Below are 57,045 nucleotides of genomic sequence, written 5' to 3'. Positions count from 1 at the left end.
TCAGCGTGGGGAGCATGCCCGTGGTGCCAAACCTGCGGTGCGCCTGCGCGATGGTGCGCAGGGCTTCAACGGTCGGTGCGTTGTTGAACAACACGCCACCGCCGCCATTCACCTGCGCGTCGATGAAACCCGGCAGCAAGTAAGCACCATCGAGATCATGGCGAGCGATATCGCCGGGCAGCTCGGTCTGCGGAACCAATGCCACAATGCGATCGCCTTCGATCAGCACGGCGCATCCGGGATCGAAACCATCGACGGTCAGTACTTGGCCGTTGATCAGCGCGATGCGGCTCATACGGTTTCGGTCACCTTGTTCAAATGCGGCGGCACGTCGGGATTGTGGCCACGGCGGAGCGCCAGCGCATTGATGGCGCGGTAAAAACTCTGCACGGTCAGCAGCGGCGCACACGCGGGGTGCGGCGCCGAAGCCAGTGGCAGATCGCCATGTTCGGACGAGACCCACACCTGCGCGCCGCGGCCGCGGAATTCACGCGCCAGCGCCAGCGTGCCGGCTTCGGTTTCGTCCGGCTGGGCGAAGCACAGCACAGGAAAACCAGGGCCCACCAGCGCCATCGGCCCGTGCTTCACTTCGGCCGAACTGTAGGCTTCCGCGTGCAGACCGCAGGTTTCCTTGAACTTCAGCGCCGCTTCCTGCGCGGCCGCAAGGCCCAGTCCGCGACCGAGCACAAACAGGTTGTGCGCATCGACCAGACCATCGGTCAGCGGCGACCAGTCGGCCTGCCAGGCGGCGCGCAAGCTGTCAGGCAGCTGCGGCAGCGCATCCAGCAGTGGTGCTTCGTTCTTCCAGTACGCCGCCAATTGCAGGATCGCGGCGAGTGAACCCAGATAGCTTTTGGTCGCGGCCACACTGCGTTCGGGACCGGCATGCAGCGGGATGACGGTATCGGCCAGTGCGGCCAGCGGCGAGTCTTCCGCGTTGACGATGGCGACCACGCGCGCACCGGCATCGGCGGCGGCCGACGCATTGCGCAGCAGGTCCGGACTTTTCCCCGACTGCGAGATCACCAGGTACAGCGCGCCACGCAGTTGCTGTTTGGCCTCGTAAACCGACCCGACCGAAGGCGAGGCGGAGGCAGTGACGATGCCTAGCTGCGTCTCGAACAGGTATTTGCCGTAAGTGGCGGCGTGATCGGAACTGCCGCGCGCGCAGGTAACCACGAACGGCGGAGGGTTGCTGCGTAGCTCCGCGGCTAGCGCCTGCACGGTCGTTTGGTTGCGGGCGTATTGCGTTGCGATGACGTCGGCGGTTTGCTGCGCCTCCTGGAACATCAGGGTATCGGTAGCGGCCGGAAGCGTGGCGAGATCGGTCATTAGGCGGGTTCGGTACGGTCGGAATGGTCGGTTCGATCGATACGGTCGTTGCGTTCGGAACGCGGCCGTACCGGTGCGGTGGACCCGCGTACGACCAACTGCGGCACGAAGCCCTGGTTGTGCACGGGGGACGGATTATCTTCGTAAGCGTCTTGCCGCAGGCCGGCGATCAACAAACGCGCGGCCTGCTTGGCGATGTCTTCGGTAGCCTGCTTGGCGGTGGTCAGTGGCGGCCACGATTGCCGGGAAAACGGGCTGTCCTCGAAACCGGCGATCGACAGATCGTAGGGCACGTTCATGCCACCCGACTTGGCGGCCGCCAGCACGCCGGCGGCGATTTCATCGTTGGAACCGAAGATCGCGGTGGGTGGTTCGCGCAGCGCCAGCAGCCGTCGCGCGCCGCGAAAGCCATCGTCGAAGGTGTAGTCGCCGGGCACGATCAAGTGCTTGTCGACGGTAATGCCGTAATCCTTCAATGCCTGCTCGTAGCCTGCGTAGCGCTCGGTACTGGAGCGATGCGCCAATCCGCCCCAAAGAAACCCGATCCGCTGATGGCCGAGCTGGATCAGGTGCTCGGTGATTTCGTAGGCCGCATCGCGATCGTCCACATAGACGCAAGCGTGACCATCCTGCGGGTCTTCCGTGGCGGCGATGATGCGCACCAGCTTCACGCCGCGCGCGGCCAGTGCATTCACCAGGTCCATGCGCTCGGACATCGGCGCGGTGAGCACCAAGCCCGCCAACCGCGAGCGCTGCACGAATTCCACCAGCTCCTCCGCCAACAATGGCGAGGTGGAATCGACGGGATGTATCTGCAGCCCGAAGCCGGTCTCGCGGCAGGCCGCCAGCACACCATTCTGCACGCCGATGATGTGGTACGGATTGGGATTGTCGTAGACCAGCCCGATCACGAACGGCGTACCGCTACGCAGATTGCGCGCGGACTGGTCGGGCTCGTAGTCCAGTTCGGCGATGGCGTGCAGCACGCGTGCACGCGTGCCCTGCATGACCGAAGGCTCGTTGTTGATGACCCGGGAAACGGTCTTCAACGAAACCTTCGCCCGTTCGGCGACATCCTTGATGGTGGGTCTGCGCATGCTGATTTCTACTGTTTGGCCGGTACGCGGTCATCATGCGTGAAAGCGGTCTTGTCTGCCGTGCCGACGCGGTGGCCGTACAACGCGTAGAACAGGATGTACAAATAACAGGGCACCGTCAGCGCGGCAAATACCCACTGGAAATCGTAATGCTGCTTCAACACGGCGAACAGCTGGGGAATGATGGCGCCGCCGGCGATACCCATGACCAACAACGCCGATCCGGTCTCGGTGAAACGGCCCAGGCCCTTGATTGTCAGCGGCCAGATCGCCGGCCACATCATGGCGTTGGCGAAGCCGAGCGCGGCGACAAAACCAACCGATACATAGCCTTGGGTCAGCAAGGCGCCGATAGCGAACAACAGCCCCAGCACCGCCGAGACGCTGAGGTAGCGTTCCTGCGAGATGAAGCGCGGAATGGCGATCAGACCCGCCACGTAGCCGCACAACATCGCCCCCAGGGTGAACGAAGTGAAGAACTTGGTTTCGTCCAACGGCAGGCCGAAGCCATTGCCGTAGGTGCCGATGGCATCACCCGCCAGCACTTCCACACCCACGTATACGAACAGGCACAACACGCCCAGCCACAGGTGCGGAAACTGAAAGACACTGCGCCGGCCAGCTGCGGCACCGCCCGCACTGCGCTCGGCGTTCACTTCGGAAGGCTTCAATTCCGGCAACGGGGAAAACAGGATCGCGATCGACAACACCACCAGCACACCGGCCATCACCAGGTAGGGCGTGTGGATCTTGGCGGCGAACTCATTCAACAGAGCCGCCTTGGTAGCCGGGTCGGCGGCGCCCACCTGGGTGGACAGGTCGCCGATGCCATGCAGCACCACCGCGCCGAGCACCAGCGGCGCCAGCATGCCGGCGACCTTGTTGCAGATACCCATCACCGCGATGCGCTGGGCCCCGCTTTCGATAGGACCCAGGATGCTGATGTAAGGATTCACAGCAGTCTGCAAGAGCGCCAGTCCGCCGCCAATGACGAACAGTCCTCCCAGCGCACCCGGATACCAGCGTTGAGTGGAGAACTCGCCGAACAACGCCGCACCGATCGCCATCACGAACAAACTAGCCGCCAGCCCTTTCTTCATGCCCGTGACTTTCAGCAACGCCGCCGCGGGTAACGCAAGAAAGAAGTACGACAGGTAGAACACCATCAACACCAGGAAGGCGTTCACTTCGTTGAGATCGAAGGCCAGCCTGACGAACGTGATCAGCGGGCCGTTGATCCAGGTAAAGAATCCAATGATGAAAAACAGCGCGCCGATGATGGCGATGGAACCGGTGTGGCGCGTGCCTTGGATGGCGGTCATGTCGAAAGGACTCCCCTACTGGTTTGGATCGGCTTGGCGCGAGAGGTGGCTGACGAATCGGCAGGCGCAACCTCAGCTGGGAATAACGTTGTCACAAATCTTTCCCGCAAACCACTTTTTCTGCCATTTTGGCGAAGAAATCGGGTGGTCCGGGACTCTCGTTGTTCTTGCGATGCAGCATAAAGTCCACAGCGACTGACCCATTTGCCCGTAAATATGAATGAAAACTTGTGTAAACACAGCCAATTCACCAGATAGCCGCCTCTTAGTGACAAATTTGTCAGCAAACCTCGCTGGCCCACACCTATTTCATGACAGAGTGTTGACAACGTTGTCAAATCGCTCCCACACTCCGGCCGCAATGGGGGAGCGGTAAGACGCTCCAAGTCAGCGGACAGGTGGGGAGACGTGTGGTCGCAATTGCCAAGTCAACACCGATGGATGCCATGAGCCACCAAGACGGCGCGTTTATCGCGGCCGACGTGGGCGGCACCCACGTGCGGATCGGTCTGGTCAGCGCCAGCATGGATCCGAATTACCGGGTAAAGGTGCTGGAGTACCGCAAGTACGTCTGCGCGCAATACGCTGGATTGACCGAAATCATCGAAGATTTCCTGGCCGGGCTGAGCGGCGCCAGAGTCGCGCACGGCGTCATCGCCAGCGCGGGTTATCCGCTGGAAGACGGCACCGTGATCACGGCCAACCTGCCCTGGCGGCTATCGCCGCAGGAGATCCGTAGGCGCCTGGGCTTCGACGATTTCAAGCTGGTCAACGACTTCGAGGCGGTAGCCCACGCGGCCGCTCAGGTCGACGCCAGCCAGGTGCTTCAACTCACCGGACCAACGACCGCGCCCGTGCGGGGACCCATCCTGATTCTTGGACCCGGCACCGGCTTGGGCGCCGCGGTATGGATTCCCACCAGCAAGCAAGCGGTGGTGTTGCCCACGGAAGCCGGCCATGCCGCGCTGACAGCCGGCAATGCGATCGAAATGGCCTTGCTGACGGAAATGCTGAAGCAGCGCACGCACGTGCCGACCGAGCACGCCTTGTCCGGTCCCGGCCTGATGAATCTGCATGCAGCGCTGTGCGCGGTGCGCGGTCGCGAATCCATCTACACCACACCCGGCGAAATCACCGCCGCCGCCACCTCGGGCAGCGACCCGCTGGCGCGCGAAAGCCTGGAAATTTTCTGCGGCCTGCTGGGCAGCGCGGTCGGCGACCTGGCGCTGCTGTACGGCGTGCAAGGCGGCGTGTACCTGGCCGGCGGCATCCTGCCGCAGATACGCGATTTTCTGTTGAACAGCCGCTTCGTCGAAAGGTTCCTCAACAAAGGACCGATGCGCGAGGCACTGGAGCGGATTCCCGTGAAATTGGTCGAGCACGGACAACTGGGCGTGATTGGCGCGGCCAGTTGGTATCTCGATCAACGCAACGGAGATTGAAGAAGGCGTCGGCACAGACGCAGGTATCGGCGGACGGCGCGGGTGCGGCAAAACGGCACCGTCCTTGGGAACAGGCATCAGGCACGGCCGCGGGCGATTGGGCCCGTAGTCGATTTCAATTCAATGAATGATGGGAGAGACATCATGAGTTACCGTAAATCCGTTCTATCCGCAGCCATCGTGACGTGCCTCGGCATGGCCTCGCACGTTCAAGCGCAGGAACAGGCGCCTGCGCAGCAGGAAGCCACCGATCTGGACAAGGTGGTCGTTGTCGGTATTCGCGGCAGCATGGAAAAGTCGCTGGATACCAAGCGCGAAGCCAACTCTCGCGTCGAAGTGGTCACCGCCGAAGACGTCGGCAAGTTGCCGGCCCACAACGTGGCCGACACCCTGCAGCGCCTGCCCGGCGTGAACATCAGCTCGTCCTCCGCCGACGAAGGCGGCTTCGACGAAGCCGACCGCGTCAGCTTGCGCGGCACCAGCCCCAGCCTGACCCAGACCCTGATCAACGGCCATACCGTCGGTTCAGCCGACTGGTTCGTGCTCAGCCAGGGCAACAACGTCGGCCGCAGCGTCAGCTACACCTTGCTGCCTTCCGAGCTGGTCAGCTCAGTGGAAGTGCACAAATCCTCGCAGGCCAAGCTACAGGACGGCGGCACCACCGGCAGCATCAACATCATTACCCGCAAGCCGCTGCAATTCGCCGACCAGATCACCGCCGAGGCGTCGATCGGCGTTGTCAACGCCGAGCAGGCCGACTCCACCGATCCGCAGCTGTCGGGGCTGTTCAACTACAAGAACGACGCCGGCACCTTCGGTGTGATGGTCCAGGCGTTTAGCCAGAAGCGCGAACTGCGCCGCGAAGCCCAAGAAGTCCCGGGCGGCTTCTTCCAGATCGCGGACACCGACCCGGTCGCCGCCACCAATCCTGATTTGGTCGGCGTATGGGTTCCGGGCTTGCTCGGCTCGACCCTGTTCGAACAGACCCGCGAGCGCAAGGGCGGCCTGATCGAAGTGCAGTTCAAGCCCAGCGATAACCTGACCCTGGGTCTGAGCGGCTTCCGCTCGGACATGGATGCCAACAACTACAACCGCAACTTCATGATGTGGGGCGGTTCGTTCGCCCGCGCCCAGGCACCGGACGCAGGCTATGTAGTGAAGGACGGCGTGCTGGCCCAGGCTACGTACACCGGCGAGCCCGGCCGCGACTACGCGGTCTACGACATGATCTATCGCGAGGCTTCTGCCAAGAGCGAATACGTCACCTTCGACGCCGACTGGCAGATCAACGACAACCTGAGTTCCAAATTCCAGGTCGGCACCACTAGTGGCGAAGGCTCGACTCCTCGCCAGTTCATCGCCGAGGTGACCTTGGCCAATGGCGGTGGCGCCAACTGGACCAGCCACGGTGCCGGTTCCCCGCTCGACTGGAATGTGGGTGGCGACATCAGCCCCGCCGGCGTCACCAGTTTCGGCACGTGGGGCAACCAGGAAGTAACCGCGAAGGACGACGAAGACTGGTTCACCGCGGACTTCACCCAGTACTTCAACAGTGGCGTGCTCTCGTCGATCGACTTCGGCGCGCGCTATGCCGACCACACGCGAGAAGCACAGTCGCCGGAAGGTGCGAGCCCAGGCGACATCTGGAGCGCACTGCAGAATGGCGCCACCGGCTCGTACCCGAGCGGCTTCGCCAGCAACGTCGGCGGCAGCTTCCCGCGCAACCTGTGGTACTTCACTCCGGGCGCGCTGAAGGACGCGATCATCAATAACTCGACTTGGCTGCACGACAACGATGGTCCAACCGGCCGCCACAACTACGGCGCCGAGTGGAAGGTGGAAGAGAAGAACTTCGCCGCGTACGTGCAGGCCAACTTCGTCGGCGACAACTGGAGCGGCAACGTCGGCTTGCGCTATGTCGACATCGACCAGGACATCAGCTCGTACCAGGCGGTCTCCGATCCGGCCAACGCCGATGTTTCCAGCTTGTTCGGCCAGTGGATCCGCAGGTTCACCAACAACAGCCACAGCCGCGTCCTGCCCAGCGCGAATATCAAGTTCGACCTGAGCGACGACTTGGTGTTCCGCTTCGCGGCCTCGCAGACGCAGACCCTGCCGGACTTCTCCGCGCTGGGTGCTTCGTCCTGGGGCTCGGATCTGAACAAGACCGGCGGCGGCGGCAATCCGAATCTCAACCCCGTCGTTTCTACCAACTTCGACGCCAACCTGGAGTGGTACTTCATGCCGCGCGGGCTGTTGTCCGTCGGTGCCTTCTCGATGAATCTGAAGGACTATGTCGCCTTCGGCACTGAGAGGCAGATGCTGTTCAGCGAATTGACCAATCAGCTCGAGGAATACCTGGTTTCGGTGCCGATCAACTCCAACGGCAAGGTTACCGGGTTCGAAGTAGCTTATGAGCAGCCGATCGGCGACTACTTCGGCGTCACCGCCAACTACACCTTCGCTGACGGCAGCACCTCGCACACTTGGGCGGACGGCAGCAACAACCTGCTCGGCACGTCGAAGAATACCTACAACGTGGGTGCCTACTTCGAGAACGACAGCTTCGGCGCGCGGGTCAGCTACACTCGCCGCTCGTCGTTCCTGATCGGTCTGTCCGGCGCCAATCCGTATTACCAGGATGACTTCGGCACGCTGTCGGCGGCACTGAGCTATAAGGTCAACGATCACCTGAGCTTCTCGCTGGATGCGCTGAACCTCAATGACCCGACCATCAAGTACTACCAGACCGCGGCCATCCCGACTTCGTTCTACAGCAACGGGCGCCAGTACTACTTCAACGTCCGCCTGAAGTTCTGATCACGGTAATGTAAAGGAATGCTCTCCCTCTGCGGGCCTGGACTTGTCCGGGCCCGCTTTTTTTTGGAATGCTGTCGCTATTGCCCGAAGAGTATCGAGATGAAGAGAACTACCGCTCCCCGCTTGCTGTCTTTCCTGGCGATTCCCGTACTTGCGCTGGCGTTGGCCGCTTGTCAGCGCGATGAGAAAAGTGCCGCGACCGCGGGTGCTCCGCCACCGGCCGATGTTTCCGCCGAAATGGCGTTGATCCCGTTGCCGGCGAAACTGGAGCCGAGGCAAGGGCAGTTCACCATCGACGCAAGCACACCGGTTCATGCAGAGGGCGAGGCGGCGCAGCGCGTGGCGAAGCGGTTTGTGAAGCTGGTTTCCACCACCGGCAAGATCGATTTGAAGCTCGCGGCGGACGGTGCTGCCGGCGGTATCCGGTTCGTGTTGGATCCGGCGTTCAAAAGCGCTTCGCCCGAGGCGTATGTTCTGGATACCGCAACGGACGGGATCACTGTTCGGGCCAGCGACGAACGCGGCCTGTTCTACGGCGCCGTCACGTTATGGCAGCTGGCTGCACCAGGCGGCGAGGCGGCGATCCGCGTGCCCGCGCTGCATATCGAAGATGCTCCGCGTTTTGGCTGGCGCGGTTTGATGTTGGATTCAGCTCGTCATTTCCAGTCGGTCGAGGAAATCAAACGACTACTGGATGCCATGGCGTTGCACAAGCTCAATACCTTTCACTGGCATCTGACCGACGACCAGGGTTGGCGCATCGAAATCAAGCGCTATCCCAAGCTCACCGAAGTCGGCGGTTGCCGGATTCCCGCGGGCGACGGCGGCAAGGATCCCGCGACAGAAAAGCCGAAACCATACTGCGGCTACTACACGCAGGACCAGATTCGCGACGTGGTGAAGTATGCCGCCGAGCGCCACATCACCATCGTTCCCGAGATCGATGTACCCGGCCACGCACAGGCAGCGATCGCCGCGTATCCGGAGCTTGGCGTGCTGGGTGACAAGCCGCCGGTGCTCAACGAATGGGGTGTCAACACCTATCTGTTCAATACCGAGGAAAGCACGTTCCAGTTTCTGGAAAATGTGTTCGCGGAAGTGATCGGGTTGTTCCCTGGGCCTTACGTTCACGTCGGCGGCGACGAGGCGGTGAAAGACCAGTGGAAAGCCTCCGCTCGCGTACAGGCACGCATGCGCGAATTGGGCATCAAGGATGAAATGGCAATGCAGAGCCATTTGATCCAGCGCCTGGAAAAATTCCTGGTCGCCCATGATCGCCGCCTGATCGGCTGGGACGAGATTCTGGAAGGCGGACTGCCGCCGGAAGCCACCGTGATGTCCTGGCGCGGCATCGAAGGCGGCATCGAGGCAGCCGAGCAAGGCCATGACGTCGTGATGTCGCCGTCGTCGGAACTGTATTTCGACTATCTGCAGACCCATTCGCCTAACGAGCCGCCCGGCCGTCCCGCCGCTATTCCGCTCAAGCAGGTCTACGCATTCGAGCCGGTACCGCAGCAGTTGGATGCCGCGCACCGCCAGCACATTCTCGGCTTGCAGGCCAATGTCTGGACCGAGCACATGCGCAGCTTCGCGCGCATGCAGCACGCCATCTTCCCGCGTATCGCGGCATTGGCGGAAACCGGTTGGTCACCACAGGCCCGCAAGGACTACGACGGCTTCCTGGCTCGCCTGCCTGCGCAGCTGCAGCGCTATCAGGCGCTGGGCATCAACTACGCAGCGACGCCATTTGAAGTTGCGTTCTCGGTGCAGGAGGACCGCCAGGCCGGCAAGGCGACCGTAACGCTGGACAATCCGACCGGTTACCAGGACATCCGGTACACCACCGACGGTAACGACCCCACCGCAGCATCACCGCGATACGAATCTCCGTTGGCATTGACGTTGCCGGCAGAGCTACGCGCGGCGGTGTTCGCCGATGGCAAGCCGCTCGCTGCCGCCGGCGTGCAGCACCTGACCGCCGCGTCGTTGCTCAGCCGCACCGATGAAGAACTGCAGATGTGCAGCAGCGGCCTGATGCTGCGCTTGGAAGACGATGGCCCTGCAGATGGCGAACGCGCCATCTTCAACGTCGATATCTTCAATCCTTGCTGGCTGTGGTCTGGAGCGGATCTGACTGACATCGCCTCCATCAAAGTACGCGCCGGCCGTATGCCGTACTACTTCCAACTGCACAAGGACGAGGCCAACCGCAAATTCCGGGCGCCCAAGTCGGCGCACGGCGAGCTGGAAATACATGCCGGCTGCGATGGCGAGCTGCTGGCGAGCGTGCCCTTGCCTGCGGAACCGGATAGCAGCGGTTTCGTCGATCTTAAAGCGGACTTGCCTGCTGATCTGACCGGACGCAGGGATTTGTGTATCACCTTCACCGGCGATACCCGGCCGACCATGTGGGTGCTGGACCGGGTCACCCTACAGCCAAGGTGATGGCGCTGCTGTAGGAGCGCCGTCCCGGCGTGAGCTCTTCACTTCAATCGCGACCTGATGGTAAGAGCTCGCGGCGGGACGCCGCTCCTACAGAAACACTTTGATAGCCATATCGAGCGTATTTTTTTGCGCCCGCAGCCGTTCATGGTTCTTTGGCTGTATTCGGCCGGACAGTTCGTTTGCGCACATATCACCTTGCTGACATGGCAAAGCTCTTGTAGGAGCGCCGTCCCCGGCGCGAGCTCTTCGCTTTAATCGCGATCTGATGGTAAGAGCTCGCGGCGGGACGCCGCTCCTACCGGCGAGACGCTGCTCCTACGGTTTCGCGATGATCTTATGGCTGAGCTGACCGCGGCAGCCGGCGCTCCACCCGCAACCAAGTGTCCCGCAGCGGTGTCAGCGCGGTCGCCAATCCGGCGATGGCGCCCAAGGTATTGGCCAACGCATCGAAGGGGTCCTGCATTCGCGTAGCGGTGTAGGCGCCCTGCGCGTACTCCAGGCCAACTCCCATCGCTATCAGACCAGCGCCCGCCAGCAACCAGCACGCGCGCGTTGCGAAGAGCTGCACCGCGCCCATGGCCAGCAGGCAGTACGCGAGGAAATGTTCGACCTTGTCGCCGCCCGAGGGCAGCTCGGGCAATGGCGCCGGTGGCATCAGCGACAATGCGACCACGGCCAGCACAGCCGCCAGCCATACACCCAGCCACAGTCGCGGGCGCCGGAACGGTTTCAGCCACGGCGCCGTCACAGGCGCCAACTCAGGTCATTCATCAGGAAGGCCGCGCCGAATTCCACATCGCGCGCGAAGCCCATCGCCTGGAACCGCTCACCCATCTCGCTGGGCAAGGTGAGTCGCTTGGCTTCGTTGCGAAAGCGCTGCTTGGCGGATTCCTCGGCGCGCGCCTCCACTTCTTCCAGACGCTGCTGCAATCCATTACCCAGCAAAAAGCTCGTCTGGCTGCAGTAGCCGGCCAAGTCGAAACCGGCGTTGGTGCCGGCTTCCGCCAGCGCCGTGAAGTCCACCGAAGCGGTGATGTCCTGCAAACCTGGCCACAGGAATGGATCGGCATGTACGCGGTGGCGATAGAACGCACGCAATGTTCCACTGTCGCGCTGCGGCAGGTAGTACTCGCGGCGCGGATAACCGTAGTCGACGAACAACATGGCGCCGGCATCGAGTCCACCCATCACCGCCTGAAGCCAGTAAGGCAGCTGCGGCAACAATTCCGAGCGATAGCCATCCGGAAACCGCTGCTCGTTGTAGCGCTCGACGTGGCGAACCGCGGCGGCCAGCAAAGCATCGGCCGGATGCTCGGTGCGGACGAAACCACCCGTCGCGCCTACCGCAACGCCTTCCTCGAAAACCTCGCCATCGCGCAGTGTGAAGCGCGGCGTGGGCAAGGCATCGATCACTTCGTTGGCGAACAGTACGCCGTTCCATTTCGTCGCCGGCGGGCCGTCCAACCATTCGATGATGTCGAACACCGGCGGAATGAGCTTCCGGCCCAGGCGTTCGCGCTGACGCTCGCGCAGGTCGGCGCTGGGTTCCAGAATGGCGTAGCGCGCCGGCAGCGCGTCCAGTTCCAGCAACCGCTTGAGCATCACTTCGGCAAAGGCGCCGCTGCCGCCGCCGATTTCCAGGAATTCCGCCTGCGGCCCTAGCTGTTGCAGCACCGGCGCGACCGCTTCGGCCACGCAACTGGCGAACAACGGACCCAGTTCCGGGGCGGTGACGAAATCGCCTGACTCGCCGAACTTGCTGCTGCCGGCGCTGTAGTACCCCAGACCGGGCGTATACAGGCAGCGCTCCATGAAACGTGAAAAAGGAATCGCGCCGCCCGCCGCCGCGATCTCGTCGCGGATCAGGGTCGCCAACCGGGCGCTATGCGCCAGAGCGACATCGTCAGGGAGGGGAAGCTCGGCCTGCATGGGGCGCACCAGAGTGGGGACTTGAGAGTGTGAACACAGGCGGCCATTGTACGTGCCCGGCGCGCGCGCATAGAATCGAGTGCACAGCAGCAGCGGATACGTCATGACCTATTGCGTCGGCATCGAAGTGGACCAAGGCCTGATCTTCGCCGCGGACACCCGCACCAGCGCATCGTTCGACGATGTACGCGTGTACCGCAAGATGCACTTCTTCGAGTATCCGGGCGAGCGGGTATTCGTGCTCATGTCGGCCGGCAACCTGGCCACCACCCAGCTGACGATTTCGCGCTTGCAGCGCGATGCCGACGATCCGGACGCCAAGCGCAGCCTGCACACGTTCTCCCATCTCTACGAAGTGGCCGAGTACGTCGGCGACACCTTGGTCGCCAGCCAGACCAAGGTCAGCGACGACGCGCAGCAGAGCGGCGTCAGTGTCCAGGCGACCTTTATTCTGGGCGGCCAGATCGCGGGCGAGCGGCCGGGCCTGTACATGGTCTATCCACTGGGCAACTGCATCGCCACCTCACCGGAAACGCCTTATCTGCAGATCGGCGAGTCCAAGTACGGCAAACCGATCCTGGACCGCATCCTGCGGCCGGAGACCACACTGGAAGATGCCGCGCGCTGCGCGCTGGTGTCGCTGGATTCGACCATCCGCTCCAATCTTTCCGTCGGCTTGCCCATCGACATGGCGCTGATCCGCGCTGGCGACCTGAAGATCACGCAGAAGATGCGGTTGGAAAGCGACACGCCGCTGTACTCGGAAATCCACGAGACCTGGTCGCGCAAATTGGAAGCCGCCGTGCGCAGTTTGCCGCGCTTTCCGTGGGAGCCTCCAATGGAGAAGGAAGAGGCTCCCTCCGCACTGCCTGCCATGCCGCCACGTCGGCAGCCGTCGCGGCAGGACCCTGGCGACGCGCAGGGACAACAGTAGAAGCGCACAGCGCGAAGCACCGTGTAGGAGCGCCGTCTCGGCGCGAGCTTTTCGCTTTTATCGGGACCTGACAGAAACAGCTCGCGGCGCGACGCCGCTCTGCGCCTCGATAGTTCCTCAGCGCACGTAAAAAAAGCGCGCCGCAGCGCGCCCATGTGGTGAATGGGCGGCTTTTAGCTTCTATCGTGATTTTCCAGAAAGAGCTCGCGGCGGGACGCCGCTCCTACAAAAACAAAAGCGATCATGGACGGACGTTAGCTCTCTGTAGGAGCGCCGTCTCGGCGCGAGCTTTTTGCTTCTATCGCGATCTCCCAGAAAGAGCTCGCGGCGGGACGCCGCTCCGCGCCCCGACCACCCCTCAATGCACACGATCAAGAACGCGCCGCAGCGCGCCCATATGGCGAACGAGCGGCTTTACTCTTTAGCTTCTGTAGCTTCTATCGCGGTCTGTTAGGAAGAGCTCGCGGCGGGACGCCGCTCCTACAACAGCGTAGAGATCAGCTGTAGAAGTAACCATCGGCGATAGCCGTGTGCAACGCACTGAGTTGTAGTTGGATCTCGTCCATGAAAACGGCGGGGTTGCGGGCGGCCAGCGATGCCGGGTCGGCGTTGCGGGTCATGCCGATCACGCGGTTGAGGTAGCGATCTATTCCAGGGCGATAAGGCATGGTGGGCAGCACGCTCTGCGCGCGTGACAGGCAGAACTGCACGCTACGCGGGAACTCGGCGTTCTGTAGCAGGAAACGCAGCGCCAGTTCCGCGGTCACGCGCTGGCGCACATGGCGCCGAAACATCTGATACGCGGCCAGCGCGCGTAGCACGCTCATCCACTGCATGTTCTGGAAAGTTTCGCGATCTTCCTCATGCCGCGGCGTGACCAATCCGGACGCACCCGCGTCGATGATGCGGGTGGTCATGTCCGCCTGCTCCAACGCCGTGCCCAAACGCAGGAACTGGTAGCCGATGTCGCGGCTGACGTTGGCGCTCAACAGGCCGGAGACCTTCAGGCAGCCGTCGATGATGCGGCCCAGGAAATCCATTCGGTAGCGGCGGCTGATGCTGCGTTCGCCGTATGCGCCGATGTACAGGTGCAAGTCGTTGATCGCTTCCCAGACTTCCTGCGGCAGGCTGTCGCGGATACTGCGCAGGATTTCGCGCGCCGATTCGATCGAGCTTCGCAACGAGGTGGTATTGCGTTCGTCCAGCAGCAGAAATCGCACCACTTCGACATCGCCGACGTCTTCGCCAGCGTCAGGGAAGTGTTCCGCGAACACTTCGTCCGCGCCCACCGTATCGATCAGCGGCCGCCAGGTGAATCGCACCGAGCGCGGCATGTCCAGTTGCAATTGGCTGCCAACGCCCACCAGCCGCGCGGTATTTTCCGCACGCCGCACATAACGGCTGAACCAGTACAGGTTGTCGGCTACGCGCGACAGCATCAGTCGGTCCCCTCGTCCGCGGCATCATCGGACATGTCCACCACCCAGGTGTCCTTGGCGCCGCCGCCTTGCGAGGAGTTGACCACCAGCGAGCCTTTTTCCATCGCCACCCGCGTCAAACCACCGGTAGTGACGTAGGTATCCTGGCGCGACAGCACGAATGGCCGCAGGTCCAGATGCCGCGGCGACGGCCCCTGCTTGGTCACGATGGGCGCGGTGGAAAGCGACAACGTCGGTTGCGCCATGTAGTTGCGCGGGTCGGCCTGGATCAGCTGCTTGAACTTGTCGCGCTGGCGCTTGGTGGAACGTGGCCCGATCAGCATGCCGTAGCCGCCGGATTCATTGGCCGGCTTGACGACCAACTTCTCGATGTTATCCAGCACGTACTTGCGCTCCTTGGCGTTGTGGCACAGGAAGCTGGGCACGTTGGGCAGGATGGGATCCTCGTCCAGGTAGTACTTGATCATCTTGGGCACGTAGGCAAAGACGACCTTGTCGTCGGCGACGCCGGCGCCGGGCGCATTGGCCAGCGCCACCTTGCCAGCGCGCCAGCTGCGGATCAGACCGGGAACACCTAACGTGGAATCCGGACGGAAGGCTTCCGGGTCGATAAAAAGATCATCCACGCGCCGGTAGATCACATCCACACGCTGCGGCCCGTAGATGGTGCGCATGTAGCAGCAATCATCATCGGCGACAAACAGATCGTTGCCTTCCACCAACTCGATACCCATTGCCTGGGCCAGATACGCATGTTCGAAGTACGCACTGTTGAACACGCCAGGCGTCAGCAGAGCAATGACGGGCGAGTCGCCGGGGCGCGGCGACAATGCGACCAACGTGTCATAGAGCTGCGACGGATAGTCATCCACCGGCAGAATGGAACTGGTTTCGAACAGTTCCGGGAACACCCGCTTGGCCACCATGCGGTTTTCCAGCATGTACGAGACACCGCTGGGAATGCGCAGATTGTCTTCCAACGCATACAGCGTGCCGTCGCCGTCGCGCACCAGGTCCGAACCACAGACATGTGCCCATACGCCCAGCGGCGGCTCCACACCAACGCACTGCGGGCGGAAGTTGACGGAGTCCTTCAGCAGCATCGCCGGGAATACCTTGTCCTTGACGATGCGTTGCTTGCCGTAGACATCGCCAATGAACAGGTTCAGCGCGCGCATGCGCTGCTTCAGACCGGCCTCGGTCCGCTTCCATTCGCGGCGGTCGATGATGCGGGGTATCAGATCGAAAGGCAGCGTGCGGTCGACGTTGCGCCCATCGGAATAGACGGTGAAGGTAATGCCCTGCACGCGGGCTACGACATCGGCCGCCAGCTGCCGCTCGGCGATTTCGCGTCCGGACAGGCCAGCCAGGTATTCGACCAGCCGGCGCGCCGCCGGATGCGGCTGACCATTGGCTTGGATCAGCTCATCGAACGTGGTCGTGCGGTATTTGGCCCAGTCCATCCGCCCCCTTCCGCTGCCGCCCGCCGGCCGGATGCCGACAAGGGTTGATGCAATGCAACATGCCTGCAAACCCGACGCGCCGTCAAGCGCTCGGCGATTTTCCTGCGTCGCCACATTCGGCAGCTCCGCGTGAAAGCAGCGACAATGCCGCGGTCTGAGTTCACCGGAGATGCTTCATGCCCGTGCCACGTCCTGTAGCGCTGATCACCGGCAGCGCCAAACGCGTGGGCGCGGCCATCGCCCGCCAGCTGCATGCCGATGGCTATGACCTGGCCTTGCATTACCGTAGCTCGGAAGAAGAGATGCAGGCGCTGGTAGCCGAACTCGAAGCGATCCGACCCGATAGCGTGCTGCCGCTGCGTGCGGACCTGAGCGACTTCGATCGATTGGCAGAGATCGTGGCGCAAACCATCAGCCGTTTCGGACGGCTGGATGCGCTGATCAACAACGCCTCCGCGTACTACGCCACGACCATCGGCAAAACCACGCCGCAGCAATGGGACGAACTATTCGCTTCCAACGCACGCGCGCCTTTTTTCCTGGCCCAAGCCGCGGCACCTCATCTGAAAGCATCGCATGGCGCCATCGTCAGCCTGGCCGATATCTATGCCGAGCGTCCGCTGCATGGCCACACGGTCTACTGCATGGCCAAGGCCGCGCTGGTCATGATGACCAAGTCGCTGGCGCGCGAGCTGGGACCGGAAGTACGCGTCAATGCCGTCGCGCCGGGCAACGTACTGTGGTCGGAGAATCCGGTGAAGGCGGAGACGTTGGAGGTGTTACGCGAACGCACCGCCCTGCAGCGGCAAGGTTCGCCGGAAGACATCGTATCGGCAGTGCGTTGGCTTTTAACCGGCAATCGTTACATCACCGGGCAGATCATCGCGATTGATGGCGGCCGGTCGGTGTTTATTTGACCTGGTTTCTCGTACTGGTTGCTTTTGCCGGTTGCTCCTGTAGGAGCGCCGTCTCGGCGCGAGCTCTTCCCCTCAGGTCGCGATAGCAGCGAAGAACAGTTGAAGCCTGCTGCCCATATGGGCGCGCTGCGGTGCGCTCTTGATCGCGCGCACTGAGGGGCCCAGAGGCGCGGAACGGTCTCTGGCCGCGAGCAACTTCTCTTCGGCAGATAAAAGCAAAAGCTCGCGCCGAGACGGCGCTCCTACATGATGTTTGCTTTTGTGGAAGGCAAAATCTGCGCGACCAAATCACGGAACAGCGCATGGGCCAGCTTGTCCGGGTTCTGCCAGACCACACGGTCCTGCGTATCGCATTCGGCTACCAGATCGATATCGATAAGGCAGTTGTCGCTATCGCGACGCCTGCCAAGATCTTCTTCCACTCGCTTCAAAAATGCAGACAGGTCATCCCGCGATTGCGCGGCCTCGATCAGCAACGCCTGGTTGATGTAGCGATGATGGTCGCCCGGCACCACGCTGGGACCATGCACCAGTTTGGACTCGCGCAACAACCTGCCGGATTCGACGAGCCGTATCCGCGCTTGTTGCAACGGCGTTTCGTCGGCGGCATCAGTGCCCAGCAACAGCAGATAACGGTGCGTATGCACTCAGGACGCCTGTGAAGCCGCGGCCAGGGCTGCCGGAGCCGCCATGGCCTGGCGCAGATCCGCGCCGCCGGGCTGCTGGAACACATGCAGGCCGAACTCGGGCAGGATCGCCAGCAGATGATCGAAGATGTCGGACTGAATGTTCTCGTATGCGCTCCAGTCCACGGTACTGGTGAAGCAGTAGATTTCCAGCGGCAAACCGGTTGGCGTCGGCTGCAACTGGCGCACCATCAGCGTCATGCCTTGATGGATGCCCGGATGTGCGCGCAGGTATTGTTCGACATATGCGCGGAACGTGCCCAGATTGGTGACGCGCCGGGTGTTGACGGGCTCCTTGCCGCGTTCGGCCAGCTGCGCGTTCCAGCGTGCCAGCTCTCCTTCCTTGCTGGCCAGGTAACCGTCGAGCAACGAGAAACGATGTACGCGCTTGCGCTCGTCCGGCTCCAAAAAACGCACACTGTTCTGATCCAGATACAGCGAGCGCTTGATCCGGCGCCCGCCGGATTCGCTCATGCCGCGCCAGTTCTTGAACGACTCGCTGATCAGCTTTTTAGTTGGGATGGTGCTGATGGTCTTGTCCCAGTTCTGCACCTTCACCGTGTGCAGGGCGATATCGATCACATCGCCATCGGCATTCTGGCCAGGCATCTCTATCCAGTCGCCGACCCTTACCATGTCATTGGAACTAATGGTCATGCTTGCCACCAGCGACAACAGGGTGTCCTGGAATACCAGGATCAGCACCGCCATCATCGCGCCCAAGCCCGACAGCAGGATCACCGGCGAACGGTCGATCAGCGCCGCTACTATCAGCACCGCGGCGATGACGAAGACCACGATCTTCAGCAGCTGCAGGTAGCCCTTGATCGGCTTGTTATGCGCATCGGGACGCCGCTGGTAGATCTCGTTGACCATGTCCAGTGTGGCGGAAATAGCCAGCGCGACCGTCAGGATGATGAAGGCGACGCAGACGTTGCGTACGACGGTGACCAACAGCGGCGGGAGGTCCGGCACCACCGCCACGCCGGCCGCCAGCACTATCGCCGGTACCACGTGCGCCAAGCGCGAAATCACCCTCGGTTGCACCTGGTTGCCCCCGGCACCCAGCGGCGATGCGTTAAGCGCTTTGCGCAACCCGCGCAACAGCACGCGTTTGGTCACCCAGTCGGCCAGCCATGCGGCAATCACCAGCGCCGTCGCGACGACCGCTGTATAGGCCCAGGGATACGGTTCCAGCGTCGCGCGCAACGCCTGCAGCCGTTCCATCATGCAGTGGGCTCCTGTGTTCGTTCGATCACCACACCCACTGCGCGCGCATTGCGCACCGCACCGGGCTTACTCAGTTTCAAGCGTAACCAGCTGACGTTGAACTCGGCCAGTACCAGCGCCGCACAACGCTCAGCCAGTGTTTCCACCAGACCGAATTCCGACGTCCGCACAAATGCGGTGATGCGCTGACTGATGGCGTCATAGTCCAGCGTATCGGCGACTTGGTCGGTCGCAGCCGGCACGCGGTTGTCGAAACCCATTTCGATATCGAAGCTGAGGGTCTGGCGGATGCGCCGTTCCCAATCGTGGATACCGATGACGGTGTCCGCCTCAAGACCTTCGATGAAAACTTTATCCATGTGCGAATGACCCAACCTGTAGTGAAGTGCTTTTTGTCTCCCCCTTTAAAAAAGGGGGATTAAGGGGGGTTTGCTCTTTGACTTGGCCGCGAAGAGCAAATCCCCCGCAGCCCCCTTTGATAAAGGGGGCAAAACACTGTGCTTTTTTAGCTGCTCGCGGTAATCACTTCCGGCAACGTCGCCATATCCCAGCGCGGGACGACTTTCACTTCCGCGCTTTCCTGTTGACCTGCTTCCAACCTCAACGCGCCGGCGAACGCGATCATGGCGCCGTTGTCGGTACACAGTGCCGGACGCGGAAAACAGACGCGCCCGCCGCGCTTCGCCGCCGTCGCTTGTAGCTTTGCACGCAGGCGCTTGTTGGCGCCCACGCCGCCAGCCACCACCAGCACTTCGCAACCGGCGGCATCCAGCGCGCGTTCGCACTTGATGGCCAACGTATCGACCACCGCGTCTTCAAAACCGCGGGCGATGTCGGCGCGCGTGGTGTCGCTCTGGTCGCTGTCGCGCCAGGCCAGCAGCACCTGCGTCTTGAGCCCGGAAAAGCTGAAGTCCAGCCCAGGCCGGTCGGTCATCGGCCGTGAGAACCTGAACGCGGCTGGCCGTCCCTGCTCCGCCAGGGCAGCCAATTGCGGTCCGCCCGGATAAGGCAGGCCCATCATCTTGGCGGTCTTGTCGAACGCCTCTCCGGCGGCATCGTCCAGGGTCTCGCCCAACAGGCGATAGCGGCCTATGGCGTCCACGGCTACCAGTTGGGTATGTCCGCCCGACACCAGCAGGGCCACAAACGGCGGTTCAGGAGGATCATCCTCCATCAGCGGCGCCAGCAAGTGGCCTTCCATGTGATGCACGCCCACGGCGGGTACATCCAGCCCCCAGGCCAGCGACCGGGCCACTCCGGCGCCCACCAGCAAGGCACCGACCAAACCCGGACCCGCCGTATAGGCCACACCGTCCAGGTCGTCGACGCCCAAGCCGGCCTCGGCCAGGGTCTGGCGAATCAACGGCAGCAGCTTGCGAACGTGGTCGCGGCTGGCGAGTTCCGGCACCACGCCGCCGTATTCGGCATGCAGGGCGATCTGGCTGTAGACCGCGTGGGCACGCAATCCGGCGGCGCCGGACAGGCCGGTGTCGTAGACGGCAACGCCGGTTTCGTCGCAACTGGTTTCAATGCCTAGGACACGCATAGGTAGGGCACGCATGAAAAGAAGATAAGGCCTTGCAGGGACAGGACAAGGACCGATGGGTTGCAGCGGCCCGATGAGTCGCTATAATACGCGGCTCGCCGGGCCATTCCCGGTCATCATGTGTACCGGAGATTCCATGCCCAGCGTCAAAGTCCGCGAAAACGAGCCTTTTGAGTTTGCTCTGCGTCGCTTCAAGCGTACCTGCGAAAAAGCCGGTGTTCTGGCCGAAACCCGCAAGCGCGAGTTCTATGAGAAGCCGACCCAGGAACGCAAGCGCAAGGCCGCCGCCGCGGTGAAGCGTCAGCTGCGTCGCAGCTCGCGCGACGTCACCAAGCGCCAGCGCCTGTACTGAGCGAAGGCGCGGGTTCTTCCGCAAGGCCTGCGCCACGGCGTGGGCTTTAGCTGGAAGTACCGCCAGAAGCCGGCACGCGTGAGCGTAGCCGGCTTTTTGTGTTTATGGTTCCACCCAATCTGGAGATGTCCATGTCCCTGAAACAACAGCTCACCGACGATATGAAGGCCGCCATGAAGTCCGGCGACAAGGACTCCCTGGGTGTGATCCGCTTGATCAATGCGGCCATCAAGCAGCGTGAAGTCGACGAGCGCATCGAACTGGATGATGCCGCCGTGTTGGCCGCGATGGAAAAGATGGTCAAGCAGCGCAAGGATTCGGTCAGCCAGTTCGAAGCCGCCTGCCGCGAGGACCTGGCCGCCATCGAGCGCGCGGAGATCGTGGTGATCGAGCGCTACCTGCCCGCCAAGCTGGGTGAAGCGGAGATCCTGGCCGCTATCGACGCTGCCATCGCCGAGACTGGCGCCACCGGTCCGGCCGACATGGGCAAGCTGATGGGCGTGCTGAAGCCTCGCCTGGCCGGACAGGCCGATATGGGCCAGGTCTCTGCGCTGGTGAAGAAGAAGTTCGCGGGCTGACGCTCTTCATCCTTTGGAAAAGGAGGCCAGGAGGCTTTTCCCTTCTCCCCTTGGGAGAAGGTGGCGCGAAGCGACGGATGAGGGAATGGCGCGTCCGCTTGTAGCAAAAGTTGATGGCAAGTCATCGCTCTTCCCTCATCCGCCCTCCGGGCACCTTCTCCCGGAGGGAGAAGGGAGCGAAGATCCGACGCTAATCAGGCTTAAGGACCGGGCTATGCTTGGCAACCTATGCCGAATACAGCGCCAATGCCCACCATCGCCCTACGCCCCGCCACCCGCACCGACGTGCCAGAGATCCTGGCTTTCGTCCGTGAACTGGCCGAATACGAAAAGCTGGCGCATGAAGCCGTCGCCACCGAGGCCGGCATGACTGAACAGCTGTTTGGCGAACGCCCTGCCGCCGAGGTGGTGATCGCGGAAGTGGACGGGCAGCCCGCCGGTTTCGCGCTGTTCTTCCACAATTTCTCAACCTTCCTGGGCCAGCGCGGCCTGTACCTGGAAGACCTGTTCGTGCGGCCGCAATACCGCGGGTTGGGGCTGGGCGAGAAGCTGATGGTCCATTTGGCCAAGCTGGCTGTCGAGCGCGGTTGCGGCCGTTTCGAATGGTCGGTGCTGGACTGGAATGAGCCTGCGATCCGTTTCTACCGGCGCCTGGGCGCCGTGGGTCTGGACGAGTGGACGGTGCAGCGGGTGAGTGGGCAGGCGCTGCGCGATCTGGCTTCGGGTGAGGTCGGCGGCGGTTTGCGGTAAGAGCTCGCGGCGGGACGCCGCTCCTACATTCAATGTTCCGACCGTGTAAGTCATACGCTGGACAGGGCTGCAATCACAGGCGCTCAACAGCGCTCTGGCATCCTGAAGGCTCGCCCATGCCGCGATGACCGGACGTCATGCAACGCCGCCTGCTCGAAAAGATCAAACGCTTCCAAGCGCGCTTGCAGAAGAGTCTTCCTGTCGCGCTGTCGCGCCGTTTTGTCGAGAACGACCTGATGACTCACGCTGCGGCGTTGGCGTTCTACGCGCTGCTTTCGCTAGCGCCATTACTGGTGTTGCTGCTGTGGCTGACGGCGTCGTTGTATCCGTCCGCTCAGGAAGCCCTTATCCGACAAGTGGGCGACCTGGCAGGCCATAGCGCGCAAACCGTCGCCGGCACCGTGATCGAAAATGCCGAGCGCTGGCCCAGCATCGGCTCACTGGCCGGCTGGTGGAGCACCTTGCTGCTGTTCGTCGGCGCCACGGCGGTGTTCGCTCGCCTGCAGAAGGCGCTGAACGCGATATTCCAGACCGACTCGCAGCAGCTGCCGGGCATCATGGCGTGGCTGCGCAAGCGCATCTTCTCGTTCGGTGTGGTGATGGCACTGGGCTTCCTGTTGCTGGTATCGATGACGCTCAACACGGCGCTGCAGATCATGTTCGCCCGTGTTCCTTCGTTGTTGCCGGCGTTGGGAAATGTCGTCTCGCTGGCGATCTACGTTCTGGCCTTCGCCCTGCTCTATCACTACCTGCCCGACCGGCGGGTGCATTGGCGGCAAGCGCTGTTGGGCGGCGCCATCACGGCGGCACTGTTCGTGGCCGGCCGCTACGCGATTGGCCTGTACATCGCCGAGGCCGCGCCCGGCAGCGCCTACGGGTCCATGGGCACCCTGGTTGTCCTGCTGGTGTGGGTGTACTACGCCACCTTGGTGTTCTTCACCGGTGCGTTGCTGACCGCGGTGATTGATGAACGAGCACAGGACGCCGCCGAAACAAAAAACGACGCAGATCGCACTACGTGAGCGCTTCGGTCATGAAATACTAGTTAGGTCATGGCCCGTATTCCCGACGCCTTTATCGATGAACTGCTCGCCCGGACGGATATCGTCGAGGTGGTCGGTACGCGCGTGCCGCTGAAGCGGCAGGGCAAGGAATATTCGGCCTGCTGTCCGTTCCATGACGAGCGCTCGCCCTCGTTCACGGTGTCGCCGACCAAACAGTTCTATCACTGCTTCGGTTGTGGCGCGCACGGCACCGCGCTGTCGTTCCTGATGAACTACGACCGGCTGGAATTCCTGGACGCGGTGGAGGAATTGGCCCGGCGCAACGGCATGGAAGTGCCGAAGGAAACCCAGCACCGTAACGTCAGCGATGACAGCCGCGAGCTGTATGCCGCGCTGGATTCGTCCGCACGCTTCTTCCAGCGACAGTTGGAAACCAGCGATAAAGCACGCGCCTATCTGGATGGACGTGGCGTGGACGCCGCCATCCGCACCCAATTCTCCATCGGTTATGCGCCGGATGGATTTTCCGTACTGAAAGAAGCGCTGGGCACCGACGAGCGCCGGGTCAAATTGCTGGACCGCGCCGGCATGTTGTCGAAGAACGACCGCGGACATGTGTACGACAAATTCCGCGATCGGGTGATGTTCCCGATCCACGACCGCCGTGGCCGCGTGATCGCCTTCGGCGGGCGCGTGCTGGACAAAGACGACGGCCCCAAATACCTGAACTCGCCGGAAACCGTGCTCTTCCACAAGGGCCGCGAACTGTACGGCCTGTGGCAAGTGCGCCAAGCCAACCAGAAGATCGCGCGGCTGATCGTGGTCGAGGGCTACATGGATGTGGTGTCGCTGTTTCAGTATGGCGTCACCCAGGCGGTCGCCACACTGGGCACGGCGACCACACCCGATCATGCGGAGCTGCTGTTCCGCAATGCACCCGATGTGTACTTCTGTTTCGACGGCGATGCCGCGGGTGAGCGCGCTGCCTGGCGCGCGCTGGAGTCGGTACTGCCGCGCATGAAGGACGGGCGGCAGGCGTTTTTCTTGTTCCTGCCGCAAGGCGAAGATCCGGACACCATTGTCCGCAAAGAAGGTGTTGCCGGTTTCGATGCGCGTCTGCATGACGCCACGCCGCTATCGCAATTTTTCTTCGACGAATTGAGCAAGGACATACGGTTGTCCACGCTCGACGGGAAAGCTCGCTTGGCCGAGCGCGCCAAACCGTTGCTGGCGCAGATTCCCGATGGCGCTTTCGGCGATCTGATGAAACAGCGGTTGACCGAAATCACGGGTGTGGGCGCGCAGCTGCCTCCACCTTCGCCCGCCACTACGACGCGCCGTCCGATCAACGCTGCCACCAAACCCAGCCTGGTCCGCAGCACTATCGTGCGGTTGCTGCATAAGCCGTCACTGGCGCTGGCTCTTGAGCCGCCCTATGGTTTCGCCGGTCTGCGGCAACCAGGCGTGGAGCTGCTGATCGAGCTGTTGGATATCGTGCGCACCCGCCCCGACATCACCACAGGCGCGCTGCTGGAGCATTTCTCCGAACGGGAAGAGCTGGCGGCGTTGCAGAAACTGGCGATGCAGGCCATTCCTGGCGATGAAGACAGCTGGCGCACCGAGCTGCTGGATGCCGTCGCGCAGTTGGAGCGACAATCCTTACAACAGAGGTTGGACGAACTTCAGGCAAAACAGCGCAATATGGGCTTGGACGAAGCTGATAAATACGAGCTTCGCGTGTTGCTGCTGGCTCGTGCCGGCCGCGTTCACACGATTGGGTAGCATTATGAATACATCGACATTGACTCGCTCCGCAGGTTTCGCGCTGGCTCTGCTCCTTTCGGTGTTTGCACCTACAGCGAGCGCCACCGAATTCACCGAACCCAAACCCGGCCTGCATACAGGCGCGCAGCCAACTCCAAATGATCTGGCGGCGCTCTCACGACAAGGCGTGCGTACCGTCATCGACCTGCGCACTGATGAAGAAGATCGTGGCTTCGATGAAGCAGCCGAAGTGGAACGTCAGGGTATGCACTATGTGCGGCTGCCCATCGGCGGCGCAGACGACCTGACCGCTGAGAACGCCACATTGCTGAAGCAGGCACTGGACCAGAGCGGCGATGGCGTGCTGCTGCATTGCGCCTCGGGCAACCGCGTGGGTGCCTTGCTTGCCATGATGGCGGCGCAGCACGAAGACGCCACACCAGCCGAGGCTCTTGAGTTGGGCAAACGCGCTGGTTTGAAGTCGCTTGAACCGACGGTCGTCGAGAAGCTGGGCGCAACGGATTCCCCGTAAGGCTTTACGTCGCCAGGAAAGGGGTCCGCAACGCTGCATGTAGGAGCGCCGTCCCGGCGCGAGCTTTTCGCTTCTACCGCAATCCGACGGGAAGAGCTCGCGACGGGACGCCGCTCCGCGCCCCGGTAGTTCCTCAGTGCGCGTAGTCAAGAGCGCGCCGCAGCGCGTCCAGGTGATGAAAGGGCGGCTTCATCGCGCAAGCGCTTCTATTGGATCTGTGAATATCGAGATCTGACGGGAAGAGCTCGCGGCGGGACGCCGCTCCTACAAAGGCGAACGTCCCACACAAGAACGAAATGGTCATGACCGTAGGAGCGCCGTCTCGGCGCGAGCTCTTGCTCTTGCTTCTGCTTTTACCCGAACCATCAACGAAGAGCTCGCGGCGGGACGCCGCTCCTACAGGAGCGCGCGCTCAGCCCTGCGGCAAAAATTCAACCAGCGGTACGGGTTGCAAGAACGGCAGCAACCAATGATCGATTAGCAAAAAAGCGAACAGTGCCATCAGGTAAACCACGGAGTAGTTGAATACGCGCATGGCGAAGAATTCGTCCGGCGGGTCCAGCAGTTTCCAGGCGTACCACAGGAATACCGCGCCCAACACCAGCGCGCCGCCCAGGTAGAACAGACCGCTCATGCCAACCGCCCACGGCAGCACCGTCGCCACGACCAGCAGCAGGGTATAGAGCAGGATCTGCCAGCGCGTGTAGCTAACGCCGTGGGTGACCGGCAGCATCGGCACCAGCGCGCGCGCATAGTCTTCGCGCCGGAATATCGCGAGCGCCCAGAAGTGCGGCGGCGTCCACACGAAAATGATCAGCACCAGCAACAGCGCGTGCGCCCAATCCCACTCGTTGTGCATGCCGGTCACCGCCGCCCAACCCAACAGCGGCGGCGCAGCGCCGGCGATGCCGCCGATGACGATGTTCTGCGGGGTGGCTCGCTTCAGATAACCGGTATAGATAATGGCGTAGCCGATCAGCGAAGCGAAGGTCAGCGCCGCCGTCAGCACATTCACCAGCACCACCAGGATGGCCATCGACACCACACCCAGGATGACGGCGAACGTCAGTACCTGGATGGGCCTTAGCGCGCCTGTTGCCAATGGCCGATGAGCCGTGCGCGCCATCACTTTGTCGATACGTTGATCAATCAGATGATTGATCGCGGCGGCTGACGCAGCCGCCAGCCAGATACCGAGCAGGCCGAATATCGCCTGACGCATCGGCGGCAGGCCAGGCACCGCCAGAAACATGCCCACCAGCGCGGTGAACACGATCAGCGCGACGACCCGCGGCTTGGTGAGTGCCCAGTATTGGTCGAGAGTGGCAGGCATTTAAAGGCGGGAACCGGGAACGGGGAACGGGGAATGATGGTTTGCTTCGGTGGTGGAAGCTCGCTGTTCCTGGTTGAAGCGGGAACGGGGAACGGGGAACAGGGAATGACGGTTTGCGTCAGTGGCAGGACCTCCACACCAGCGGGATTTTGGCGCGATAGGGATGCACTGCATCAGAGCGGACGCAACGACCGACCCAAACCCATTCCCGGTTCCCTGTTCCCCGTTCCCGCTTTCCATTGTCCTCATCCCGGCCTGCGCAGTCGCGCCAACAGCGACACCAGCGTGAACAGTAGCAGCGCGGCGCCGGCGTTGTGCGCCACTGCCACATGCAGCGGCAGAGCCAACTTGACGTTGAGGATGCCCAGCGTGACCTGCGTGACCGTCAACACCACCAGCGTCAGCGCCCAGCTGCGCATGCCGGGCGTGCGGAACAGGCGCCAGGCCAACGCCAGCAGATAGAGCGCCAGCAACACGGCGACGATGCGATGCGACATCTGGATGGCGATGCGCGAAGCGCCATCCAACACGCCACCTTCGTAGTCCACGCCGACGCCACGCCACAGCACGAAGCCTTCGCGGAAATCCGTCGGCGGCCACCATTTCCCCACGCATTTCGGAAAGTCGAGGCCGCACGACAGCGCCGCGTAATTGGCACTGACCCAGCCACCCAGCGCGATTTGTAATGCCAGCAGGAGCAACCCGACGAACGTCCATCGGCGCAGCACCCCAGCATCGGCCAAGGTGATGGGACGGTCGGTCGCGCGCCACGCCATCCAGATCAGCAGAGCGAACGTGGTCAGCCCGCCCAGCAGATGGCCCATCACCACGATCGGCTTCAGCAGCCAAGTCACCGTCCACATGCCCAGCAAGGCCTGGAAGATGATCACGCTCAGTGTCAGTGCACCGATAGGCGCCAACGCTTGTACCGGTGCCGACGCCATTTCTCCGCGCGACCAGCGCAGCGCGGCGAACAGCAGGATGGCTTCGCCCAGGATGGCCAGTACGGAAGCGGCGCTGTGTTCGCCGCGCATGTACAGCGGTATCGCGGCCGCCACCAGCCCGGCCGCAATAATGATCTGCGCGATACCGAAGCGCCGCTGGCGCGCAGCCAGCAACGCCAGGATCAGCACAAGCACGCCCAGCGAAGCGGCCAGATGACGATGAACTTGTTCGCGCCACGCCTTGTGCGTTTCGAACGGCCGGATCGCGCTGGCGGCATGGTCGCTGACATCATGCGACGCCTGCGGCCATGCGGCACGGCCATAGCAGGTGGGCCAGTCGGGGCAGCTCAAGCCCGCATCGGACAGGCGCACGAATGCGCCGAATACGACGACGCAAAGCGTCAGCGCCACCGCCAGCCAGGCAAGACGATGGAAATGGCGGTAGAGCACGGGGCGTGGGGTCGAACTCATGGAGAACTCATCAGGAACTTATCGGCAGCCAGGGCTAGGGCGTGTCATCAATTGGGTAGTCGCCCACGCCGTGCCGCCGCGCGTTTGGCGCAAGGAAGAGCGAGGAAGTGTATGCCGATACACGCCCGAGCGATGACACCGCGCCGGACGCGCGGCGGCACGGCCCTCCGGGTTGAGCCGGTACGGCCGCCAGCCGGCGCCACGCGGCTTGACCCCCGCCTTCGCGAGGGCAGGCTCTGACGGCCAGGCGCTGCGCCACGCAACGCCGCCTGACGGCCGTACTGACTCAACGCTGGCGGCTACCCAACTGATGACACGCCCTAAATCAGTTTCAGCAACTTGGAAACATCGCTGCGCAGATTCGCCGGGTCGAAGCCGGGCGCATAACGCAAAATCACGAAACCGTTCGGATCGATGACGAACACCGGCACGCCCGCGGGATCGTTCACCTGCGGCAACTTCGCCAAAAGCGCCTGATCAGCTTGCATCAAACGCAATGATTCGGGTGAGGGCGCACCCACTGGCAACGCGCCAACCCAGAGAATTTCGACCTTGTCGGCATTGTGGCCGAACAGGCGCCAGACCTTGTCCAGGTCGCTGGCGAGCTTGACGCAGGTTTGTGCGCAGTCGGCCGGAGGCGCGACAACGATGCGCCAGATGCGCTCGGAAGGATTCCACTGATATTCGCTGCCGTCCGCGAGACGAGGCACCACGGCACGCGCATCGATCGGTGGTTGCAGCATTTCCCCATGATTCTTGTGCGCGGCGGGTTGCCAGCCGGCAAAGCGCAAGACACCGGCACCTATCACGCTGCCGAAGAACAGTGCGAACAAGGCGACCAGCATCCAGCGCCCGCGGCGGGTCCGGGCGGCGTCAGGGGATTTGGAAGTCATAGTCGGCTATTTTCTCATGCGCTGGCGGTTATTGCCGGTCCTGGCGCATGCGCACTCGCAGCGTCAGCACCACCGCCGTCACCAGTACCGCGAGCGCCAGTCCGAACCATTGCACCGCATAGCCAAGATGGCGCTCCGGGGGCAAGGTGTTGGGCAGAATATCGAGATCGCGTGCGTAACCCAGCGGAAGCTGTGGATCCAGCTTGAGCACACGCGGTGCCAACGTCGGCAACGTCAATGCCGCCGCCAGGCTTTCCAGGTCCAAACCGGTGGCGAGCAAACTTCCAGTGGCTTGGCGCACGGGCGCCGCGCGGGAAATGCCGGCCGAAGGCGGCGGCACCAGCAAGCCTTGCAACGCCTGAGTTCCACCGGGCAACACTACTTCAGGCAGACGGCGGTCGCCTGGCACCGGCAGCCAGCCGAGTTCAACGAGTAGCGGCACCCCTTCTGCCGGCTGGAAAGCCCGATAGGCGCGCACTCCCACTCGCCCCTCGCGAATCTGGTTGTCCAGCAGCACCGCCGGCCCCGACAGGAACCGGCCCTCGCCGGCGGTCCAGTCGTATTCCAGCGCACGCGCTGCATCGGCAGCGGACGACAACGGCAATGGCCTGCGCTCGGTCAGCACTTTCTGCGATGCTGCCAGCATGGCTTCCTTTTGCTTGGCACGCCCCAACTGCCATTGACCCAGCCCGCAAAACAGCGCGATGGTCGCCAATGCCAGCGACCAACCCAGCCACATCGGCATGCGCCGGTTCATGAGAGGCACCACGATGGGAATCGGGCGTGCTCCGCTACGCTGCTGTGCGCGAAAGAACCGTTCTGGCTTCTGACAGGACAGCGGGTCTGGCACTGTGCATCCCGCCAGCAGCTGCCAACGGATTCACCTCCGCGCTGCGATAATGCCTTCATCCAACGCACACCCAACTTGAGGACGCCATGAGCGATTCGCTGAAAACACTGATGATCATCGCGTTCCTCATCCTGATCGTCTGGAACCTGGGCGCCGGACTCTACTACCTGCTGGTCGACAAAGGTCAGAGCAAGCGCACGGTGAACGCGCTGACACGCCGCATCGTGCTATCGGTGGCACTGATCCTGATCGTTGCCTTATCGATCAAGATGGGTTGGATCCAGCCACATGGCGTTGGCGGCTGAGTCGGGAAGGTCGCCCGCTTCGCGGGCTGTAAATGGAAAAGCCGGCTGCTGCGCAGCCTGTCAATCGTAAGACGGCGGCTGTCGCACCGTTCACTCTTCACAGGCGGCACCGCCACCGACTTTCCAGCGCCAGAGGCGCGACTTCGCTGCCGCTTACAGCACGTAGACGAACAGGAACAGGCCCAGCCAGACCACGTCCACGAAGTGCCAATACCAAGCGACGGCTTCGAACCCGAAATGCTCGTCCTTGCTGAAATGGCCCTTGGCGCAGCGCAGCCAGATGATCGCCAGCATGATGGTGCCCAGCGTCACGTGCGCGCCATGGAATCCGGTCAGCATGAAGAAGGTGGAGCCGTAGATGCCGGAACCGAGTGTGAGGTTCAGTTCCTTGTAGGCGTGGATGTATTCCTCCGCCTGGTAGAACAGGAACGTAGCGCCCAGCAGCACCGTGGCGCCCAGCCAGATCAATAGCTGCTTGCGGTGGCCGGCCTTCAACGCATGGTGCGCGATGGTGATGGTCACGCCCGAGCTCAGCAGTATCAGCGTATTGAGCAACGGCAGGCCCCAGGCGGGAATCGTCTGGAACTGGCCGCCTACCTGGCCCGGTCCGGCGCTGGGCCAAGCGGCGCTGAAGCCTTCCCACAGCAGGCTGTGGGTCATCACACCATCGCCCTCACCGCCCAGGAAAGGCAGCGACAAGGTACGGGCATAGAACAGCGCACCGAAGAAAGCGCCGAAGAACATCACTTCCGAGAAGATGAACCACACCATGCCCATGCGGAAGGATACGTCGACCTGCTTGTTGTAATGGCCCGAGATCGACTCGCGAATCACGTCGCCGAACCACATGAACAACGTGGCGCACAGCATGACGATACCGGCGTAGAACACCCACTGGCCCCAGCCAGCGTCATTGAGCCAGCTGGCCACGCCCAGCATGGTGACGAACATGGCGATGGAGCCCACGAACGGCCACTTGCTCTGATGCGGCACGAAGTAGATGTTGGCGTCTGGCGAATGGGCTTGTGCCATGGCGTTGTCTTCCGTTTCCTAAAGCTTGATCAGGGAGCCGCGAACGGCGAAGTCGACGCGTTGCCCGTGCCGATCTGCGCGGTCATGGCGTCGTTCTTGAAGAAGGTATACGACAGCGTGATGGTTTTCACGTCGGCCGGCAGGTCCGGATCGACGATAAAGCGCACCGGCATGTCACGGGTTTCGCCAGCTTGCAGCGTCTGCGCGGTGAAGCAGAAGCACTCGGTCTTGGTGAAATAGCCCGAGGCGCGCGCCGGCGCTACCGACGGCACCGCGCTGCCGACGATGGCGCGCTGGCTCTCGTTGCGGGCGAAATATTTCGCTTCGTACAGTTCGCCGGGGACGACCTGCATGGTCAGCTGCTCCGGATGGAACGCCCACGGCAGCTTGGAATTGACGCCGCCATCGAACTGCACCGTCACGGTGCGCTCCTTGCGTTCGCCAGCCACGACTTGCGCAGCTCCGGGGCCTTTCTCTAGGCGAATGCCAAAGACTTTTTCGCAAGCGATGCGGTACAGCGGCACCAGCGAGAACGTCAGCACGAACACCGCCAGCGACACGCCCACCAGCTTGAACAGGCCCGCGCTGTTTTTACTAGGTGATGGCTTATTAGGTGATGGCTTATTAGGTGATGGCTTATCGGGTGCGGGTGCGCTCATGTGCTCAACACCCCCGACAGGATGAAGGCCACGTAGATCGCCACCGCCAAGCCGCCGACCACCAACGCCGTGCGCACCACCGATTTGCGGCGTTGGGCTACGTCTTCAGTGGAACGGTCGGGCGAGGTCATCGGTTCGATCCTGCGACAACGATCAGTGCGTCACGTCGCCGTGAGCCAGGTCGCCGTCGCGAATAACCGGCGGCGTGCTGAAGGTGTGGTGCGGCGCCGGCGACGGCACGGTCCATTCCAGGCCACGGGCATTTTCCCAGGCACGCGCTTCGGCCTTGGCGCCGCTGCGCAACGAACTCCACAGGATGGCCGCCATCATGAACGGCGTCAGGAACATGCCGAAAGCACCCACCGAGCTGACCAGGTTCCAGTCCGCGAACACTGGGTTGTAGTCCGGGATGCGGCGCGGCATGCCGGCCAGTCCCAGGAAGTGCTGCGGGAAGAACAGCAGGTTGACGAAGATCACCGTCCACCAGAAGTGGAACTTGCCCCAGAACTCGTTGTACATGCGGCCCGTCCATTTCGGCCACCAGTAGTACACCGCGGCGATGATGGAGAACAGCGCACCGGTGACCAGCACGTAATGGAAATGCGCCACGACGAAATAGGTGTCGTGGTATTGGAAGTCGGCCGGCACGATGGCCAGCATCAAGCCGGAGAAGCCGCCGATGGTGAACAGGATGACGAAGGCCACCGCCCACAACATGGGAGTCTCGAAGCTCAACGAGCCTTTCCACATGGTGCTGACCCAGTTGAACACCTTCACGCCGGTCGGGATGGCGATCAGCATGGTGGCGAACATGAAGTAGATCTCGCCGCCCAGCGGCATGCCGACCGTGAACATGTGGTGCGCCCACACGATGAACGACAGGAATGCGATCGAAGCGGTCGCGTACACCATGGCCTGATAGCCGAACAGCGGCTTACGGCTGAAGGTCGGGATGATTTCCGACACCACGCCGAACGCCGGCAGGATCATGATGTAGACCTCGGGGTGACCGAAGAACCAGAAGATGTGCTGGTACATCACCGGGTCGCCGCCGCCGGCCGCGTTGAAGAAGCTGGTGCCGAAGAACTTGTCGGTCAGCAACATCGTCACCGCACCCGCCAGCACCGGCATCACCGCGATCAGCAGGAATGCGGTGATCAGCCAGGTCCAGCAGAAGATCGGCATCTTCAACAGATCGATGCCCGGCGCGCGCATGTTCAGCACGGTGGCGATGATATTGATCGCGCCCATGATGGAGCTGATACCCATCATGTGGATGGCGAAGATGGTGAACGCAACGTTGGAACCGCCCTGCAGCGACAGCGGCGGGTACAGCGTCCAACCACCGGCCGGCGCACCGCCCGGCAGGAACAGCGTCAGCAGCAGCATGGTGAACGCGAACGGCAGGATCCAGAAGGACCAGTTGTTCATGCGCGGCAGCGCCATGTCCGGCGCGCCCAGCTGCAGCGGGATCATCCAGTTGCCCAGGCCGACGAACGCCGGCATCACGCCGCCGAAGATCATCACCAGCGCGTGCATCGACGTCATCTGGTTGAAGAACTCAGGGTTGACGAATTGCAGGCCTGGCGTGAGCAGCTCAGCGCGGATCACCACCGACATCGCCGCACCGATGATGAACATGATGAAGCTGAAGATCAGGTAGAGCGTACCGATGTCTTTATGGTTGGTCGAAAAGAACCAACGCTCGACAAAGCTCTGCTGATGACCGTGGTGATCGTCATGATGATCGACGGCGGGATAGGCCATGTTCTTTAGTCTCTTGCAGCTGATGCGGACGATTAAGCCTGCGCCTGGGGCGCTGGCGTTTCGTTGGAGGGAGCGGCGTCTTGCGCGGGAGCCGTCTGGCCTTCAACCGGGGTGGCTTCAGTGGCAGGCGCGGCTTCGACAGGAGCCGCGGCAGGCGCCGGAGCCGTGGTCGGAGCAGGCTTACGAGAAGCCAGCCACTGCTGGTACTCCTGCTTCGGCACAGCCTTCACTACGATCGGCATGAAACCATGGTCCTTGCCGCACAGTTCGGCGCACTGGCCGCGATAGATGCCCGGCTCCTTAATGTCGGCCCAGGCTTCATTGATGATTCCCGGGATGGCGTCCTGCTTCCAGCCCAGTGCCGGTACCCACCATGCGTGGATCACATCGTCCGCGGTGATCACGAAGCGGACCTTGGTATCGACGGGCAGCACCAGCACGTTGTCCACGTCCAGCAGGTAGTGCGGGTTCTTGGCCAGATCCGGCACCTCGCCGCTTTGGCGGATGCGGTCGGACTCGCGATCGATACGGCTGGTGAACTCAACCCCTTCGCCCAGATACTCGTACTTCCACATCCACTGGTAACCGGTGATCTTGACGGTCATCTCGGAGTTGCGGGTGTCGTACATGGCGATCAGCTTGGCGGTGGCCGGCCAGGCCATGACCACCAGGATCAGCACCGGGATCACCGTCCAGATGATCTCCGCGGTGGTGTTATGGCTGAACTGCGCAGCCACGGCACCTTTCGACTTGCGGAACTTGAACATGGCGTAGGCCATGGCGCCGAACACCAGAATGCCGATGGCCACGCACACCCACAGCGCCACCATGTGCGCGTCGTAGGCGTGGTTGGAGGACGTGGTGACGCCGCGCCCCATGTTCAGCTGCCAACGTTTCGGGTCTGCCGACTGCGCCCACGCCAGCGCCGGCATCGCCAGCAGCATGCACGCCGTCATCAAACGCTTCCAATACCCTTTCACTTGCGTCATTGCCTAGACCCCAATGCGTCATCGGTTGCGGCCACTCGCGGCCGCCAGTAAATCCTGCAACTTGTCCGCCAACTCCCTGCGTTCGGCCGGACCGAGGAAAGCACCTACCTCGACCTGCCTACCGCTGGAAGCCAGCGAAATCCTTTCGCCACCTTTTTCAACACAAAGCCGCACCCAGTAAGGATGCGCCCGGAAAACCGTTCCGACCGGCGCGGTGCGGCGTGCTTCCAACAGCACCACCTCCACCACATCCGGGCCGACGGTGATTTCCTCACCACGTTCGCCGCTGCGCCAAAGCCAGCGCAGTGCGGCCGCCACGATCACGCTATCCAACAGCGCGAATGCCGGTGCGAAGACATTGCCCGCCCACCAGCCCAGCATGGCCACCAACCACATCGCTCCCGCCAGCGCGGCGAACAGCGCCAGGAACTGATGGGCCGTCAGCGCCCGGGGCGGCCGCAGCTTGAGCTGCGCGCCATGCCCATCCGGCATCGACGGAACCACTTCGATCATGTCGCCAACCTCGCTGAGAGGCCGCGGAAAACCGTCAAATGGTAGCGTCGGCACCGCATTGCGGCAAGCTTCGTAGATTCTCGTGAGCGGTATGAAGGCATAGACTAGTGGGCTTCCCCTGGCCTGCCGGCAGCGATGACTTCCCGTCCCGAAACCCACTCAGATCAAGCTTCCGGGCTCCCGCCCGCAGGCATCATTACCCCCGAACTGCCGCCGCCGCCGGGCGCGTTGCGCGCGGCCATCACGGCCGCCTGGATGCGGGACGAAACTGAACATGTGCGCGAATTACTGACGCAAGCGCGCCTGCCCGCGGAGGAACAAACCAAGGCGCAGGCATTGGCCGCGGACCTGGTGCGACGCGTCCGCGCGCGCGCGCAGGATCAAGGCGCCATCGAGGCCTTCATGCGCCAGTACGACCTGGGCAGCGAGGAAGGCGTGCTGCTGATGTGCGTGGCCGAAGCGCTGCTGCGCATTCCGGACCAGGACACTGCCGACAAGCTGATCCGCGACAAGCTGGGCGATGCGGACTGGGAAAAGCACATGGGCCAGAGCGACTCGGTGCTGGTCAACGCGTCCACCTGGGGACTCATGCTGACCGGGCGGCTGGTGCAGCTGAACGACCTGACGCGCTACGACGTGCGCGGCGCCTTCAAGCGTCTGGTCGGTCGCGTGGGCGAACCGGTGATCCGACTGGCGGTGCGCCAGGCGATGCGCATCATGGGCCACCAGTTTGTGATGGGGCGCACCATTGAGGAAGCACTGGGCCGCTCGCGCAAAGGTGACAACGCGAACTATCGCTATTCGTTCGACATGCTGGGCGAAGGCGCGCTGACGTCCAAGGATGCTGCGCGCTATCTGGAGGCCTATCGCAAGGCGATCCACGCGATCGGCCGTACGGGTCCGTTCGCCGACGTGTTCGCCGCCCCCAGCATCTCCATCAAGCTGTCCGCGCTGCACCCGCGCTACGAACACGCCAAACACGCACGGGTGATGCAAGAACTGGCGCCCGCGATCCTGGAACTCGCGCAACTGGCCAAGTCCTACGGCATCGGCTTCACCATCGATGCCGAAGAAGCCGACCGCCTGGAGCTGTCGCTGGATCTCATCGAAGCCACTTTCTCCGACAAGTCGTTGGATGGCTGGGAAGGCTACGGCCTGGCCGTGCAGGCGTATCAGAAGCGCACGCCCTACGTGATCGACTTCCTTGCCGACCTGGCCCGCCGGATCGGTCGCCGCATGCCGGTACGCTTGGTCAAGGGCGCGTACTGGGATGCGGAAGTGAAGCGCGCGCAGATCGAAGGCCATCCGGGCTATCCGGTGTTCACCCGCAAGCCGAACACCGACGTGTCGTACCTCGCCAATGCGCGGCGCATGTTCGCCAATATCGACGCGCTGTATCCGATGTTCGCCACGCATAACGCGCAAACGATTGCGGCGGTCCGCGCCTTATCCCTTCTCCCTCCGGGAGAAGGAAAAGCCTTCGAATTCCAGAAGCTCCACGGCATGGGCGACGACCTGTACGCGGAAGTCACCCCGCAGGATCGTCTCGACGTGCCCTGCCGCGTCTACGCACCTGTGGGCTCGCATGAGGACCTGCTGCCGTACCTGGTCCGCCGCCTGCTGGAAAACGGCGCCAATTCAAGCTTCGTCAACCGCATCACCGACGAAGACGTCGCCATCGAGGACCTGATCCGCGACCCGGTGGAAACCGTGTCGTCGTTCGACGCCATTCCGCATCCGCGCATTCCGCTGCCGGTGGACCTGTTCCGGTCCCAGGCAGCTTCAACATCGCACGCTTCAATATTGCACTCAGACAGGAAGAACTCCATGGGCGCCAATCTCGCCAACGATCAGGAGCTGCGCACGCTTGCCGCACAGGTCAACGCCGCGGTCGAAAAAGCCGGCCGGCAGGGCTGGCATGCCACACCGCTGGTGCCCGGCGCGGTGGTGTCGACCAACACGGTGCCGGTCGCCAATCCCGCCGACCGCCGACAGACGGTCGGTCAGTGGCAACCCGCCGACAGCGCCATTGTGGAAAAAGCGCTGCAGAACGCAGTAGCCGCGCAGCCGGCCTGGGACCGCACGCCAGCAGCCAGCCGAGCCACGATCCTGGAATACGCGGCCGATCTGCTGGAACAACGCATGCCCGAATTCATTGCGCTATGCGTGAAGGAAGCCGGCAAGACCATTCCCGATAGCGTGGCTGAAGTGCGCGAAGCGGTGGATTTCCTGCGCTATTACGGTGGCCAGGCGCGCGCGACGTTTGGCGCGCCGGATAAATTACCCGGACCCACCGGCGAGTCCAATGAGCTGCAGATGCATGGCCGCGGCGTGTTCGTCTGCATCAGCCCGTGGAACTTCCCGCTGGCGATCTTCCTGGGGCAGGTCGGCGCCGCACTGGCCGCCGGTAACAGCGTGATCGCCAAGCCCGCCGAACAGACCAATCTGATCGGCTATGCCGCGGTGAAACTGCTGCACGAAGCCGGCGTGCCCGATGCCGTGTTGCAGTTCCTGCCCGGTGACGGCGCCACCGTCGGCGCCGCGCTGACCAAGGATCCGCGTGTCGCGGGCGTGGCGTTCACCGGTTCCACCGACACCGCCCGCGCCATCAACCGCGCACTAGCCGCGCGCGACGCCGCCATTGGCGTGCTGATTGCTGAAACAGGCGGCCAGAACGCCTTCATTGCCGACTCTTCCGCATTGCCGGAACAACTGGTCAAGGACGCGATTGGTTCGGCCTTCACCTCCGCCGGCCAGCGTTGCTCGGCTGCGCGCGTGCTGTTCGTGCAGGACGATATCGCCGACAAGGTCATGACCATGCTGGCCGGCGCGATGGACGAGCTGAGGGTCGGCGACCCCGGTCTGTTGTCGACCGACGTGGGCCCGGTCATCGACGCCGATGCGCTGAAGGTGCTGGAAGACCATGCGGCACGCATGGCGGGCGAAGCGCGCCTGATCAAGCAGGCACCGGTGGATAGCGCGGCGGCCGCCTACGGCACCTTCTTTGCACCGCGCGCCTGGGAGCTGAAGTCGCTGAGCCAGCTGGACAAGGAAATCTTCGGGCCCGCCCTGCATGTGGTGCGCTGGAAGGCCGATGAACTGGATCAGGTCATCGACGCGATCAACGCCACCGGTTATGGCCTGACGCTGGGTGTGCATTCGCGCATCGACGAAACCATCGACCGCATCGCCGCCCGCGCCAAGGTCGGCAACATCTACGTCAATCGCAACCAGATCGGCGCCGTGGTCGGCGTGCAGCCTTTCGGCGGCCAGGGCTTGTCCGGCACCGGTCCCAAGGCCGGCGGCCCGCATTATCTTCCGCGCTTCGCTACCGAAAAAACCGTCACCGTCAATACGACGGCTGCCGGGGGGAATGCCTCGTTGCTGACGCTCGGCGACTGACCCCCCGCTCCAATCGACCCCTGCTCACGTAGAGCGGAGCTTGCTCCGCTGACCGTGTCCGGCGTCCGTATGCAAAAAAGCAGCGGAGCAAGCTCCGCTGTACGCTGCTCGGAGACATCGCGAACACCCTCCAAGAACCCCGCTCCGGCGGGGTTTATTTGGTGGCGGCAAACCGCCCGTCTGTTGTCGGCGCTGGATTGAAGTACGCTTGCGATCATCCTGAGATGGGGAAGCGAATGAAGACATGGCGTTCGGCATTGTGCGTGGCGGTCCTGGCATCGCTGGCGGGTTGCGGCCAAGGCGAGGACGCTGCATCTCCTCCCGACCAAGCGCCAGTCGCGCGCAGCACATCGCCGTATTGCCCCGCTGACCCGGGAACGGCACCCAATGGGGAAATGACGGCGCAACGGATCAGCGCGGCACAACCGGCCGACGATAAGCCACGGCTGTACGAAGGACCGGTCTGGCGCGAGGGATCGCTGTACTACAGCGACTTCGTCCTCGGCCCACAGTTCCGTTCGCGCATCCAACGCTTTACTCCGCCTGATCGAGTGGAAACGGCGATCATCAACAGCGGCAGCAACGGCCTGGCGCTGGATCCGCAAGGGCGCATCGTCGCGGCCACCCACGACCGCAAAGAACTTTCGCGTTACGACGTCACGCATCGCTCGCGCGAGCGGATCGTCGGCCAGTATCAGAACAACGCGTTCAACTCGCCTAACGATCTGGTCATTGCCCAGGACGGCACGATCTATTTCACCGACCCGGATTTCCAGCGCTCCGCCTCGCTTGGCGGACAGGACCTCACGCGCGTCTATCGCTACGCGGCTGGCGAAGTCAGCGTGGTCGACGACAGCATCGCCAATCCCAATGGCATTGCGCTCTCACCGGCGGGAGATGTGCTGTACGTCGCAGGCGGCGGAGATAACGGCGTGCTACGCGCCTATCCATTGACCAATGGCGTACCTGGAAAAGGCGTCGATCTGACGAAGACATCGGTCCCCGATGGTTTGGCCGTGGATTGCCTGGGTAACCTCTACCTCACCGAGCACAACCAGCGCCGCGTGCGTGTGCTGTCGCCTTCCGGCGCCGAACTGGCAAGCATCAAGGTGGACGCCAATATCACCAACGCCGCCTTCGGCGGACCGGCGATGAAGACGCTCTATCTCACCGGCGCCGGTGCATTGTGGTCGGTGGAGTTGAATGTGGCGGGGTTGCCTTACTGAGGCCGCACTGCAACCACGTAGGTCGGCCCTACTTGGCCGACGCCAGCTGTACAACGGCGTTAGCCATCGGGACACGGCTGTTGATGAGCATTCCTACAGCGTAGCTGGTCAAAGCGCTTCCGCGCTGGCCGCAGTCAGAGCACTGGGTGTCGAGGCAAGAAAATCGCTGGGTCCCGGCTTACGCCGGGATGACGAACTTTCGGGAGTTACATGCAAAGTTCGGATATGAAAAAACCCCGCCGAAGCGGGGTTTTTTTGTTTGCGCCGATGGCGTTTTTAGAACTTGTACTGCATCGAAACACCGAACAGATCGGCGCCGCCGTCGTAAGTGCCAACGAGGCGAGAGCCGCTGGACGACATCAGATCGATTTCCGGATCATCAACCAGGTCCAGCTTGACGTAGCTGGCGTTGATTTCCATCTTGTCGCTCACGTGCCAGGTCGCGCCGATCGAGTACCAGTTGCGGTCCTGATCGGGCATACGCGGCGTGCGGTAAGCGCGTGCCACCGGCGATTCGTCGCGGGCAAAGCCGGCGCGCAGGGTGAACTTGTCGTTGAGCTTGAACTCGCCGCCCAGCGAATAGAACCAGCTGTCGTGCCAGTTGTAGTCTTCTGCGGCATCGGGCTGCAACGGATTGTCGAACTCGATGCGGATTTCCTTCAGCGAATCCCAACCGGTGTGAACGCCTTCGGCCATGATGGCCAGGCGATCAGTCGCCTGGTAGGTGGCACTGAAAGTGTGCGTGGCCGGCAAAGTCAGGTTGGCACCGCCACCGTCGTTGGCGAGATAGACGTTCGAGCCCAACACCGCGCGCACCGAACCGGGGACCTCGAAGGTAGCGTCGCCACGCAGTTCGTGGTCGACTTCCGAACGGTATGCGTAACCCAGCGACAGCTTGTCGGTCGGGCGCAGGTTCAAGCCGGCGATCCAGCCGAAGCTGTTGTCGGTGCCGGAAATGCTCGCCATGCCGTCATTCTTCTGCGGGCCGAACGGAGCAGCGACCGGGTTCGGGGTCACGCACAGCGAGACGGCCACACGGCAGATGCCAGCGCCGAAATCGACAGCATTGGTCAAAGTGACATCGGCGTGTTCATAGATCACGCCCAGGCCCACGGAGAAGCGCTCAGTGACTTCCAACGAAGCCGCCAGCGTCAGGTCGATGATCTTCACGTCGGAATTCACCGCATGGTAGCGGCCAACCCAATCGCGGTCGTATTCGGTCTTCAAACCGAACGGCGCGCTGATCATCGCGCCCAGCGTCAAGTATTCGAAGCCGTCGCTCAGCGGCAGAATGAACGAAGCCGCAGGTACGGCTGCCAGATCACCAGCATCGCCACCGTTGCCGCCAGTCATTGGCTGCTGCAACGGGCTACCCGCCGCCGCGGTGCCGCTACCGTTGAACTTGAAGGACAGGTCGATAGCGGTGACGTCGGCCTGCACCGTCTTTTCGGTGAAGGTGGACATGACGGCCGGGTTATTGGCGACGACCGAGGCATCGCCCATGGCCGATGCGGCGCCAGCCATCGCGCGGCCCTGGGCCTTGACGCTGTTTTCTTTCAGCTGGAAAGCGGCGGCGTGAACCTGGCCGCAGGCCAGTGCGCCGGCAATACCGAGCGCCAGTGCGGAAATCTTGGTGAAGTTTTTAGCAAATTCCATGAATAGTTTCTCCGGAGACGGGGGGCAAATCGCCTGCGTCGCGCTATGGCCGCAGGTGTTGTGTCCACCCGTTAGCCCGCCGGAAACCCCTCCCGACATACGACGCCGTATGCAGTATACCTACTAACCAAACGCTAACAATCGCGCCTCATCACGCGAGCCCTATTCATGAATATGAATACAGCGGTGGGCATATGCGGGATCGACCCGTTACATTGCGCTGGTATGTTCGTTTCCATTCCGTCACGCAAGAAACCGCCCGTCCGCTGGGCGACGCCTGCCCTGTTCGCCGCTTTGTGGATCGCTTTTCTCTGGGCAACAACTCGTTCGCACCAAACCCACGACAGCCTGGTCACCCAGTGGGGCGCGCTGTCCGGCGGCATGGCCTCCCCCGAGGCATGGCTGGCGGCGCTGCGGGAAGGCGCCGCACTTCGGCTGTTCACCGCGCTCTTTCTGCATGCGGACTGGGCGCACTTGCTCGGAAACCTGGTGTTCCTGCTGATCTTCGGACTGCCCGCCGAACGCACGATGGGCCCATGGCGATTCCTGGTGCTCTTCCTGCTGGGGGGCGCGGTGGCGAATCTGGCCGCGGTGTTGACCATTGGCGCGCCGGACCGGGTGATCATCGGCGCCAGCGGCGCCGTGTCGGCAGTCATCGGCGCCTACCTGGCGCTGTTTCCCACCGCCAAATTGGGCGTGGTGCTGCCGCTGGGCTTGTTCCTGGAATTCGTGAAGGCGCCCGCGTCGCTGCTGATCGGCATCTGGGCGCTGCTGCAAGTGTTGTTCGCCTATATCGGCCCTGCCTTCGGCGCGGTCGCCTGGTCGGCACATATCGCGGGATTCCTGTTCGGGGTGATATTCGCCTTGTTCGTCCGCGCCGCCATTGCCAGGCGTTTGCGAAAGCGGCAAGGGTATTGAGGGGAAGTCGCCCGCTGCGCGGGCTGCAAAGAGAGAAGTCGGCCACTACGCGGCCTGCAAATGAGGTGATCGTCTTTACCCTTCGCAGGCGGCACCGCCGCCGACTTATCAGGCCGCACAGCGGCCGACTTCCCACCCCTATAATCCACACATGAAAACCAAGCTCTACAAAATCACCTTCCTCAATCACAGCAAGGTCTACGAGTTGTACGCGCGACAGGTCGCCGCCAGCGGCTTATGGGGATTTACCGAAGTGAGCGAACTGGTGTTCGACCTGCACGACGGCTTGGTGGTGGACCCCACCGAGGAGCGCCTGCGCGACGAGTTCGGCAGCACCAAGGTGTTGCACCTGCCGATGCAAAGCATCATTCGGATAGAAGAAGTAGAACGTAAAGGCCAATCGGTGATTCGCGACGCGGCCACTGGCGAAAAAGTGGTCACCCCGTTCCCGCTGCCGGCCAAGCCCCGCTAAGGATTCCTCTTGCACCGCTCTTGTAGGAGCGGCGTTCCGCCGCGAGCTCTTGTCAGATCGCGACGAAAGCGAAGAGCTCCCGGCGAGACACCGCTCCTACCGATCTGTCCCCAACCAGGACGGCACTCGCAATGCGGTTCAACTCGCCCACTTGGCCGGCAAAAGCGGTCATGCGATTCCCGCTGTCGGCCAAGCCTCGCCAGTGGATTCCTTCTGTCGGAAAAGCCCGGCGTTTCACGATCGCTGAACGATACCGCGCGTAATCCAGCGGCGAGGGGATCCGCTGCTGGATTACCGAGGAATCCGCCATGAAATCGCTACTCGCTTATGCAACCTGGGCTTTGGTGCTGTGTTGCGTTCCTGTGCTGTCGCAAGCCCAGAACATCGCTATTCCATTACGTAGCTTCGAAGAAGTCCCTTCGATCTCGTCAGGTGCGAGCGGCATGTTCCTCGCGCGCATCGCGGACGGCACCATTGCCTATCGGCTCAGCTACGACGGCCTGCAGGGCGAGGTCCGGCAGGCCCATATCCACATCGGGCAGAAAGGCGTCAACGGCGGGGTCAGCGTATTTCTATGCCAGACAGTAGCCAATCCCGATCCCACCGGCTTGGCACCCGTATGCCCGCCATCCGGTGAAGTCACCGGCCTGTTGCTGCCAGCGAACATCATTGGCCCCGCCGGACAAGGCATCACGCCGGGCGAATTTGCCGAACTTGTTACCGCGATCCGCAAAGGCGTTGCCTACGTCAACGTGCATTCGTCGCTGTTTCCCGCCGGCGAGATCCGTGGCCAGCTCGATCGCGGCATGCATTTCTGGCATTGAGTCCGCTTTCCGCTGAAAGAGGTCGAACGCAAAGGTCAATCAGTGATTAGCGACGAGGCGACTGGCGAAAAAGTGGTCACACCGTTTCCGTCGCGGGCCAAGCCTTGCAAAGATTCCCGCGTAGCGTTCTTGTAGGAACGGCGTCTCGCCGCGAGCTCTTTCTGTCAGATCGCGACAAAAGCGAAGAGCTCGCGGCGGGACGCCGCTCCTACAAATGGTGCATCTCGCGATGCGCTCAACGCGCCTGCTTGATGGGCGGGGCGCTGGCGGTGACTTGTTTCTTCAATTCCACCAATGCCGCTTCGATAGGCTTGTCGCCATCCAGCACATCGCCGGCAGCGTAACCTTCCGCGCCTTCATCGTCGCCGCGCAGGTGGCCGGGTAGAACTGCCTCGCTATAGTCGATGATGGTGGCCGGTTGATCGACGCCGTCCGGGTGCAGCACCACGTCGGGAACGATGCCGCTGGCCTGGATCGATTTGCCGCTGGGTGTGTAGTAACGCGCGGTGGTCAGCTTGACCGAATCGCCGTTGTCCAATGGCAACACGGTTTGCACCGAACCCTTGCCGAAGGTGCGGCTGCCGATGACGCGTGCGCGCTGGTTGTCGCGCAGCGCGCCTGCCAACACTTCGGCGGCGCTGGCCGAACCCGCGTCGACCAGCACCACCAATGGCGCGCCGTTCAAACGGTCGCCTGGCGTCGCGTCGAATTTGGAATCACTGATCGAAATCCGGCCGCGCGTGCTGACGATGTTGCCTTTGTCCAACAGATCGTCGGCCACTTGCACCGCCGCCAGCAACAGACCGCCGGGATTGCTGCGCAAGTCCACCACCAGCCCGCGCAACTTGCCGTTGGCCTGCAATTTGTCCAGTTGCGTCTGGAAAGAAGCCGCGGTATCGGTCTGGAAAGCACTGATTCGCACGTAGCCGTAACCCGGCTCCAGCATGCGGCTGCGAACGCTGGCGACGCGAATCGTTTCCCGGGTCAGGCTGACGTCGAACGGCTTGGGTTTGCCTTCGCGCAAGATGGACAGCGTGATCTTCGAACCCGGCTCGCCGCGCAGCGGCGCCATGCCGTCCTTGCTGCTGATCGGCTTGCCGTCGATGGCGACGATGACGTCGCCCGCCTTGATGCCCGCTTTCGCGGCAGGCGTTTCGTCGATCGGCGATACCACCAGCAGCGTGTTGTCCGGTTGCTGCAGCAATTCCACACCGATGCCGTCGTAAGCGCCGCTGGACTGCTCATCGAAAGCGTCGGCGTCTTCCTTGTCGAAATACGTGCTATGTGGATCCAGGTCCAGCAGCAAGCCGCGAATGGCCGAATGCATCAGCTTCTTGTCTTCCACCGGCTCGACGTAGGCTTCCTTGACCGCATTGAACACCGCCACGTAGCGGCGGATTTCTTCCAGTGGCACTTTGGAAGGCGCGGTTTCTGCCGCGTCGGGGTCGTCGCTGGAAGCGACCGCGGGCTCTTCCTCAGTCGGCTGCGGCTGCGGCTGCGGCTGCGGCTGCGATTGCTGCGCGAACGCGGGTGCGCCGGTCAGGGCGATGAGCAAAGCCAAAGTCAAACGCGAACGCATGCGATCACTCCGTGGGGGGTTTCGTCGAGGCTCCATAGGGGTATCCCGCATGGAATGCAGCGACAGCATCGACTCCGCAAAGGGCGCGAAGTTTCATTGGATTATGCGCGAAGCCAGCCGGCGCGGTTGTTCACTGGTGGTTATCCGGGCAGGGCCGTTCAGCGGCGTTGCAGCCACGAACCGGGGTCCACCGGCTGGCCGTTGCGGCGCAATTCGAAATACAGCGCGGGACGCCCTTGCCCGCCGGAACTGCCGACCTTGGATACCGCATCGCCGCGCTTGACCCGATCGCCGGTGTCGCGCAGCAAGCTGTCGTTGTGCGCATACAGGCTCATGTAGCCATTGCCGTGGTCGACGATCAGGATCAGCCCGTAGCCGGTCATCCATTCCGAGAACACCACCGTGCCGTCGGCAACCGCGGTGACCGTGCTGCCTGCCGGTGCCCCGATCAGCACGCCGGAACTGGTGCGCCCATCCGGCATCCTGCCGCCGTAGCGCGCCAGAAGATCGCCGGATACCGGCCAGCCCAGGCCACCGACCTTGAGTGGCGGCGCGGACGCCACCGCTGGCCGCGCGGGACTGCGGGCCGGGCGCGAAGAAGAGCCATCGGCGGACGCCTTTTTACGGGCCTGCGCAGCGGCACGCTTGGCGGCGGCAACGCGTTCGGCTTCCGCACGTTTGGCGGCAGCGCGCAGGTTGGCCAGCAGGCGCTCCAGTGAGCGCGCGTCCTGGCCCAGCGCCTTTTCGCGTTGGCTGCGGTCCTGGTAACGCTCTTCGAGGTCGGCGACCAGGCTTGCGCGTTGCTTGCGGTCTTTTTCCAGCTTCGCCACCTGCAGGCGCAGTTGCCGGTGCGCTTCGTCCAGCTCGGCGCGCCGTGCGGCGATATCGCGCTCCACCGCGTCCAGTGCCTCCAACTCGCTCGCCAGGGCCGATATCTTGGAAGCACGATCGCGTTGCACGTACCGGTGATAAGCCAATGCGCGATTCGCATCGGCCACCCGGTCTTGCGACAGCAACACCTTGAGCGGCGCATCGCTGCCCAACTGATAGGACGCGCGCACCAATGCCGTCAGTTGTTGGCGTTCTCCACCCAGGCGCTGCCGCATGTCGTCGCGCTTGTGTTGCAGTTGGGCCAAAGCGGCTTCTTCACGGCGCAATGCGGTTTCGGTTTCGTTGAGCACACGTGCGGACTTGCCTACCTGCTCATCAGCTTCGCGCAACTTGCGCGACGCTTCCCCGCGTTCGCCTTCCAGTTTGCGGCGTTCTTGCGAGATGGATTTCAGCTCGCCACGCACCCGCTCCAGCTTCTTCTCGGCCTCGCGCTGGTTCTGCGCGGATACTTCGGCCGTCGCGGAGAAAAAGCCCAGCGCCAGCACTAGCGCCAGCACCCAGGTGATCGCACGGAGCGGATATCGGTGCATCAAGTCCCGGCGAACAGACTGCGGCCGGTCATTTCCGCTGGCTGCGGCAGTCCCAGCAGATCGAGCAAGGTTGGCGCCACATCGCGCAATGCACCGCCTTCGCGCAGCGCCGCCTGCTGCCGCTCACCGACATAGACCAGCGGCACCGGACCGACGGTATGCGCGGTATGCGGCTGACCGGTTGCGGGGTCGCGCATCATCTCCAGGTTGCCGTGATCGGCGGTGATGACCAGCGCACCGTGCGCGGCACGCACCGCCGCATCGATCTGGCCGAGCGCCACGTCCACCGCTTGCGCCGCCAGGATACCCGCCTGCAGGTCGCCGCTATGGCCCACCATGTCGGGGTTGGCGATATTGCAGACGATCACGTCGAAACGTCCCGAGCCGATGGCTTCCACCAGCTTGGCGGTGAGTTCGGGGCAGCTCATTTCCGGCTGCAGATCATAGGTGGCCACTTTGGGGCTGGGCACCAGGATGCGCTCTTCGCCGGCGAATGGCTCTTCGCGTCCACCACTGAAGAAGAACGTCACGTGCGCGTATTTTTCAGTTTCGGCGATGCGCAACTGGGTCAGACCGCGCTCGGCCAGCAGTTCGCCCAGCGTGTGGCGCAGGTCGTCCGGACCAAAGGCGACCGAAGCCGGCAGCTTGGCGTCGTATTCGGTCAGGCAGACATAACGGGACAGCTGCGGCCGGCGAGCCTGGAAGCCATCGAACGTCGGCGACACGAATGCTCCGGTGATCTGGCGCGCGCGATCTGCACGGAAATTCATGAACACCACCGCGTCGCCATCGCGCATCGGCTGCGCGCCGGCGATCACGGTCGGCATCACGAACTCATCGTTTTCGCCGCGCGCATAGGCCGCATGCAGGGCAGACAGCGCATCCGGCGCGGTGTACTCGCTGCTGGCTTCGACGATGGCATCCCAAGCCTTGCGCAGGCGGTCCCAGCGCTTGTCGCGGTCCATTGCGTAATAGCGGCCATCGACCGTGGCGATATGCGCATTGCCCGACGCTTCACACAGCGCCTGCAGCGCGCGCAGGCTCGGCTCAGCCGATTTCGGTGGCATGTCGCGGCCGTCGAGGAAGGCATGCACCGCGACGCGTGGCACGCCGCGGCGCTTGGCCAGCTCCAGCATCGCGAAAATGTGGTTCTCGTGGCTGTGCACGCCGCCTGGCGATAGCAGGCCGAACAGATGCAGCGTGCGACCTTCGCCCTTGGCGGCATCACAGGCGGCTACCAGTTCCGCATTGTCGAAGAAGCTGCCGTCCTCGATGGCCGCATCGATGCGGGTCAGGTCCTGGTAGACGATCCGGCCGGCGCCCAGATTCATGTGCCCTACTTCGGAATTGCCCATCTGCCCATCCGGCAGGCCCACATGGCGGCCTTCGGTGTGGATCAACGTGTGCGGGCAGGTGGTCCATAAACGGCGCCAATGCGGGATATCGGCCTGTGCCAGCGCATTGTCCTCCGGGTCTTCGCGATGGCCCCAGCCATCCAGGATCAGCAATACAACGGGCTTGGGACGCGGAGTGGGCAGATCAGATGGGGGCACGGCAGGCTTCCAGTGACTTCAGGCAGGTGACGATTGTAGCCATGCATGGTGCTATGGCGGGGCAATGGCCGGCATACGATATGCCATGACCTTTGGCGACGAGCGGGCCCAAGCGGATCCGCACTAAACCTTGCGTCCGTTCGATGCATCCAATCCACTACCAGCTCCATACTCCAACACTCCACCACCCAGAGGACGACGACCCATGACACGCTACCGCACCGCCCTGCTATTGAGCCTGGCGCTGGCCACGGGCCCCGCACTGGCGCAGCAAGAAATTTCGAAGGTCAACGGCAGCGTCACCGCCGAGGCTGGCCAGACCTACGGCGATCTGGAAACCGTCAACGGCAGCGTCCGCGTTGACACCGGCGCCACGGCCGAAGACGTCAGCACGGTGAATGGCGCCATCGAAGTAGGCGATAAAGCGCGGCTCCAATCGCTCGAAACGGTCAACGGCGGCATCAGGGTGGGCACTGGCGTGCAGGTCCAGGACGGCATCGAAACGGTCAACGGCAGCGTGTTCGTCGATCGCGGCGGCGTCATCGGCAAAGGCGTATCCACCGTCAATGGCGGCATCGGCCTGGTCGCCACGCAGCTAGGCGGCGATATTCATACGGTGAACGGCGATATCACCGTGGGCGTCAATTCGCACGTCAAGGGCGGCATCAAGGTCGAGAAGAACAAGTCCATCCTCCCGATCAAGCTGGGGCGCGACCCGCGCATCATCATCGGCCCGAAGGCGGTGGTCGAAGGTCCGCTGGTGTTCGAACGGCCGGTGACGCTGTATGTGCACCGCAGCGCCAAGACCGGTCCGATCACTGGCGCCACTGCCAAGATCTTCGATACCGATACGGCGCCGACGGAGTAGTGGTCGTAGTGGTAAAGAGGGAAGTCGCGCCGTTGGCGCTGCAAAGAGTAAATAGAAGCGGGCAACCCTTTGCAGGCGGCACCGCCGCCGACTTTCCCCTTTACAGCCTGCGAAGCAGGCGACTTCGCCAGTAATACCAGTAAACCCGGCTAGAATCGGGATTCCCGTGATTGAGGAATCCCGATGTCCCGCAAGCTTCTATGGGCGATCGCCGCCGCTGCCGCGTTGACCGCGTGCAAGCGCGAAGCCACCGAAACCCCGGCCGCCGCGCCAGAACCCGCCACAGCCGCAGAACACACATTCGCTGCCGACATCAACGAGGCCGATTTCACCGAACGGGTGAAAATCCTGGCATCGGATGAATTCGAAGGTCGCGCGCCCGGCTCCGTTGGCGAGGAAAAGACCATCGCCTACCTGGAAGCGCAGATGAAGCTCGTCGGTCTGCAGCCCGGCAACAACGGCAGCTATTTCCAAGACGTGCCGATGGTGGAAACCACCGCCGATCCGAACACCGTGCTGAAGCTGGACGTCGCTGGCCAGCCGCGCGAGCTGAAGTTCGGCACCGATTTCGTCATCGGCACCCGCACCGGTCGGCCGGAAGTGAAGGTCGAGAACAGCGACATGATTTTCGTCGGCTATGGCGTGGACGCACCGGAGCAGCAGTGGAACGACTACGTCGGCCAGGATTGGAAAGGCAAGACGGTGGTGATGTTCGTCAACGACCCAGGCTTCCACAGCGGTGACGAAAAGCTGTTCGACGGCAAGCGCATGACCTATTACGGCCGCTGGACCTACAAGTACGAAGAGGCTGCGCGCAAGGGTGCCGCCGCCGCGCTGATCGTCCATGACACCGCTGGCGCCAGCTACGGCTGGGACGTGGTGAAGAATTCCTGGTCCGGCGCGCAATACGACCTGCCGGCCAAGGACGATCCGGACCCGCGCGTGCCGCTGCAGGGTTGGCTGAGTGCAGAGGCCGCCAAGCAGCTGTTCGCCGATGCGGGCATGGATCTGGATGCCGCATACAAAGCCGCCAACCAGCGCGGCTTCAAGCCGGTGCCGCTGAAGAGCAAATTGTCGGTGGACCTGAAGAGCACCATCACCGAGAAGGCATCGCGCAATGTCATCGGCGTACTGCCGGGTAGCGCTCGTCCGGATGAAGCGGTGATCTACATGGCCCATTGGGACCATCTGGGCAAACACGAAGGCGAGCAAGGCGACAACATCTACAACGGTGCGATCGACAACGCCACCGGCGTAGCGGGCATCCTGGAGATTGCCGAAGCCTTCGCCCACCAGGAACCCAAACCGGAACGCTCGCTGGTGTTCATCGCGGTGACGCTGGAAGAATCCGGTCTGCTGGGTTCCAAATACTACGTCGCTCATCCGACCTTCCCGCTGGAAAAGATCGCCGGCGTGATCAACATCGACGCCATGTCGGTTGCCGGCAAAGCCAAGGACATGACCGTCACCGGTTTCGGTAGTTCCGAGTTGGAAGACATCCTGAAGCCCATCGCCGCCGCTCAGGGCCGCACCCTGCACGGCGAATCGTCGGTGCAAAGCGGCTTCTATTTCCGCTCTGACCATTTCAACTTCGCCAAGGCCGGCGTGCCCGCGCTGTATGCCGATGGCGGCGAAGACCTGGTGGACGGCGGCACGGAAGGCGGCAAGAAAGCCGCGGACGACTACGCCAGGCACTACCACGGCCCCAGCGATGAGTACTACCCGGAAACCTGGAAACTGGACGGCACCATGCTGGATATGGAAGCGCTCTACGGCGTGGGCAAGGAACTGGCCGGCAACGACAAATGGCCGAACTGGTATTCAGGCAATCCGTTCAAGGCCGCCCGCGACAAGATGATGCAGGCCAAGCAACCTGCGGCGGCCAAATAAGCCGCCCGAGGTAAAAAAACGGCGCCGCAAGGCGCCGTTTTTTTCACCTTGTAGGAGCGGCGTCCCGCCGCGAGCTCTTTCCGTCAGATCGCGATGGAAGCGAGAGCTCGCGGCGGGACGCCGCTCCTACAAGACAGACGTTCCAGCCACGCCCGATCGCGCCCTTTCGGCTAGGCTATGCCGCAACCTTCAAGGGAACATCCAATGTCCATCGCCTACTGGTGCATCCTGATCGCGGCCGTGCTGCCCTATATCTGGGTCACCATCGCCAAGCAATCCGGCGAACGCTACAACAACCGCGACCCGCGCGGCTGGCAAACCAAGCAGACCAATCCGCGTTCGCACCGCGCCCATGCCGCGCACCTCAATGGCTTCGAATCTTTCCCCGCGTTGGTCGCCGGCGTGTTGATGGCGCAACTGGCAGGCGTTCCAGGCAGCACCATCAATGCACTGGCCGTCGTATTTGTCGTCGCGCGCGTGCTTCATGGGATTTTCTATATCGGCAACCAGCAAGCTCTGCGCAGCCTGGTTTGGCTGGTTGGCTTCCTGAGTGCACTGGCGCTGATGGTGATGGCGGCGTTGAAGATCGCTTGAACCTAACTTGTAGGAGCGACGCAAGTCGCGAACGGAAATCCAAAGCTTGGGACACGGATTAACGCAGATAAAAACGGATAAAACGTCTTCATCGCTTTATCCGCTTCTTTCCGCGTTAATCCGTGTCGAAAGCTTTGGCTGTTCTTCCGTTCGCGACTCACGCCGCTCCTACATGCTCTGCGTCACCGCAAGGACTCATCCCAGCCAAATAGTACGAACGTCTTCCGAAACTCCACATCCAACGGTGCGGTTACGTCGATGCGATCACCCGTGACTGGATGCGGAAACGCCAGACGCACCGCGTGCAGCAGCATGCGATGCACACCCAGCATTCGAAAATGGCGGTTGTGCCGTCCGTCGCCGTGGCTGGTATCGCCAATCATGTGATGCGAAACGTGCTTCAGATGGCGGCGGATCTGCCGGAAACGACCCGTGTCCGGCCGGCAGCGCAACAAGGCATAGCGCGAAGTTTCGAAACCCACCGACGGCAGCGCCAACTCGCCCGTCGCCAATCGCTGAAAGCGCGTCAGCGCCGGCTTCTTTTCCGGCTTGCCCGGGCCGCCGTCCAACGGATGATCGACGGTGAAGCTCTCTTCCGGCCAACCGCGGCACACGGCCAGGTAGTCCTTCTCCACTTCGCCCGACATCAGTACACGCCCCAGCGTGCTGGCGGCCTCGCGATCGAATGCCAACAGCAGGCAGCCACTGGTGGCGCGGTCCAGGCGATGGATCAGAAAGATGGGCTTTTGGAACTGTTCGCGTAGCCGGTCGGCGGCGAAATCGGTCTCGCCACGCGCAAGCTTGCTGTCATGGACCATCAGGCCCGCGGGCTTGTCGACGACGGCGATCCGGTCGTCCACGTATCGAACGCTGATGCCAGTGTCCACTACTGCATTCATGCAGAAATCCTTTCTAGAAATTTGAGACACTCCATGTGCTGGCTTGCGATGGACGCTGGCTCTGCAATTTTTTGGAGATGCTATGAGAACCTGTTCACGATCTTGCTGCGCTCGGCAGGCGGCCCGCGTGCGGTGCTCGCAATGCTCACGTATTGCACATACGCTGCGCTTGCTGCGCTCCGCCACTAGCCGCCTGCCGTCGCTCGCGACAGACCGTGATCAGGCTCCGAGGTCGTTACCCTTCATTTTCGCACTAAGTCTGGCACTGACGCTGGGCCTGGGCTTCACGCCCGTTTCACCGGCGCAGGCGGCGATACCGAAGGGCATCGGCACTGGCCCGAGTATAGAAGGCATCAGCGAGTACAACCTGCCCAACGGCCTCAAGGTGTTGTTGTTTCCCGACGACACCAAACCCACCGTTACCATCAATCTGGTGTATTCGGTCGGGTCCGTACATGAGAACTACGGTGAGACCGGCATGGCGCACCTGTTGGAGCACCTGGTGTTCAAGGGCACGCCAACGCATGGCGACATCAGCGGCGAGATGAAGAAACGCGGCATCGATTTCAACGCCACCACCTCGCTGGACCGTACCAATTACTTCTCTTCCTTTCCCGCCAACGACGAGACGTTGGCTTGGGTCTTGAGCATGGAAGCCGACCGCATGGTCAATTCCAACATCGCCAAGAAGGACCTGGACAGCGAAATGACGGTGGTGCGCAACGAACTGGAAAGCGGCGAGAACAATCCCGGCGGCGTGTTGTTCCAGCGCATCCGTTCCACCGCGTTTCTCTGGCACAACTACGGCAACTCAACCATCGGCGCACGCTCGGACGTGGAAGGCGTGCCGATCGACCGGCTGCAGGCGTTCTATCGCCAGTGGTATCAGCCGGACAATGCCACCTTGATTGTCGCGGGCCGCATCGATCCGGCGCGTACGCTGGGCATGATCAGCGCGAGTTTCGGCAAGCTCAAGAAGCCCTCGCGCACGCTGCCTCGCTTCTATACGGCCGAACCCCCGCAGGATGGCGAACGTGAAGTCACCGTTCGCCGCGTCGGCGATCTGCGCCTGGTGGCGGCTGCCTACCATATTCCCGCGCTGGCACATCCGGATAGCGCGCCTTTAAGCGTGCTTGCGGAGGTTCTTGGCCATACGCCCGGCGGCCGCCTGCATAAAGCGCTGGTCGAAACCAAGATTGCCGCGGGTACCGGCGCGGGTAGCGAGTCCATGCGCGACCCTGGCCTGCTCAACGTGATCGCGGTGATGCCCAAGGACGGTGATGCGAAGAAGGCGGAAGCGACGCTGTTGGAGCAAGTGGAACAGTTGCGGCAACGCGCCATCACCGCGCAAGAAGTCGAAGAAGCCAAGCAGCGCATCGCCAACGCTTACGATCTGTATTTCACCGACGTCAACGCGGTTGGCATGGGACTGTCGGAGTACCTGGCCGCGGGCGATTGGCGATTGTTGTTCATCAGCCGCGATGCTGTCGAAAAGGTCACCGCCGAAGACGTCAATCGCGTCGCCGCCACTTATCTCAAAGCCAACAACCGCACGCTGGGGCGATTCGTCCCGACCGAGGCGCCGGACCGCGTGATCGTACCGGCGGCGCCGGATCCTGCCGCGCTGGTGGCGGGCTATACCGGTCGCGCCGCAGTGTCGGCAGGCGAGAACTTCGATCCTTCGCCGCAGAATATCCAGGCCAGGACGCAAAGCTTCGTTCTAGGGAACGGTTTGAAGGTGTCGCTGCTGCCCAAGAAAACCCGCGGCGGCACCGTAGTAGTGAGCGCGGAATTCCGCTTCGGCGACGAAGCTGCACTGACGGGTCGCGACCGCGCCGCTTCCATGGTGGGCGCCATGCTGATGCGCGGCAGCAAGACATTCTCGCGCGAGCAGATCGACCAGCGCTTCGAAGCGTTGAAGACCGAAGCCAACATCGGCGGCGGACTGCAAAGTGCCGGAATTTCGATGCACAGCCGCAACGAGCATCTGCGCGATGCGCTGGCGCTGGCGGCCGACGTGCTGCGCCATCCTGTATTTCCGGAAAGCGAGTTCGAGCAGCTACGCTTGCAGGCCATCACCGGGCTGGAAGCGTCGCGCCAGGAACCTGGCAGCGTCGCCGGCCGCGCGCTGGCGCAATACTTCGATCCCTGGCCTGCCGGTCATCCACTGCATGTGCTGAGCCTGGACCAATCGCTGGCCGAGCTGAAGGCGTTGAAGCTCGACGACCTGCGCGCATTCCACCGTGACTTCTATGGCACCGCGGACGGCGAAATCGCCATCGTCGGCGACTTCGATCCGGTGGCCGTCAAGCAGCAGTTGGAAAGCTTGTTCGCCGGCTGGCAATCGCCGCGCGCATACGCACCCATCGATACGCGCTATACCGCCGTGGCAGCCAAACAGGAACGTTTCCCGACGCCAGACAAGCCCAATGCCGTGCTGCTGGCACGGCACAACGTGCCATTGAAGGTGATCGACGCCGATTATCCTGCGTTGGCCGTGGCGAACCGCATCTTTGGCGGCGGCGCGCTGAAATCGCGGTTGGGTGACCGCATCCGGCAGAAGGAAGGCTTGAGCTACGGCATCGCCAGCGGCATCCGCGCCGACGACAGCCGCAGTGGTGAAGACAACGCCGGCCACTTCACCATCCAGGCAATCGCTGCCCCGCAGAACATGGGCAAGGTGGAAGCGGCCGTCCGCGAAGAACTAAGCAAGCTGATCGCCGACGGGATCACCGCGGAAGAGCTGCGCGACGCGGTGTCCGGCATCCTGACCGAACGCCAGCAAGGCCGTGCGGAAGACAGCAGTGTGGCCGACATGCTGGCCGATCAGCTGTACTACGGGCGCACCATGCAGTTCACCGCGGAATTGGATGCCAAGTACCAGGCGCTCACGCTGGAGCAAGTGAATGCGGCCATCCGCAAGCATCTGAAACCCGATCAGCTGAGCGTATTTGTGGCGGGGGATTTCGACAGCGTCGACGCCAGCAAGCCGGCCGCCCCGTCCACAAGCAAATAGACGTTGCCTTGTCCTTGTAGGATCGAGATCCGATGTTGACTGTCAAGCGGTCATGGCGGGAGTGTCGACACAGCATCCTTGTGGGAGTCGCACCGGCATGCCGGTGCGGGTGAGTCGCGACCGGAGACGTCAACGTCGCGACTCACGTCGCTCCCACAAGGACCTCATCCGCGCTCTGGTAGAGCCGAGCTTGCTCGGCTGCTCTTCAATCGGCATGCATAACGCCTAAAGCAGCGGAGCAAGCTCCGCTCTACGACAACACCTTTGATTGCTTAAAAGCCGGCTATTCGTCATCGTCTGCCGTTGCGACGGCCTTATTTACATCGGTACGAAGGCCGCGGGGCGCGCCGTTGCGACGGCCTCGTTGCTACTGACTCGGCGTTGTCGTGGGGCGCAGCTCCGCTCTACAAGATCATTCCCGCGTCAGTGCGTGCAGTATTCGCAAATCTTCATCATCCAGCACATCGGTTTCCATCCCCCGGAAGCGGCGATGGAAGGCACGCACGGTGGCGGCGCGGTCATCCACTGGATAACCCAACAGCCGTAGTGCGGTCCAAGGATCGAAACCGATCGGTGCAGGCGGCGCATCATCCGTCGGCCACACGCCAAATCCCGCTTCGGCCAGTCGCTTCCACGGAAACAACGGGCCTGGGTCCTTCTTGCGTGTAGGCGCGAAATCGGAATGCGCCACGATCTGCGTACGCGGGATGCGCAGCCGCGTGCACAGGTCTTCCAGCAGCACCAGCAGACTATCGATCTGTTCGTTCGGGAATGCGGCCGTGCCGTCGTTGTCCAGTTCGATGCCGATCGACACGGAGTTGACGTCGGTGATGGTGCCCCAATATCCCGCGCCCGCGTGCCATGCGCGTTGGTCGTCGGCGACCAATTGATAGCGATCACCACCGCGGCCGATCAGATAGTGCGCACTGACCGGGCCGCCACTGTTGCGCGAGCGCAAGGTATCCAGACTGCGCTGCACGGATTCCTGCTCGGTGGCGTGGATGACGATCAGGATCGGCCGGCGCGGCTCGTGGTTGCTGGAAGGAACCCAGGTGGCCAGCAGATTGCGCTCCGGTGCGTAGGCGCAGGCGGTGAGCAGCGTCAGCAGCAAGATGCAAAAGAGCTTCTGGAAACCTGTCTGCATGGTGACCTATCCATATCGTGACTGTAGGAGCGGCGTCCCGCCGCGAGCTCTTGCTGCCAGATCACGATGAAAGCGAAGAGCTCGCGCCGAGACGGCGCTCCTACAGGGGTTCTATCAAAATATCCCGTTATCTCCGCGGCCACGCCGCCAGCAGCGCCCAGAGGCCGCCGATACCTGCGATCCACGCCGAGGCCGGCACGGAGAACACGCGTGGTCCGCCGGCTTCCATGCCGTACAGCACCGCC

General features: G+C 62.7%; 49 protein-coding genes and 1 pseudogene (2 of these 50 only partly in view). 21 read left to right on the top strand and 29 right to left on the bottom strand.

The genetic code is table 11. The features are described from left to right. The 4 genes in view from nagA to AB6O04_RS08490 are tightly spaced (at most 8 nt apart) and all read right to left on the bottom strand, a layout consistent with a single transcriptional unit that may run on beyond the window. On the bottom strand, positions 1-295 hold the start of the coding sequence (nagA, locus tag AB6O04_RS08505; protein WP_368563412.1) for an N-acetylglucosamine-6-phosphate deacetylase. It extends 851 nt beyond the left edge of the window; the window shows 295 of its 1,146 coding nt (coding positions 1-295); its start codon is at positions 293-295; its stop codon lies beyond the left edge, outside the window. Further along, a complete protein-coding gene (locus tag AB6O04_RS08500) occupies positions 292-1,332 on the bottom strand; it encodes an SIS domain-containing protein (protein WP_368563411.1) in 1,041 nt (346 codons plus the stop codon). Before AB6O04_RS08500 ends, nagA begins: the two co-directional genes overlap by 4 nt. After that, a complete protein-coding gene (locus AB6O04_RS08495) occupies positions 1,332-2,429 on the bottom strand; it encodes a LacI family DNA-binding transcriptional regulator (protein ID WP_368563410.1) in 1,098 nt (365 codons plus the stop codon). The genes AB6O04_RS08500 and AB6O04_RS08495 overlap by 1 nt, the downstream gene beginning before the upstream one ends. Positions 2,430-2,437: 8 nt before the next feature. Beyond that, positions 2,438-3,751, bottom strand: coding sequence for a sugar MFS transporter (locus AB6O04_RS08490; RefSeq protein ID WP_368563409.1), 1,314 nt, complete (start codon positions 3,749-3,751; stop codon positions 2,438-2,440). Positions 3,752-4,170: 419 nt separating this feature from the next. Here AB6O04_RS08490 and AB6O04_RS08485 point away from each other — a divergent pair, with 419 nt between their 5' ends. The 3 genes from AB6O04_RS08485 to AB6O04_RS08475 all read left to right on the top strand — a co-directional run bounded on the left by AB6O04_RS08485 (position 4,171) and on the right by AB6O04_RS08475 (position 10,458). Continuing rightward, a complete protein-coding gene (locus AB6O04_RS08485) occupies positions 4,171-5,193 on the top strand; it encodes a glucokinase family protein (protein ID WP_368563430.1) in 1,023 nt (340 codons plus the stop codon). A 144-nt stretch (positions 5,194-5,337) separates the two neighbouring features. Further along, positions 5,338-8,013 (top strand): TonB-dependent receptor, encoded by a 2,676-nt coding sequence (locus AB6O04_RS08480; protein ID WP_368563408.1) that lies wholly within the window; start codon positions 5,338-5,340, stop codon positions 8,011-8,013. Positions 8,014-8,112: 99 nt separating this feature from the next. Further along, positions 8,113-10,458, top strand: coding sequence for a family 20 glycosylhydrolase (locus AB6O04_RS08475; RefSeq protein WP_368563407.1), 2,346 nt, complete (start codon positions 8,113-8,115; stop codon positions 10,456-10,458). Between the two features lie 334 nt (positions 10,459-10,792). On the opposite strand, the gene AB6O04_RS08470 is transcribed toward AB6O04_RS08475, so the two are convergent. Beyond that, the gene (locus AB6O04_RS08470; RefSeq protein WP_368563406.1) at positions 10,793-11,215 is read right to left on the bottom strand and encodes a VanZ family protein; all 423 of its coding nucleotides are present in this window, start codon (positions 11,213-11,215) and stop codon (positions 10,793-10,795) included. Then, on the bottom strand, positions 11,203-12,387 hold the full coding sequence (locus AB6O04_RS08465; protein ID WP_368563405.1) for a class I SAM-dependent methyltransferase: 1,185 nt from the start codon (positions 12,385-12,387) through the stop codon (positions 11,203-11,205). Before AB6O04_RS08465 ends, AB6O04_RS08470 begins: the two co-directional genes overlap by 13 nt. A 103-nt stretch (positions 12,388-12,490) precedes the next feature. Here AB6O04_RS08465 and AB6O04_RS08460 point away from each other — a divergent pair, with 103 nt between their 5' ends. Continuing rightward, positions 12,491-13,321 carry a 20S proteasome subunit A/B gene (locus AB6O04_RS08460; protein ID WP_368563404.1) on the top strand — a complete coding sequence of 277 codons (831 nt, stop codon included), beginning with the start codon at positions 12,491-12,493 and terminating at the stop codon, positions 13,319-13,321. Between the two features lie 497 nt (positions 13,322-13,818). Here AB6O04_RS08460 and AB6O04_RS08455 read toward each other — a convergent pair whose 3' ends face one another. Both AB6O04_RS08455 and AB6O04_RS08450 read right to left on the bottom strand, forming a co-directional pair. Further along, on the bottom strand, positions 13,819-14,760 hold the full coding sequence (locus AB6O04_RS08455; RefSeq protein WP_368563403.1) for an alpha-E domain-containing protein: 942 nt from the start codon (positions 14,758-14,760) through the stop codon (positions 13,819-13,821). After that, positions 14,760-16,223 (bottom strand): circularly permuted type 2 ATP-grasp protein, encoded by a 1,464-nt coding sequence (locus AB6O04_RS08450; protein WP_368563402.1) that lies wholly within the window; start codon positions 16,221-16,223, stop codon positions 14,760-14,762. The genes AB6O04_RS08455 and AB6O04_RS08450 overlap by 1 nt, the downstream gene beginning before the upstream one ends. 176 nt (positions 16,224-16,399) lie before the next feature. Between AB6O04_RS08450 and AB6O04_RS08445 the strand changes: the two genes are divergently transcribed. Beyond that, positions 16,400-17,140 (top strand): pteridine reductase, encoded by a 741-nt coding sequence (locus tag AB6O04_RS08445; RefSeq protein WP_368563401.1) that lies wholly within the window; start codon positions 16,400-16,402, stop codon positions 17,138-17,140. Between the two features lie 242 nt (positions 17,141-17,382). On the opposite strand, the gene AB6O04_RS08440 is transcribed toward AB6O04_RS08445, so the two are convergent. The 4 genes from AB6O04_RS08440 to tsaD form a co-directional block, all read right to left on the bottom strand. Continuing rightward, positions 17,383-17,787: a 2-amino-4-hydroxy-6-hydroxymethyldihydropteridine diphosphokinase gene (locus tag AB6O04_RS08440; protein WP_368563400.1), complete on the bottom strand. Its 405-nt coding sequence runs from the start codon at positions 17,785-17,787 to the stop codon at positions 17,383-17,385. Further along, positions 17,788-19,056, bottom strand: coding sequence for a mechanosensitive ion channel family protein (locus tag AB6O04_RS08435; RefSeq protein ID WP_368563399.1), 1,269 nt, complete (start codon positions 19,054-19,056; stop codon positions 17,788-17,790). Further along, a complete protein-coding gene (folB, locus tag AB6O04_RS08430) occupies positions 19,053-19,415 on the bottom strand; it encodes a dihydroneopterin aldolase (RefSeq protein ID WP_368563398.1) in 363 nt (120 codons plus the stop codon). Before folB ends, AB6O04_RS08435 begins: the two co-directional genes overlap by 4 nt. A gap of 146 nt (positions 19,416-19,561) precedes the next feature. Beyond that, positions 19,562-20,602, bottom strand: coding sequence for a tRNA (adenosine(37)-N6)-threonylcarbamoyltransferase complex transferase subunit TsaD (gene tsaD, locus AB6O04_RS08425; RefSeq protein WP_368563429.1), 1,041 nt, complete (start codon positions 20,600-20,602; stop codon positions 19,562-19,564). 136 nt (positions 20,603-20,738) lie between these two features. Here tsaD and rpsU point away from each other — a divergent pair, with 136 nt between their 5' ends. The 6 genes from rpsU (at position 20,739) to AB6O04_RS08395 (ending at position 25,582) form a co-directional block, all read left to right on the top strand. Further along, the gene (gene rpsU / locus AB6O04_RS08420; protein ID WP_002808376.1) at positions 20,739-20,954 is read left to right on the top strand and encodes a 30S ribosomal protein S21; all 216 of its coding nucleotides are present in this window, start codon (positions 20,739-20,741) and stop codon (positions 20,952-20,954) included. A gap of 131 nt (positions 20,955-21,085) precedes the next feature. Continuing rightward, a complete protein-coding gene (locus tag AB6O04_RS08415; protein WP_368563397.1) occupies positions 21,086-21,532 on the top strand; it encodes a GatB/YqeY domain-containing protein in 447 nt (148 codons plus the stop codon). A gap of 246 nt (positions 21,533-21,778) precedes the next feature. Beyond that, on the top strand, positions 21,779-22,282 hold the full coding sequence (locus AB6O04_RS08410) for an N-acetyltransferase family protein (RefSeq protein ID WP_368563396.1): 504 nt from the start codon (positions 21,779-21,781) through the stop codon (positions 22,280-22,282). A gap of 137 nt (positions 22,283-22,419) precedes the next feature. Next, entirely contained in the window at positions 22,420-23,304 is an 885-nt protein-coding gene (locus AB6O04_RS08405) for a YihY/virulence factor BrkB family protein (RefSeq protein WP_368563395.1), read from the top strand. Positions 23,305-23,334: 30 nt separating this feature from the next. Further along, a complete protein-coding gene (gene dnaG / locus AB6O04_RS08400; protein ID WP_368563394.1) occupies positions 23,335-25,068 on the top strand; it encodes a DNA primase in 1,734 nt (577 codons plus the stop codon). A gap of 4 nt (positions 25,069-25,072) precedes the next feature. After that, on the top strand, positions 25,073-25,582 hold the full coding sequence (locus AB6O04_RS08395) for a sulfur transferase domain-containing protein (protein WP_368563393.1): 510 nt from the start codon (positions 25,073-25,075) through the stop codon (positions 25,580-25,582). 412 nt (positions 25,583-25,994) lie between these two features. On the opposite strand, the gene AB6O04_RS08390 is transcribed toward AB6O04_RS08395, so the two are convergent. The 4 genes from AB6O04_RS08390 to AB6O04_RS08375 form a co-directional block, all read right to left on the bottom strand. Then, positions 25,995-26,915 carry a heme o synthase gene (locus AB6O04_RS08390; protein WP_368563392.1) on the bottom strand — a complete coding sequence of 307 codons (921 nt, stop codon included), beginning with the start codon at positions 26,913-26,915 and terminating at the stop codon, positions 25,995-25,997. 245 nt (positions 26,916-27,160) lie between these two features. Further along, positions 27,161-28,330 (bottom strand): heme A synthase, encoded by a 1,170-nt coding sequence (locus AB6O04_RS08385; RefSeq protein WP_368563391.1) that lies wholly within the window; start codon positions 28,328-28,330, stop codon positions 27,161-27,163. A 320-nt stretch (positions 28,331-28,650) separates the two neighbouring features. Further along, entirely contained in the window at positions 28,651-29,223 is a 573-nt protein-coding gene (locus AB6O04_RS08380) for a hypothetical protein (protein WP_368563390.1), read from the bottom strand. 28 nt (positions 29,224-29,251) lie between these two features. Further along, a complete protein-coding gene (locus AB6O04_RS08375; RefSeq protein WP_368563389.1) occupies positions 29,252-29,980 on the bottom strand; it encodes an SURF1 family protein in 729 nt (242 codons plus the stop codon). A 179-nt stretch (positions 29,981-30,159) separates the two neighbouring features. Between AB6O04_RS08375 and AB6O04_RS08370 the strand changes: the two genes are divergently transcribed. Next, a complete protein-coding gene (locus AB6O04_RS08370) occupies positions 30,160-30,378 on the top strand; it encodes a twin transmembrane helix small protein (RefSeq protein ID WP_337343512.1) in 219 nt (72 codons plus the stop codon). Between the two features lie 153 nt (positions 30,379-30,531). Here the strand turns inward: AB6O04_RS08370 and AB6O04_RS08365 are convergent, their stop codons facing one another. From AB6O04_RS08365 to AB6O04_RS08340, 6 genes are read right to left on the bottom strand one after another with little or no spacing between them, the layout of a single operon-like run. Next, positions 30,532-31,410: a cytochrome c oxidase subunit 3 gene (locus AB6O04_RS08365; protein WP_368563388.1), complete on the bottom strand. Its 879-nt coding sequence runs from the start codon at positions 31,408-31,410 to the stop codon at positions 30,532-30,534. A gap of 29 nt (positions 31,411-31,439) precedes the next feature. Then, the gene (locus AB6O04_RS08360) at positions 31,440-32,069 is read right to left on the bottom strand and encodes a cytochrome c oxidase assembly protein (RefSeq protein ID WP_368563387.1); all 630 of its coding nucleotides are present in this window, start codon (positions 32,067-32,069) and stop codon (positions 31,440-31,442) included. Further along, a complete protein-coding gene (locus AB6O04_RS08355) occupies positions 32,066-32,200 on the bottom strand; it encodes a hypothetical protein (protein WP_368563386.1) in 135 nt (44 codons plus the stop codon). The genes AB6O04_RS08360 and AB6O04_RS08355 overlap by 4 nt, the downstream gene beginning before the upstream one ends. 22 nt (positions 32,201-32,222) lie before the next feature. Then, positions 32,223-33,836: a cytochrome c oxidase subunit I gene (gene ctaD, locus AB6O04_RS08350; protein ID WP_368563385.1), complete on the bottom strand. Its 1,614-nt coding sequence runs from the start codon at positions 33,834-33,836 to the stop codon at positions 32,223-32,225. Between the two features lie 32 nt (positions 33,837-33,868). Continuing rightward, positions 33,869-34,825 carry a cytochrome c oxidase subunit II gene (coxB, locus tag AB6O04_RS08345; protein ID WP_368563384.1) on the bottom strand — a complete coding sequence of 319 codons (957 nt, stop codon included), beginning with the start codon at positions 34,823-34,825 and terminating at the stop codon, positions 33,869-33,871. An 18-nt stretch (positions 34,826-34,843) separates the two neighbouring features. Further along, positions 34,844-35,338, bottom strand: coding sequence for a DUF2244 domain-containing protein (locus AB6O04_RS08340; protein WP_368563383.1), 495 nt, complete (start codon positions 35,336-35,338; stop codon positions 34,844-34,846). Positions 35,339-35,473: 135 nt separating this feature from the next. Between AB6O04_RS08340 and putA the strand changes: the two genes are divergently transcribed. After that, positions 35,474-38,740 (top strand): bifunctional proline dehydrogenase/L-glutamate gamma-semialdehyde dehydrogenase PutA, encoded by a 3,267-nt coding sequence (gene putA, locus AB6O04_RS08335; protein WP_368563382.1) that lies wholly within the window; start codon positions 35,474-35,476, stop codon positions 38,738-38,740. 236 nt (positions 38,741-38,976) lie between these two features. Beyond that, entirely contained in the window at positions 38,977-39,966 is a 990-nt protein-coding gene (locus tag AB6O04_RS08330; RefSeq protein WP_368563381.1) for an SMP-30/gluconolactonase/LRE family protein, read from the top strand. A gap of 276 nt (positions 39,967-40,242) precedes the next feature. On the opposite strand, the gene AB6O04_RS08325 is transcribed toward AB6O04_RS08330, so the two are convergent. Further along, positions 40,243-41,622 (bottom strand): OmpP1/FadL family transporter, encoded by a 1,380-nt coding sequence (locus AB6O04_RS08325; RefSeq protein ID WP_368563380.1) that lies wholly within the window; start codon positions 41,620-41,622, stop codon positions 40,243-40,245. A 225-nt stretch (positions 41,623-41,847) separates the two neighbouring features. Here AB6O04_RS08325 and AB6O04_RS08320 point away from each other — a divergent pair, with 225 nt between their 5' ends. From AB6O04_RS08320 to AB6O04_RS08310, 3 genes are all read left to right on the top strand, one after another. After that, positions 41,848-42,540, top strand: coding sequence for a rhomboid family intramembrane serine protease (locus tag AB6O04_RS08320; RefSeq protein ID WP_368563428.1), 693 nt, complete (start codon positions 41,848-41,850; stop codon positions 42,538-42,540). 151 nt (positions 42,541-42,691) lie between these two features. After that, positions 42,692-43,012 carry a DUF1820 family protein gene (locus AB6O04_RS08315; RefSeq protein WP_368563379.1) on the top strand — a complete coding sequence of 107 codons (321 nt, stop codon included), beginning with the start codon at positions 42,692-42,694 and terminating at the stop codon, positions 43,010-43,012. Between the two features lie 308 nt (positions 43,013-43,320). Next, complete coding sequence (locus AB6O04_RS08310) at positions 43,321-43,836, top strand: CHRD domain-containing protein (RefSeq protein ID WP_368563378.1); 516 nt, start codon at positions 43,321-43,323, stop codon at positions 43,834-43,836. 277 nt (positions 43,837-44,113) lie between these two features. On the opposite strand, the pseudogene AB6O04_RS08305 reads toward AB6O04_RS08310, so the two are convergent. The 3 genes and pseudogenes from AB6O04_RS08305 to gpmI form a co-directional block, all read right to left on the bottom strand. Further along, a pseudogene (locus AB6O04_RS08305) lies at positions 44,114-45,415 on the bottom strand (S41 family peptidase); the annotation flags it as partial. 158 nt (positions 45,416-45,573) lie between these two features. Beyond that, positions 45,574-46,836 carry a murein hydrolase activator EnvC gene (locus AB6O04_RS08300; protein ID WP_368563377.1) on the bottom strand — a complete coding sequence of 421 codons (1,263 nt, stop codon included), beginning with the start codon at positions 46,834-46,836 and terminating at the stop codon, positions 45,574-45,576. Then, positions 46,836-48,389 (bottom strand): 2,3-bisphosphoglycerate-independent phosphoglycerate mutase, encoded by a 1,554-nt coding sequence (gene gpmI, locus AB6O04_RS08295; RefSeq protein ID WP_368563376.1) that lies wholly within the window; start codon positions 48,387-48,389, stop codon positions 46,836-46,838. Before gpmI ends, AB6O04_RS08300 begins: the two co-directional genes overlap by 1 nt. Positions 48,390-48,594: 205 nt before the next feature. Here gpmI and AB6O04_RS08290 point away from each other — a divergent pair, with 205 nt between their 5' ends. From AB6O04_RS08290 to AB6O04_RS08280, 3 genes are all read left to right on the top strand, one after another. Then, entirely contained in the window at positions 48,595-49,257 is a 663-nt protein-coding gene (locus tag AB6O04_RS08290; protein ID WP_368563375.1) for a hypothetical protein, read from the top strand. A 183-nt stretch (positions 49,258-49,440) separates the two neighbouring features. Next, the gene (locus AB6O04_RS08285; protein WP_368563374.1) at positions 49,441-51,147 is read left to right on the top strand and encodes a M28 family metallopeptidase; all 1,707 of its coding nucleotides are present in this window, start codon (positions 49,441-49,443) and stop codon (positions 51,145-51,147) included. 204 nt (positions 51,148-51,351) lie between these two features. Then, on the top strand, positions 51,352-51,741 hold the full coding sequence (locus AB6O04_RS08280; protein ID WP_368563373.1) for an MAPEG family protein: 390 nt from the start codon (positions 51,352-51,354) through the stop codon (positions 51,739-51,741). Between the two features lie 182 nt (positions 51,742-51,923). Here AB6O04_RS08280 and AB6O04_RS08275 read toward each other — a convergent pair whose 3' ends face one another. Continuing rightward, on the bottom strand, positions 51,924-52,640 hold the full coding sequence (locus AB6O04_RS08275; protein ID WP_368563372.1) for a pseudouridine synthase: 717 nt from the start codon (positions 52,638-52,640) through the stop codon (positions 51,924-51,926). Between the two features lie 169 nt (positions 52,641-52,809). Between AB6O04_RS08275 and AB6O04_RS08270 the strand changes: the two genes are divergently transcribed. Next, entirely contained in the window at positions 52,810-55,656 is a 2,847-nt protein-coding gene (locus AB6O04_RS08270; protein ID WP_368563371.1) for a M16 family metallopeptidase, read from the top strand. A gap of 412 nt (positions 55,657-56,068) precedes the next feature. On the opposite strand, the gene AB6O04_RS08265 is transcribed toward AB6O04_RS08270, so the two are convergent. Both AB6O04_RS08265 and ubiB read right to left on the bottom strand, forming a co-directional pair. Continuing rightward, positions 56,069-56,800 carry an N-acetylmuramoyl-L-alanine amidase gene (locus AB6O04_RS08265; RefSeq protein WP_368563370.1) on the bottom strand — a complete coding sequence of 244 codons (732 nt, stop codon included), beginning with the start codon at positions 56,798-56,800 and terminating at the stop codon, positions 56,069-56,071. A 127-nt stretch (positions 56,801-56,927) separates the two neighbouring features. After that, a protein-coding gene (ubiB, locus tag AB6O04_RS08260; RefSeq protein ID WP_368563369.1) for a ubiquinone biosynthesis regulatory protein kinase UbiB crosses the window boundary here: on the bottom strand, positions 56,928-57,045 show its 3' portion. 1,541 nt of this gene lie beyond the right edge of the window; only the last 118 of its 1,659 coding nucleotides appear in the window; its start codon lies off the right edge, out of view; it ends in the stop codon at positions 56,928-56,930.

Origin of the sequence: Pseudoxanthomonas sp. UTMC 1351 (assembly GCF_040948865.1) — a bacterium.
GTDB lineage: Bacteria > Pseudomonadota > Gammaproteobacteria > Xanthomonadales > Xanthomonadaceae > Pseudoxanthomonas_A.
The sequence above is the reverse complement of the archived record's forward strand: the minus strand, read 5'-3'. Positions and strand labels throughout refer to the sequence as shown.

Excerpts from the sequence above, each read along its gene's own strand:
- tsaD (WP_368563429.1), bottom strand. The coding sequence starts at position 20,602 with ATGCGTGTCCTAGGCATTGAAACCAGTTGCGACGAAACCGGCGTTGCC.
- dnaG (WP_368563394.1), top strand. The coding sequence starts at position 23,335 with ATGGCCCGTATTCCCGACGCCTTTATCGATGAACTGCTCGCCCGGACG.
- AB6O04_RS08320 (WP_368563428.1), top strand. The coding sequence starts at position 41,848 with ATGTTCGTTTCCATTCCGTCACGCAAGAAACCGCCCGTCCGCTGGGCG.
- AB6O04_RS08380 (WP_368563390.1), bottom strand. The coding sequence starts at position 29,223 with ATGACTTCCAAATCCCCTGACGCCGCCCGGACCCGCCGCGGGCGCTGG.
- AB6O04_RS08280 (WP_368563373.1), top strand. The coding sequence starts at position 51,352 with ATGTCCATCGCCTACTGGTGCATCCTGATCGCGGCCGTGCTGCCCTAT.
- AB6O04_RS08385 (WP_368563391.1), bottom strand. The coding sequence starts at position 28,330 with ATGAGTTCGACCCCACGCCCCGTGCTCTACCGCCATTTCCATCGTCTT.
- AB6O04_RS08475 (WP_368563407.1), top strand. The coding sequence starts at position 8,113 with ATGAAGAGAACTACCGCTCCCCGCTTGCTGTCTTTCCTGGCGATTCCC.
- AB6O04_RS08325 (WP_368563380.1), bottom strand. The coding sequence starts at position 41,622 with ATGGAATTTGCTAAAAACTTCACCAAGATTTCCGCACTGGCGCTCGGT.
- AB6O04_RS08395 (WP_368563393.1), top strand. The coding sequence starts at position 25,073 with ATGAATACATCGACATTGACTCGCTCCGCAGGTTTCGCGCTGGCTCTG.
- AB6O04_RS08375 (WP_368563389.1), bottom strand. The coding sequence starts at position 29,980 with ATGAACCGGCGCATGCCGATGTGGCTGGGTTGGTCGCTGGCATTGGCG.
- AB6O04_RS08330 (WP_368563381.1), top strand. The coding sequence starts at position 38,977 with ATGAAGACATGGCGTTCGGCATTGTGCGTGGCGGTCCTGGCATCGCTG.
- AB6O04_RS08340 (WP_368563383.1), bottom strand. The coding sequence starts at position 35,338 with ATGATCGAAGTGGTTCCGTCGATGCCGGATGGGCATGGCGCGCAGCTC.
- AB6O04_RS08405 (WP_368563395.1), top strand. The coding sequence starts at position 22,420 with ATGCAACGCCGCCTGCTCGAAAAGATCAAACGCTTCCAAGCGCGCTTG.
- AB6O04_RS08275 (WP_368563372.1), bottom strand. The coding sequence starts at position 52,640 with ATGAATGCAGTAGTGGACACTGGCATCAGCGTTCGATACGTGGACGAC.
- AB6O04_RS08480 (WP_368563408.1), top strand. The coding sequence starts at position 5,338 with ATGAGTTACCGTAAATCCGTTCTATCCGCAGCCATCGTGACGTGCCTC.
- AB6O04_RS08465 (WP_368563405.1), bottom strand. The coding sequence starts at position 12,387 with ATGCAGGCCGAGCTTCCCCTCCCTGACGATGTCGCTCTGGCGCATAGC.
- putA (WP_368563382.1), top strand. The coding sequence starts at position 35,474 with ATGACTTCCCGTCCCGAAACCCACTCAGATCAAGCTTCCGGGCTCCCG.
- AB6O04_RS08310 (WP_368563378.1), top strand. The coding sequence starts at position 43,321 with ATGAAATCGCTACTCGCTTATGCAACCTGGGCTTTGGTGCTGTGTTGC.
- AB6O04_RS08390 (WP_368563392.1), bottom strand. The coding sequence starts at position 26,915 with ATGCCTGCCACTCTCGACCAATACTGGGCACTCACCAAGCCGCGGGTC.
- AB6O04_RS08490 (WP_368563409.1), bottom strand. The coding sequence starts at position 3,751 with ATGACCGCCATCCAAGGCACGCGCCACACCGGTTCCATCGCCATCATC.
- AB6O04_RS08435 (WP_368563399.1), bottom strand. The coding sequence starts at position 19,056 with ATGATGGAACGGCTGCAGGCGTTGCGCGCGACGCTGGAACCGTATCCC.
- AB6O04_RS08365 (WP_368563388.1), bottom strand. The coding sequence starts at position 31,410 with ATGGCACAAGCCCATTCGCCAGACGCCAACATCTACTTCGTGCCGCAT.
- AB6O04_RS08285 (WP_368563374.1), top strand. The coding sequence starts at position 49,441 with ATGTCCCGCAAGCTTCTATGGGCGATCGCCGCCGCTGCCGCGTTGACC.
- AB6O04_RS08455 (WP_368563403.1), bottom strand. The coding sequence starts at position 14,760 with ATGCTGTCGCGCGTAGCCGACAACCTGTACTGGTTCAGCCGTTATGTG.
- AB6O04_RS08360 (WP_368563387.1), bottom strand. The coding sequence starts at position 32,069 with ATGAGCGCACCCGCACCCGATAAGCCATCACCTAATAAGCCATCACCT.
- AB6O04_RS08500 (WP_368563411.1), bottom strand. The coding sequence starts at position 1,332 with ATGACCGATCTCGCCACGCTTCCGGCCGCTACCGATACCCTGATGTTC.
- AB6O04_RS08370 (WP_337343512.1), top strand. The coding sequence starts at position 30,160 with ATGAGCGATTCGCTGAAAACACTGATGATCATCGCGTTCCTCATCCTG.
- AB6O04_RS08415 (WP_368563397.1), top strand. The coding sequence starts at position 21,086 with ATGTCCCTGAAACAACAGCTCACCGACGATATGAAGGCCGCCATGAAG.
- AB6O04_RS08315 (WP_368563379.1), top strand. The coding sequence starts at position 42,692 with ATGAAAACCAAGCTCTACAAAATCACCTTCCTCAATCACAGCAAGGTC.
- coxB (WP_368563384.1), bottom strand. The coding sequence starts at position 34,825 with ATGACGCAAGTGAAAGGGTATTGGAAGCGTTTGATGACGGCGTGCATG.
- AB6O04_RS08265 (WP_368563370.1), bottom strand. The coding sequence starts at position 56,800 with ATGCAGACAGGTTTCCAGAAGCTCTTTTGCATCTTGCTGCTGACGCTG.
- AB6O04_RS08460 (WP_368563404.1), top strand. The coding sequence starts at position 12,491 with ATGACCTATTGCGTCGGCATCGAAGTGGACCAAGGCCTGATCTTCGCC.
- rpsU (WP_002808376.1), top strand. The coding sequence starts at position 20,739 with ATGCCCAGCGTCAAAGTCCGCGAAAACGAGCCTTTTGAGTTTGCTCTG.
- AB6O04_RS08410 (WP_368563396.1), top strand. The coding sequence starts at position 21,779 with ATGCCCACCATCGCCCTACGCCCCGCCACCCGCACCGACGTGCCAGAG.
- AB6O04_RS08445 (WP_368563401.1), top strand. The coding sequence starts at position 16,400 with ATGCCCGTGCCACGTCCTGTAGCGCTGATCACCGGCAGCGCCAAACGC.
- AB6O04_RS08495 (WP_368563410.1), bottom strand. The coding sequence starts at position 2,429 with ATGCGCAGACCCACCATCAAGGATGTCGCCGAACGGGCGAAGGTTTCG.
- AB6O04_RS08290 (WP_368563375.1), top strand. The coding sequence starts at position 48,595 with ATGACACGCTACCGCACCGCCCTGCTATTGAGCCTGGCGCTGGCCACG.
- AB6O04_RS08355 (WP_368563386.1), bottom strand. The coding sequence starts at position 32,200 with ATGACCTCGCCCGACCGTTCCACTGAAGACGTAGCCCAACGCCGCAAA.
- AB6O04_RS08450 (WP_368563402.1), bottom strand. The coding sequence starts at position 16,223 with ATGGACTGGGCCAAATACCGCACGACCACGTTCGATGAGCTGATCCAA.
- AB6O04_RS08300 (WP_368563377.1), bottom strand. The coding sequence starts at position 46,836 with ATGCACCGATATCCGCTCCGTGCGATCACCTGGGTGCTGGCGCTAGTG.
- folB (WP_368563398.1), bottom strand. The coding sequence starts at position 19,415 with ATGGATAAAGTTTTCATCGAAGGTCTTGAGGCGGACACCGTCATCGGT.
- ctaD (WP_368563385.1), bottom strand. The coding sequence starts at position 33,836 with ATGGCCTATCCCGCCGTCGATCATCATGACGATCACCACGGTCATCAG.